This is a genomic window from Mycobacterium paraffinicum (assembly GCF_025822865.1).
Classification (GTDB): domain Bacteria; phylum Actinomycetota; class Actinomycetes; order Mycobacteriales; family Mycobacteriaceae; genus Mycobacterium; species Mycobacterium paraffinicum.
Genome location: NZ_JACKUR010000025.1, coordinates 172,012 through 228,445 on the forward strand (window position 1 = coordinate 172,012; position 56,434 = coordinate 228,445).

Here is a 56,434-nt window from a genome sequence, read left to right on the forward strand (position 1 = left end):
CCGCCTGGGTGCGCGCCGCGCACACCTTTCCCGGTGAGCTCATCGGCGTGGCGACCGGCCCGCTGACCAATCTGGCGCTGGCGCTGCGCGCCGAACCGGCGCTGCCGACGCTGCTGCGTCGCCTGGTCATCATGGGCGGTTCCTACGATCACCGGGGCAACACCACCGCGGTGGCCGAATGGAACATCAGCGTGGACCCCGAGGCCGCGGCCGAGGTGCTGGCGGCCTGGGACACCGAAACCGTTGGCCAAGAGCGCCTTCCGATCCTGTGCGGCCTGGACCTGACCCGCAAGGTGGCGATGACGCCCGATCACCTCGCCAGGTTGGCGGACGCCGCGGGATCGACGGCCACGCCGATGAGCGCGGACGACGAGCCCGGCACCCGGTCGACGGCGTCCAACCCGTTGATCCGGGTGATCGAGGACGCGATGCGGTTCTACCTGGAGGCTTACCACGACATCGGCCACGGATATCAGGCACATCTGCACGATCCGCTGGCCGCCGCCGTGGCGCTGGCCCCCGGGCTGGTCACCACCCGGCCCGCGACGGTCGACATCGAACTGACGGGCACCCTGACCCGCGCCATGACGGTGACCGACTGGTCGGGGCGCCGGGAACCGAATGCGCTGATCGGGATCGACGTGGACGCGGCGGCCTTCTTCGACCGTTTCATCGAGCGGGTTGGGCCGTTTGCGCGCCGGGCACCCTGTACGCCATGAAGATTCGTTTCATCGAGGTCCTGCGCGCGGGATGGGGCACCGTGCTGCTGGCCGCCCCGTCAGAGGTGCTGAACCACATCCACGGGGTGCGGGTCGACCGCAAGGCGCTCGTCGTCACCCGGATCCTGGGCGCGCGTCACCTCACCCAGGCGCTGTTGTCGGGCGTCAACCCCGGCCCGGAGGTGCTGGCTGCCGGCGTCTGGGTCGACACGGTGCACTCGATCACCGCTCTCGGCCTGGCGGTGGTCGATCGGCGCCGGGCCCGCGGCGGGGTGACCGACGCCGCCGTCGCGGCGTCGTGGGCGGGCCTGGGCTGGCGCCACCTGCAGGCGGGCCAGGCTAGGACGGACGACGTCCGCGGGCGCGATCGGTTGGCCCGCGCGGTCGTGGGTGCGCTGCCCGGCGGTGGCCCGCTGATGGCGCGAGCGCAGGCGGTCCGCGCCGAGCGGACCTAGGGCGCGAGTCGTTCGCGCCGGGGGTGTGGATGACGGCCACGGTCATCCCACCGGCGGCTGGTCCGCCCGGGTGCCCGCCGTGCACTGAACGTTATTTCTGCAGCGTGAACTGATTGACGTCGATGTATCCGATACGGAACATCTCGGCGCAGCCGGTCAGGTATTTCATGTATCGTTCGTAAACTTCCTCGGATTGCAGCGCGATGGCCTCGTCCTTGTGGGCTTGCAGTGCGGCAGACCAGATGTCGAGCGTCTTCGCGTAGTGCGGTTGCAGCGACTGGACGCGACTTACTGTGAAGCCATTCGCGGTGGCGCGTTCTTGCACCATCGGTATCGAGGGCAGCCGCCCACCCGGGAAGATCTCGGTGACTATGAATTTGATGAATCGGGCGAATGTGAACGATAAGGGCATGCCGCGTTCGACCATCTCCGTCGGATGCAGCCCGGTGATGGTGTGCAGCAACATGATCCCGTCATCGGGCAGCAGGTCATGCGCCAGGGTGAAGAACGCGTCGTAGCGCTCGTGCCCGAAGTGTTCGAAGGCACCGATGCTGACAATCCGGTCGACGGGCTCGTCGAACTGCTCCCAGCCTCGCAGCAGGATCCGCGCGGAACGTGGGCTATCGGATTGGGCGATCAGCTGCTCGACGTGATTGGCCTGGTTGCGGCTCAGGGTGAGGCCGACGACGTTGACGTCGTACTTTTCGAGGGCGCGCATCATGGTGGCCCCCCAACCGCAGCCGACGTCGAGCAACGTCATGCCCGGTTGCAACCCAAGTTTGCCGAGGGCGAGGTCGATCTTGGCGATCTGCGCCTCTTCCAGCGTCATGTCGTCGCGCTCGAAGTAGGCGCAGCTGTACGTCTGGGTCGGGTCGAGGAATAGCCGGAAGAATTCGTCCGACAAGTCGTAGTGGGCCTGCACATCGTCGAAGTGCGGCGTTAAATCAGTCCCCTCGGGGGGCTCCGACGTCGTAGGCATCGTGACAGCCTAGTCGCCGATCTGAGCATCCCGGAAACAGTGAAGTCTTGCGTTTGCTTCGGCATCGATACCGGCGAGGACCAGCAGTGGCGCGCCGCCGCCGTCGCGCTGGATCCGGAACTCTTGTGGACACGCGGGCCTTTCTTCGACCGGTTCATCGAACGGGCAGGATCCTTTGTGCGCCAATTAGGCGGTTCCCGAGAAAGATTCGCACGGTCGAAGGTTTGGCATCATTACTCGTAGCTGCCCTCGAGGTACCAGCGCCGCTGGCGATAGCACAGCAGAAACGCCCGCTCGCCCTCCAGCAGGACCTGCGCGCGGGCGGTGCGACTTCCCCCTTGACCGGCCATACGCCGGTCATCCCACCACCGCTCGTCGACCGGCCACGGTCCGGCCCACCAGTCCAGCCGCTCGTCCCGGCCGTGCACGGTCAGCCGCGCCGGGTCGGCGGAGAACAGCCCCCGGCTCGTCACCCGTACCGGGTTCCCTTGGGCGTCAAGCATTTCCACCGGGTCGTCGAGCAGGACCGCCGGTGCCGGCTCGGGTAGCCCGCCGGGCCACGGCAGACCCGGGTCGGCCCGCGGAACCGGCTCGTCACCCAGCGGGGTCAACGTGATGCGTTCGGCCGGCCCGCGCCCGCCGGACAGCACCGGCACCCGCACCGCCTCCGGGCCGAGCAGGCCCTGCACCCGCACCAGGGCCCGGCGGGCCCGCAGCCGGTCCTCCGCACCCAGGCCGCCCCACAGCGGCAACTGCAGCGCTCCCGCCGACACCACCTCGACGGCCTGCAGCCGCAACAGCGTCACCGCGGCCGTCGGGCGGGGGTTGCGCGCGGTCCGACTGCTCAACCAGCCGTCGAGTTGCCAGCGCACCCGGTCGGCTGTGGCGTCCTCGGTCAACGGCTCGGCGCACCGCCACACCCGTTGCAGCTCTTCGCCGTTGGCGGTGACGGCGTGAATGGCCAGCCGGGTGCAGCCCACCCCGGCGGCCATCAGCGTCCGGTGCAGCGCGGCGGCCAGCGAGCGCCCGGCGAAGGCCGCGGCGTCGACCCGGTCGATCGGCGGGTCGCAGTCCAGCACGGCCTCCAGCTCCTCCGGCGGCTCCCGACCGGACGGCCCCCGTTCGGGTTCGCCGCGGGCCAACCGGTGCGCGGTCACCCCGTCGGCGCCGAACCGGGACGCCACGTCGGTGGCCGACAGCGCGGCGAACTGCCCGACGGTGCGAATTCCCATCCGCCACAACAGGTCCGTCAGCTCTTCCCGCCCCGGGCCGCACAGGCTGGGCTCGGTGGCGAGCTGGCGGATCGAGAGCACCGACAGAAACTTCGCGTCGCCGCCCAGCGGGACGACCCGGCCCGCCCGCGCGGCGAAGACCGCGGTGGACAACTGGTCGGCGATCCCGACCTGGCACTCGGCGCCGGCCGCTGAACTCACAGCCACCGCGTCGGTCAGCCGTTCGGCAGCGTCGGTCTCGGAACCGAAATAACGGGCCGCCCCGCGTACCGGCAACACCAAGAGCCCGGGCCGCAGCACCTCGGCGCGCGGCACCAGGTCGTCCACCGCCGCAACGACCGCCTCGAAGAAGCGGGCGTCGCGGTCCGCGTCGGCGGCGCCGACGTGCAGCTGCGGGCACCGGGCCGCCGCCTCCCGGCGCCGCAGCCCCCGCCGCACTCCCGCCGCACGGGCGGCCGCCGAGCAGGCGATCACCCGGTTGCCCAGCGTGACCGCCACCGGGGCGGTCGCGGGCAGCCCCGCGGCCGCGGCCGCCGCGACCGCGGGCCAGTCCATGCACCAGATGGCCAGCACCCGGGAAGCCACTTTAGAATTCACCCGGCTCGCGCCCGGGCGGTCACCCGTCGTCCCGCACACACCCCGCTGACCTGCAGCCGCACCCGGCTGATCCGCCCGAATCCAGGGCGGCTTCCGGAAGTGAGCTCGTAGCCGCAGACCCTGGCCTCCAGCCGCGTGGGTGCGCCCTGCCAGTCGCCGTCGGTGACCAACACGGTGCACCCCTTGCTGCGGGCCCGCGCCACCACCGCCCGCGCCCGGGTCTGCGGCACCCGGCGCCCGCCCAGGCCGAGGACCACCAGATCCATACCGTCGACGAGCACCGCGGCCACCTCCACCGGATCGGTTCCGGGGTCCGGTATCACCGCGATCCGGCTCAGATCCGCCCCCATCTCCGCGGCGGCCAGCAGTCCGATGTCCGGCTGGCCGACGATTGCCACGTTGCCGCCCGCCGCCGTCACCGCGGCCACCATGCCAAGCAGCAGCGACCGGGCGCCCGAGAGCACCGCCACCGTCCCGCGCGGCAGGGGCGCCGGCAGCGACTCCGCCAGCCACGGCGGCAGCGCCAGCTGGGATTCCGATTCCGGCAGCAGGTCGTCAGACCGGGCGGGTGCGGGCCCCGGCGCCTTCCCGGTGATCACGGCCATCCGTCGGCGCAGCGATTCGAGCTGCTCAGCGCGGGTTTCCCGCTGGCGATCGGGGGCGAAAGCCGCAGTCATGACCGCCTCCTACCGCCACTCTCGCACGACTATTTTCGAAAGTATGTTCGACTGATTGAGAGTAAACACCCGCCCTCCGACAACCGTCAAGAAACGGGAGGGGCGGCTTTATGCGATCGATACCGGTGGGGCGGATGGGGCTTTTCCGACCGCGAATGGCGACCGAAATTCGCGAGACATAAACCACCGCGGCCCCCGCCGGCGTGTCGTCGCAACTGGTTATGTGTCGCGACGAAACACAGCCGGCGTTGGGGCCACTACTCCCACTCGATGGTGCCGGGGGGTTTGCTGGTGATGTCCAGCACCACGCGGTTGACCTCGGCCACCTCGTTGGTGATGCGGGTCGAGATGCGCTCGAGCACCTCGTAGGGCACCCGGGTCCAGTCGGCGGTCATGGCGTCCTCGCTGGACACCGGCCGCAGCACGATCGGGTGCCCGTAGGTGCGGTTGTCGCCCTGCACACCGACCGAGCGGACCTCCCCCAGCAGCACCACCGGGCACTGCCAGATCAGGTTGTCCAGGCCGGCGGCGGTGAGTTCCTCGCGCGCGATGGAGTCGGCGCGGCGCAGCGTCTCCAACCGCTGCGCGGTGACCTCGCCGACGATCCGGATGCCCAGACCGGGCCCCGGAAACGGTTGGCGCGCAACGATTTCCTCCGGCAGGCCAAGCTCACGCCCGACGGCGCGCACCTCGTCCTTGAACAGCAGCCGCAGCGGCTCGACGAGCTTGAACTTCAGGTCGTCGGGCAGGCCACCGACGTTGTGGTGGCTCTTGATGTTGGCGGTCCCGCTCCCCCCACCGGATTCCACCACGTCCGGATACAGCGTGCCCTGCACCAGGAAATCAACCTCAGACCCGGTGTCACTCAAGATATCCCGCACCGCGCCCTCGAAGGCGCGAATGAACTGGCGACCGATGATCTTGCGCTTGCCCTCGGGGTTGGTCACTCCCGAGAGCGCCTGCAGGAAGGTGTCGGCCGCGTCGACGGTGACCAGGTTGGCGCCGGTAGCGGCGACGAAATCGCGCTGCACCTGCGCCCGTTCGCCGGCGCGCAACAGCCCGTGATCAACGAAGACGCACGTCAGCCTGTCACCGATGGCGCGTTGCACCAGTGCGGCGGCCACCGCCGAGTCGACGCCGCCGGAGAGTCCGCAGATCGCGTGGCCGTTACCTATCTGTTCGCGCACCTGCTCCACCAGCGCGCTGGCGATGTTGGCCGGCGTCCACTCGGCCCCGAGTCCGGCGAAGTCGTGCAGGAAGCGGCTGAGCACCTGCTGGCCGTGCGGGGTGTGCATGACCTCGGGGTGATATTGCACACCGGCCAGGCGGCGCGCCCGGTTCTCGAAGGCCGCCACCGCCGCGCCCGCGCTGCTGGCGACCACGTCGAATCCGTCCGGTGCGGCGGTGACCGCGTCACCGTGGCTCATCCAGACTGGCTGGGAGTCCGGTAATCCCGAATGAAGTTCGCCACCAACAACTTTCAGTTCGGTACGGCCGTACTCGCTGGTGCCGGTGTGGGCGACTGTCCCGCCCAGGGCCTGCGCCATGGCCTGGAATCCGTAGCAGATGCCGAACACGGGCACGCCGAGGTCGAACACCGCCGGGTCGAGTTGCGGGGCGCCCGGTTCGTACACGCTGGACGGTCCCCCGGAGAGCACCAGCGCCGCCGGCTGGCGGGCCTTGATCTCGTCGATCGAGGCGGTGTGCGGGATGACCTCGGAGAAGACCCGCGCCTCCCGGACGCGCCGGGCGATCAGCTGCGCATATTGTGCGCCGAAATCGACCACCAACACGGGCCGCGGCGAGGGTGCTTCCACGGCAGCCAGCTTAGTGGCTACGCCCTCACATCAGGTGGGTCGGTTGCGCGATGCCGAATCGGGTGCCGGCGAAGCGCTTCAGGGCCGACGGGCTGAAGTACACGTGCTGGCTCACGGTGTGCAGATCCCGGAAGCATCGCTGCAGGGGGTGACCCGCGTGCACCGCGCCCGCACCGGTCAGGCTGAACGTCGTATCGACCGCTTGACGCGCCGCGCGCATCGCCTGCTGGGCGGCCAGCTGGAAGCCGGCGCGCTGCTCGAGCGACGGTGGATCGCCGGTGCGGGCGGTGTCCCACAGGGCACCGGCCTCATCGAGCACGAAGGCCCGCGCCGACCTCAAAGCGGCTTCGGCCCGGGCGAACTCGACCTGGGCGGCGGGATCCGCGGCGAGCGGCTCGAACGTGCCGGCGCGCGTTTTCGTCGTCGCGAGGTCGGTGAACTCGTCGAGCGCCCGCCGCGCGATCCCGAGCGGAACACCGACCAGGGCGACCCCCACGAGCGTGAAGAACGCCAGCCTCCACAGCGGGCCGTCCTGGCGGGCCGGCTGGAAGAAGGGGCTGATGGTGCGTTCTTCGGCGACGCGCAGGCCCCGGGCGAGTATGTCGTTGCTGCCGGTGGCACGCAGCCCCAGGACGTCCCAGTTGTCGACGATCTCGGCGCCGGCGCGCGGGAAGAACGCGAGGCGCCAGTCCGGGCCCTGATCGGGGATCATTCGCGGTGTGTCACCGTCGAAGACGAACACTCCGCCCAGCAGCCATTCGGCATGGCGACAACCGCTGGCAAACGGCCACCGGCCGTCGACGGCGAATTGCCCGCCACCGTCCGGGACGGCACGCCCGGTGGGGGCGAACACGGTGGCCGCCAAAAAGTCGGCGTCCGGGCCGAACAGTTGGGTGGCGACGGCGGGTTCGAGCCAAGCGGTGAACGCCGGTGCGCCGGCACCGATGGCCGCGAGCCAGCCCGCCGAACCATCGGCACGCGCCAATTCCTCGATCAGATGGATGAATTCGACGGGGGCCACTTCGAACCCGCCGAGCGAACGCGGCTGCAAGGCGCGGAAAACGCCGGCCGCGCGCAGCCGCTCGACCAGATCGCGCGGCAACGTCCCGAGCGCCTCGGCCTCATCGGCGCGCGCGGTGATTTCGGGTGCCAGCGCACGCGCGACGTCCGTGGGATGGGCGCCGTCCGACAGGGCGGGGCGTGTTGCGGTTGTCATGTCACGCTCCCTTCTTCTGATACAGTAACCAGTAATAGATACAGGAGCATGTATTCAATTATGGGATCTGTCAAGGGCCGGCCTCCGCGGCGTTACGACTCGACCCGCCGTCGCCAGCAGGCCCAGCAGAACCGGCACGGGGTGCTCGCGGCCGCCCGCCGGAGATTCCTGACTCAGGGCTATGCGGCGACGACCATCGCCGAGATCGCAAGCGACGCAGGCGTGTCGGTTGAAACCGTGTACAAGGCGTTCGCCACCAAGGCGGGCGTGCTCAAAGCGCTCTTCGATGTGTCCGTCGCCGGCGACGACGAGCCGATCCCGATGGCCCAGCGAGACGTGATCCAGAACGTGATCGATGCGGCCGATGCGGCCCGCAAGCTGGAAATCTACGCCGGGCACCTGGCCGCCACCATGCCGCGCAGCGCGCCGATCCAGCTGCTCGCGCGCGACGGCGCGGCGTCGTCGCCGGACGCCGCCGAAGTCTGGAAGCAGATCCGGCAGGAAACGCTGACCGCCATGACGATGTTCGCGTCCGATCTCGCCCGCACCAGGCGGCTTCGAGTCAGCGCCAGGCAAGCGCGCGATGTCCTGTGGACGTATCACGCCCCGGAGCTGTACGAGCTTCTCGTCCTGGAACGCGGCTGGTCGGCCACCCGGTACGGCAAGTTCATCGCCCGGGCGCTCACCGACGCCCTGCTCGACCGCCCGGATTGAGGCCTACAGCGAGAAGGCCGCCCGCACCGCGTCGACGGATGCCGGGTCGCCCGTCACGGTGATTCGCCGCAGCGCCGCCGCGCGCTTGGCCTCGCTCGCGCCCAGGCGGGCGGTCACCAGATCCGCCGCGCCGGCGGTGATCGTCACGGAAGGTTCACCGTGACCACCGGCTAGGCGGCCCTGGGTCACCGCGAAGTCGAAGCGCCGGCCGTCGATCTCGGCCCGGCACGTCGCCTCCACCCCGGCCGCATTGCCGGAGTCGAAGCCGAGCAGGATGCCGGCCAAAAACCCGTTGAGCGGTGACACCGCGCCGCCCCCGACCGGGTCCAACCGGTCCAGGCCGAACAACGCGACGCTCCTCAAGACGGGCAACGCCCGCTGCCAGCCCATGTCACTGAGGGTGTAGACGGTCCGTGCGATCGGGGCGGGCAGGTCGGCGCGGTCGACGAGTCCCGCGTCCTGCAGTTCCTTGAGCCGCTCGGCCAGCAGATTCGTTGCGATGCCGGGCAACTCGGCGCGCAGGTCCCCGTAGCGGCGGGGGCCGCCGACCAGCTCGCGCAGGATCAGCAGCGTCCAGCGCTCGCCCAGGACGTCGAGCCCGAGCGCTATCGGGCAGTTCTGATTGTAGGTCCTGCGGGTCGCCACCAAGCCAGCCTACCAGGGGCTGACGTGATTTTCTATCATATACTTGATTTATTTGTCTATTAGCTTTAGCGTCTTGTTCATGCGACCGAACCTGTCCTACGGAACCGCCCCATCCCGGCGCTGGCCGTCATCTGCCTCGGGGTCTTCGTCATCAGCGTCGACGCCACCATCGTCAACGTCGCGCTGCCGACCCTGTCTCGCGAACTCGGCGCCGACACGGCCCAGCTGCAGTGGATCGTCGACGCCTACACCCTGGTGATGTCCGGACTGCTGCTCTCCGCGGGGAGCCTCAGCGACCGCTTCGGCCGACGCAGTTGGCTGAACTCCGGCCTGGCGCTGTTCGCGATAACCTCCGCCGTTGCCGCGCATACCAATTCGGCCGACCAGCTGATCGCGGCGCGCGCCGCCATGGGGGTGGGCGCGGCGGTGATCTTTCCGACCACACTGGGGCTGATCACCAACATCTTCACCGACGCAGCGGCGCGCGCCAAGGCGATCGGGCTGTGGGCGGCGATGGTCGGCGTCGGGGTGGCAGTGGGACCCATCAGCGGCGGTTGGCTACTCGAACACTTCTGGTGGGGCTCGATTTTCATGGTGAACATCCCGATCGCCGCGCTGGCCATCGTCGGCGGAATCCTGTTCGTGCCGACCTCACGCGACCCATCCGCACCGCGCGTCGACGTGCCCGGCCTGCTCCTGTCGGCGGTCGGCATCACCGCACTGGTCTACACGGTCATCGAGGCACCCACCTGGGGTTGGACCAACGTCCGCACCGCGACCGGATTCGCCTTGGCCGCAACGGTCCTCGTCGTATTCGCGCTGTGGGAGCGGCGCAGCGACCACCCGATGCTGGACGTGTCGGTGTTCGTCAACCGCCGGTTCTCCGGCGGCAGCCTGGCGGTGACCGCCGGCTTCCTGACGTTGTTCGGCTTCATCTTCGTCATCACCCAGTACTTCCAATTCATCAAGGACTACACCGCATTCCAGAGCGGGGTGCGACTACTGCCGGTCGCCGCCTCCATCGCGCTGGCCAGCATCGCGGGGCCCCGGATGGTGGAGCGGGTGGGCACCACCGCCGTTGTCACCGCCGGCCTGACCGTCTTCGCCGCCGGACTGGCTTGGGCATCCACCGCCGACGCGGCCACCCCCTACATCCAGATCGCCGCGCAGATGCTGCTGCTCGGCGGCGGCCTCGGCCTGACCGTTTCCCCGGCCACCGAGGCAATCATGGGGTCGTTGTCTACCGACAAGGCCGGGGTCGGCTCGGCCGTCAACGACACCACGCGCGAACTCGGGGGCACGCTCGGCGTCGCCATCGCCGGCAGCATCTTCGCGTCGGTCTACTCGGGACATCTCGGAACGGAGGCGCTGACCGGGCTGCCCGCGGACGCGATGCGGCACTCAATGGCGCTCGCGCACAGGGTGATCGAGCAGTTGCCGGCGCAGCGGGCCACTGGCGTCCGCGACGCGGTCGACCGCGCGTTCCTGGACGGCCTGCAGGTGAGCTCGCTGGTCTGCGCGGGCATCGCGCTCGGCGCCGCGATCGTCGTCGGCTGGTTATTGCCGGCACGTCAAAACCGAAAGGAATATCCCATGAGCGAGAGCACTTATGTCCTCGGCCACGCCGACGTGGAGGTGCGGCGGCTCATCCTGCAGGGGCGGCTGTACAACGACTACACCGAGCACGCCCTGCGACTCGCCGGACTGCGCCCGGGCATGCGGGTGCTCGACATCGGTTGCGGGCCCGGCGACGTGTCGTTCGTCGCCGCTCGGCTGGTCGGTCCGACCGGAAGCGTCCTCGGCGTGGACGCCGCACCCGCGATGGTCGAGCTCGCCCGCGACCGCGTCGCCGAACAGGGTCTGCGCACAGTGCGATTCACTCATGCCACCGTCGACGCGATCGCGCCGGCCGAACCGGTGGACGCGGTCATCGGCCGGCTGATCCTGATGCACCTGCCCGACCCGGCCGGCACCCTGCGGCACCTGAGCTCCTTCGTGCGCCCCGGCGGCGTCATCGCCTTCTCCGAGAACGACATCACCGCGACGCGCAGCATCCCGGACCTGCCGCTGTTCGGACGGGTCACGGCGGGCATCGTCCGCGCCTTCGAGGCGATGGGACTGTCCGCCCGGTTCGGCACCACGCTGCACACCGTCTTCGCCGACGCCGGCCTGGGCGCGCCGCGCCTGACTCAGGGGACCCCCGTCGGCACCGCCGCCGACGCCGACATCCTGGCTTACGCCGCCGAAGTCTGGCGGTTGGTCTCCCCCATCGCGGAGCAGGGCGGCTTCGGCATCGACGAGCTCGCCGACATCGAGGACTTCGTGCCGCTATTCCGCCGGGAGGTGCTCGCGGCCGGCGCCCTGGTCACGATGCCCCCGCTAATCACGGCCTGGACGGAGGTCCACCGATGAACGAGACAATCCAGAGCCAGTACTCGACCGGCCTGTCCCGACCCAACATCGAGCGCGCCCTGACGTCCGCCGGGAAAGACCTCGACCGGCTCGAGCCCGCCGACCTGGGCATGCTGGAGGACTTTCACACCATGGGGCGCTTCGCCACCAGCCAACTGGTGGATCTCGCGGGCATCACCAGCGAAAGCCGGGTGCTCGACGCGGGCAGCGGGATCGGCGGCACCGCCCGCTACGTCGCCGACCGGTGCGGCTGCACGGTGGCGGCCGTGGATCTCACCGACGAGTACTGCGAAACGAGCCGTTGGCTCAATCGCCAGGTCGGTCTCGACGACCGGATATCCGTCCGGCAGGCGGACGTCGCCGAACTTCCCTTTGCTGACGCCACTTTTGACGTCGTCATCAGCCAGCACGTTCAGATGAACGTCGCCGACAAGGCGCGCCTCTACGCCGAAGCGCACCGGGTACTGGCGGCCGGCGGCCGGATTGCGTTGTGGGACATCACGACCGGGTGCCACGGCAAACTGGAATACCCGCTGCCGTGGGCCGACGAACCCGAGCGCAGCCACCTGGTCACCCCCGCTGAATTGCGCGCCGTCATCGAGTCCGCCGGGTTCGCCATCGAGCACTGGAACGACCTGACCGCGCAGGCGTCCGAGTTCATGCACGCGCTGCTGGCCCAGCCCTCGACCCCGCTGGGTTTGCACGCCTTCGTCGACGACTTCGAGCGCAAGGTCGGCAATCTGACCCGCGCGCTGGCCGACGGGCGGCTTCGCGCAATCCGAGCAGTGTGCAGAAGGTGAAGGCCATGGCGCCCAATGAGATTGCTGATCAGCGGTACACGATGACGTGGAGCGGCGGCCGCGGTGAAGTGAAGTTCCTGCGGCGCTCCGACGGATCCCGGTTGCGTTACCTCACGACCGGAAGCGGTCCACCGGTCGTCCTGTTGCACACCGTAAGGACGCAGCTGGACTACTTCCAGCGGCTGGTGCCCGCGCTCTGGGACGAATTCAACGTTTACGCACTGGATCTGCCCGGCATGGGGTGGTCCGACATCGTCGCGGGTGCCCGATATGGCGAACCGGAACTACGCAGGGCCGTCGTCGAATTCATCGAAACGCTTGAGCTGCATGATGTCACGCTGGCCGGTGAATCGATGGGTGCGGCGATCGCGCTGTTGGCCTCGATCGAGCTGATTGGCGAAGTGCGCAACGTGGTCGCCTTCAATCCTTACGACTACCCGAGCGGCCTGGAACGCGGCAACTGGTTCGCCCGCGTGATCGGGGCCGCCGTCCGTCTGCCCGGCACCGGACCTGTCTTCGCCAGACTGGAGAATCGCCTGATCCTCCAAGGCGTGCTGGCCGGCGGCTTCGCCGACCGCCACGCGCTGCCGAAGGACTTCCTCACCGAACTGCGCCGCAGCGGTCGCCGACGCGGATACGCCAGGGTCAACCGGGCCATCATCCGCAGCCTCACCGGGTTCGTCGACGCCCGAAGCCGCTACGGGCAGGTCAGCGTTCCCGTCACGCTCGTCTACAGCGAGCGCGACTGGTCGCGTCCGGCGGAGCGCTCGCACGTTGCTGTCCGGCTGAATGCGGAAGCCATCACTGTGCCCGGCGCCGGCCACTTCTCGGCCCTCGAGCGCCCGATGGAAATGGCCCGCGTCATCCGGGAGAGCCGTCGGCGTACGTAACGAGCACCAGCGCCTGGTGGGCCGAGGTAGCGCTCGGATTGCTCTGCATGGTGGAGTGGGTATCGCTCAACTAGTCCTCCACGGCCAGGAAGCGAGGTCCACCCGTGCTCGGTCTGCCCGAGAAGGTGCATGCCTGTCTGTTCGACCTCGACGGTGTGCTCACCGATACCGCGAGCGTGCACACCAAGGCCTGGAAGGCCATGTTCGACGACTACCTGTCCGAACGGGCCAAACGCACCGGCGAAGAATTCGTGCCGTTCGATGCCGCCGACGACTACCGGAAATACGTGGACGGCAAGAAGCGCGAGGACGGGGTCCGGTCCTTTTTGCAGAGCCGCGGGATCGAGCTGCCCGACGGCAGCCCCGATGACGCGGGAGACGCCGAGACGGTATACGGCCTGGGCAACCGCAAGAACGACATGTTCCAGCGGGTGCTGCGCGAGGACGGCGTCGAGGTCTTCGAGGGCTCGCGGCGATATCTGGAGGCGGTCTCGGCGGCCGGCCTGGGAATTGCGGTGGTGTCTTCGAGCGCCAACACCCGTGACGTCCTCGAGATCACCGGCCTGGACCAGTTCATCCAGAAGCGGGTGGACGGCGTCACGCTGCGCGACGAGCACATCGCCGGCAAGCCGGCGCCAGACTCCTATCTGCGCGGGGCGGATTTGCTCGGCGTCGAGGCCGGGGCCGCGGCCGTGTTCGAGGACGCGATATCGGGCGTGCAGGCCGGCCATGCCGGTAACTTCGGCTACGTGGTGGGAGTCGACCGAGTTGGCCAAGCCGACGATCTACGACGCAACGGCGCCGATGTGGTGGTCACCGACCTCGCCGAGCTGCTGCAGTCATGATCGACGACGAAGCATTCCCCGTCGATCCGTGGCACGTCTGCGAAACAAGGCTCGACCTGAACCTGTTGGCCCAGTCCGAGTCCCTGTTCACCCTGTCCAACGGGCACATCGGGCTGCGCGGCAACCTCGACGAGGGTGAGCCCTACGGTCTGCCCGGCACCTACCTGAATTCCTTCTACGAAATCCGGCCGCTGCCCTACGCCGAGGCCGGCTACGGCTATCCGGAGGCCGGCCAGACCATCGTCGACGTCACCAACGGCAAGATCATCCGCCTGCTGGTCGAGGACGAGCCGTTCGACGTCCGCTACGGCGAATTGCTCTCGCACGAGCGGGTTCTCGACATGCGCGCCGGGACGATGACACGCGGCGCGCATTGGCGCTCCCCCGCGGGCAAGGAGATCAAGCTGGTGTCCACCCGGCTGGTGTCGCTGGCGCAGCGCGGTGTCGCCGCCATCGAATACGTCGTGGAAGCGGTCGGCGATTTCGTCCGCGTGACGGTGCAGTCCGAGCTGGTCACCAACGAGGACCAGCCCCAGACCTCGGGCGACCCGCGGGTGTCGGCCATTCTGGAGAGCCCTTTGGTGGCCGTCGATCACGAAAACACCGAGACCGGGGCGCTTCTCATGCACCGCACCCGTAGCAGCGCCCTGATGATGTCGGCCGCGATGGACCATGAGCTCGACGTTCCCGGCCGCGTCGAGTTCAGCACCGACGCCCGCGACGATCTGGCCCGGACCACGGTGATCTGTGGGCTGCGCGCCGGGCAGAAGCTGCGCATCGTCAAATACCTGGCGTATGGCTGGTCGAGCATGCGCTCGCGCCCGGCCCTGCGCGACCAGGCCGCCGCCGCCATCCACAGCGCCCGCTACACCGGATGGCAGGGGCTGCTGGATTCGCAGCGGGCCTACCTGGACGACTTCTGGGACAGCGCGGACGTCGAGGTCGAGGGCGACCCGGAATCCCAGCAAGCGGTGCGGTTCGGGCTTTTCCATCTGCTGCAGGCCAGCGTGCGCGCCGAGCGCCGCGCGATCCCGGCCAAGGGGCTCACCGGAACCGGCTACGACGGCCACGCCTTCTGGGACACCGAAAGTTACGTGCTGCCGGTGCTCACCTACACCGCACCGCACGCGGTGGCCGACGCCCTGCGGTGGCGGGCGTCGACCCTGGACCTGGCCAAAGAGCGGGCGGCCGAGCTGGGCCTGCAGGGCGCCGCTTTCCCCTGGCGGACCATTCGCGGGCAGGAGTGCTCGGCCTACTGGCCGGCCGGCACGGCGGCCTGGCACATCAACGCCGACATCGCCATGGCCTTCGAGCGGTACCGCATCGTCACCGGCGACGAGGAACTGGAGAAGAATTGCGGCCTCGGCGTGCTGGTCGAGACCGCCCGGCTCTGGCTCTCCCTCGGCCACCACGACCGGCACGGCCTCTGGCACCTCGACGGCGTCACCGGCCCCGACGAGTACACGGCGATCGTGCGCGACAACGTCTTCACCAACCTGATGGCCGCGCACAACCTGCGCACCGCCGCCGACGCCTGCAACCGCCACCCCGAGGCGGCGGAGGCGATGGGCGTCACCACCGAGGAGACGGCCTCGTGGCGAGACGCCGCCGATGCCGCGAACATTCCCTACGACGCCGGCCTGGGGGTCCACCAGCAGTGCGAGGGGTTCACCACCCTCGCGGAGTGGGACTTCCAGGAGAACCACGCCTATCCGTTGCTGCTGCACGACCCGTACGTGCGGCTCTATCCGGCGCAGGTGATCAAGCAGGCCGACCTGGTGCTGGCGATGCAGTGGCAGAGCCACTTCTTCACGCCGGAACAGAAGGCGCGCAACGTCGATTACTACGAGCGGCGCATGGTGCGCGACTCGTCGCTGTCGGCCTGCACGCAGGCGGTGATGTGCGCCGAGGTCGGGCACCTGGAATTGGCGCACGACTACGCCTACGAGGCCGGGCTGATCGACCTGCGCGACCTACACCACAACACCCGCGACGGCTTGCACATGGCCTCGCTCGCCGGCGCCTGGACGGCGCTGGTGGGCGGCTTCGGCGGCCTGCGCGACGACGAGGGCATCCTGTCGCTGGATCCTGCTCTGCCCGATGGTATTTCGCGGTTGAGATTCAGACTTCGGTGGCGCGATTTTCGGCTTACCGTCGACGTGAACCATTCAGACGTCACCTACACGGTACGCGACGGGCCGGGCGGCCAACTCACCATCCGGCACGCGGGCGAAGAGATCACCCTGAGCACTGATGCGCCGAAAACCGTTGCAGTGCAAGCCCGCAAGCCGCTGATGCCGCCCCCACAGCAGCCCCCTGGCCGCGAGCCACTGCACCGCCGGGCGCTGACGCGGAGCAAGTGAGCGTCAGCCGGATTTGAGGATCCGGTCCACCTCTGAGCCCACCGCCTGCCGTATCTCGTCGTCCGTCAGCTCGTCGATCCCGGTCGCCGAGCGCAGGATCGGCGCAAACAGCCGCCAACCGAATTGCAGCGCAAGGGCATTGGCGACGGCCAGGCGCGCATCGATCTCGTTGTCGTGAAGCGGCCGCACCCAGCCGAGTAGCGTCGCGATGTTGGGGAAGCGCTTCTGCAGCTGCCCCGCCGGATACCCGTCGAGCACGGTGCGGGCCATGACCCGCATCTGCCGGTCGAGGGCCCGGTCCAGGACGTCGGCCGGCGCCTCCTCACTGAGCAGGGCGCTCAGGTTGGCGCCCAGGTGATCGAGCACGGCGCCGACCAGATTCTCCTTGGTGCCGAAGTGGCGGAACACCAGCCCGTGGTTGACGTTGGATCGCGCGGCGATGTCGCGGATGGACGTCGCGGCCGGGCCCCGTTCGGCGAAGAGGTCGGTGGCGGCTTCCAGGATCGCCGCAGCGACCTCGGCCCGCCCGGTGGGCATGTTCGCGCGGCCACTTGCGGAACGTGTAGTCATGTGACTACAGTACTCGATGTAGTCAATTGACTACACCCCTTTCACACGAGGATTGATGAAAATGATCGGTCAGATAACCGTCACCAAGCTGGGTAGCCGCATCGGCGCGCGGGTCGACGGGGTGCGCCTCGGGGGCGACCTCGACCCGGACGCGATCGAGAAGGTCCGCCAGGCGCTGCTGGCCCACAAGGTGATCTTCTTTCGCCACCAGCACCACCTGGATGACCAGGAGCAACTCGCGTTCGCCGCACAGCTGGGCACGCCCGTGGGCCATCCGGCCGCCGAGGTGCTCGCCGCCAAGAACGCGCCGGTCATCACGCCGATCAACTCCGAGTACGGCAAGGCGACCCGCTGGCACACCGACGTTACGTTCGTCGCGAACTACCCGGCCGCCTCGATCCTGCGGGCGGTCACCCTGCCCCGGTACGGCGGCTCGACGCTGTGGGCCAACACCGCCGCCGCCTACGAGCACCTGCCGGAACCGCTCGCCTGGCTCGTCGACGACCTGTGGGCGGTGCACACCAACCGGTACGACTACATCACCCCTGAAGCAATGACCGACGCGCAGCGCGCGTTCCGGCAGGCCTTCGAGAAGCCGGATTTCCGCACCGAGCATCCCGTGGTGCGGGTCCACCCGGAGACCGGTGAACGCACGCTGCTACTGGGAGATTTCGTGCGCGGGTTCGTTGGCCTGGACAATTACGAATCCACGGTGCTCTTCGATTTGCTGCAACGACGAATCACCGTCCCCGAGAACACCATTCGCTGGAATTGGGCGCCGGGCGACGTGGCCATCTGGGACAACCGGGCCACCCAGCACCGCGCCATCGACGACTACGACGACCAGCCCCGGCTGATGCACCGCGTCACCCTGATGGGCGACGTGCCCTTCAATGTGCACCGGGAACGCAGCCGGGTGGTCAGCGGCGCCCCACTTGAGGCGATCGCAAGCTAGGCGCAGCCAAGCGCTGCGGGTCGCCGACCGACCAAACGCGAGGCGATCGCGAGCTAGCCGGCCGAGGGCACCGGGGTGATCGGCAACCAGCGCAGCGCACCCGGCGCGTCCGCGGGCACCACGGGTTGCTGCGGCGCGATCGGGTCCAGCCGGCGGTAGGGCTGGCCCTGCGCTGGGCGCCGATCGTTCTCGCCCTTGTTCGGCCACAGCGAGGCGGCGCGTTCGGCCTGTGCGGTGATGGACAGCGACGGGTTGACGCCCAGGTTCGCCGAGATCGCGGCGCCGTCCACCACGAACATCGTGGGGTAGCCGTAGACCCGGTGATACGGGTCGATCACGCCGTCTTCGGCGCTGTCGCCGATCGCCGCGCCGCCGAGGAAGTGGGCGGTCAGCGGGATGTTGAACAGCTCACCCCAGGTGCCGCCGGCCACGCCGTCGATCTTTTCGGCGATGCGCCGGGTGACCTTGTTCCCGACGGGGTTCCAGGCCGGGTTGGGATCGCCGTGCCCCTGCTTGCTGGTGTACCAGCGGATGCCCAGCTTCCCGCGTTTGGTGTAGGTGGTGATCGAGTTGTCCAGGTGCTGCATGACCAGGGCGATCAGGGTGCGCTCGCTCCACTGGTGGACGTTGAGCATCCGCATCATGCGGCGCGGATCCTCGCGCGCCTGGTCCAGCAGTTGCTTCCAGCGCGGCACGTCGGTGCCCTCCGGACCGGTGCCGTCGGTCATCAGCGTCTGCAGCAGCCCCATCGCGTTGGACCCCTTGCCGTAGCGGCAGGGTTCGACGTGGGTGTCTGCGGTGGGATGGATCGACGACGTGATGGCCACCCCGTGCGTCAGGTCCAGTTTCGGGTCGACCTGGAGCTTCCCGGCCCCGACGATGGACTCGGAGTTGGTGCGGGTCAGCACGCCGAGCCGCTCGGAGAGGCGCGGTAGCTTGCCCTTGTCGCGCATCTTGAACAGCAGGTGCTGCGTTCCCCAGGTGCCCGCGGCCAGGATCAGGTGCGTCGCGGTGTAGGTGTGCCGGTCCCTGCGCAGCCAGCTTCCCGTGCGCACCGTGCGGACCTCCCACACGCCGTCGGAGCGCTGCTGGAAGCCCTTGACCGTCGTCATCGGAATGACTTGTGCCCCAGCCGATTCGGCGAGGCCTAGGTAGTTCTTCAGCAGCGTGTTCTTGGCGCCGTAGCGACAGCCCGTCATGCAGCAGCCGCATTCCAGGCAGCCGGTGCGCTCCGGTCCCGCGCCGCCGAAATACGGGTCCGGCACGGTCTTGCCGGGGGTCTTGGCGCCGTCGGGGCCGAAGAACACCCCGACCGGGGTGGACACGAAGGTGTCGCCGCAGCCCATCTCGTCGGCGACTTCCTTGAGGACCCGGTCGGCGTCGGTGAAGGTCGGGTTCTTGACCACCCCGAGCATCCGTTTCGCCTGCTCGTAATGCGGCATCAACTCGTCGCGCCAGTCGGTGATGTGCGACCACTGCCGGTCTTTGAAGAACGGCTCCGGCGGCACGTAGAGCGTGTTGGCGTAGTTCAGGGAGCCCCCGCCCACCCCGGCGCCGGCCAGGATCAGCACGTTCTTCAAGGGGTGGATCCGCTGAATGCCGTAGCAACCCATCCTCGGCGCCCACAGGAACTTGCGCAGGTCCCAGGAGGTCTCGGCGAAGTCCTCGTCGGCGAAGCGCCGCCCGGCCTCCAATACGCCTACGCGGTAGCCCTTTTCGGTCAGCCGCAGCGCGCTGACGCTGCCCCCGAAACCCGAACCGATAATCAGAACGTCGTAATCCGGCCTCATCGCACCAGTATGGCCTTACTCACGGGTAACGAGCCAGTGCCCCCGGTCCTCGGCCGGCCTCAGCTTCCAGTGGTCAGCCCGACCTTCTGGAACTCCTTGAGGTCGCAATAGCCGGCCTTGGCCATCGACCGGCGCAGGCCGCCGACCAGGTTCAGGGAGCCGAACGGGTCGTCAGAGGGCCCGTTGAGCACCCGCTCCAGCGGCGGGCGCTCGCCCAGCGCGATCTGCAGCAACGCCCCGCGGGGCAACGACGGGTGCGCCGCCGCGGCCGGCCAGAACCAGCCCTCGCCGAGGGCTTCGGCGGATTCGGCGAGCGGGGTGCCCAGCACCACCGCGTCGGCGCCGCAGGCGATCGCCTTGGCCAGCTCGCCGGAGGTGTGGATGTCGCCGTCGGCCAGCACGTGCACGTAACGGCCGCCGGTCTCGTCGAGGTATTCGCGCCGCGCGGCGGCGGCGTCGGCGATGGCGGTCGCCATCGGCACGCTGATGCCCAGCACCTCGTCGCTGGTGGTGACGCCCCGGGTGGAGCCGTAGCCGACGATGACGCCGGCGGCGCCGGTGCGCATCAGGTGCAGAGCGGTGCGGTGGTCGAGCACCCCGCCGGCCACCACCGGCACGTCGAGCTCGGAGATGAAGGTCTTCAGGTTCAACGGTTCCCCGTCGCTGGCCACCCGCTCGGCGGACACGATGGTGCCCTGGATGACCAGCAGGTCGATGCCGGCCTGCAGCAGCACCGGCGTCAGCGCCTGCGCGTTCTGCGGGCTGACCCGCACCGCCGTGGTCACCCCCGCCTCCCGGATGCGCGCGACCGCGGACCCCAGCAGGTCGGGGTTCAGCGGGGCGGCGTGCAACTCCTGCAGCAGCCGGATCGACGCCGACGGTTCGGGCTCCTTGGTGGCGGCCTCGACGAGCTGGGCGATCTTGCCCTCTACGTCGGCGTGCCTGCCGATCAGGCCTTCGCCGTTGAGCACGCCGAGCCCGCCGAGGCGGCCGAGCTCGATGGCGAACTCGGGCGACACCAGTGCGTCGGTCGGGTGGGCCACCACCGGGATCTCGAAGCGGTAGGCGTCCAGCTGCCAGGTGGTGGACACGTCCTGCGACGATCGGGTGCGCCGCGACGGCACGATGCTGACTTCGCTCAGTTCATAGGTACGACGGGCGTTGCGGCCCATCCCGATTTCGACCATCCCGGCCTCAGCGCGCAAAGTAGTTGGGCGCTTCGACGGTCATGGCGACGTCGTGCGGATGGCTTTCGCGCAGCCCGGCCGAAGTGATCCGGACGAACTGCGCCTGCTGCAGCGCCTCGATGGTGGGCGATCCGGTGTAGCCCATCGCGGCGCGCAGACCGCCGGTCAGCTGGTGGATCACCGACGACAGCGGTCCGCGGAACGGCACTCGGCCCTCGATTCCCTCGGGGACCAGCTTGTCCTCGCTCAGAGCGTCGTCGGCGAAGTAGCGGTCCTTGGAGTACGACTTCGCCCCTCCCCGGCCCTGCATGGCACCCAGCGACCCCATGCCCCGGTAGCTCTTGAACTGCTTCCCGTTGACGAAGATCAGCTCGCCGGGGGCCTCGGCGGTGCCGGCCAGCAGCGAGCCCAGCATGGCAGTCGAGGCACCGGCGGCCAGGGCCTTGGCGATGTCGCCGGAATACTGCAGTCCGCCGTCGGCGATCACCGGCACGCCCGCCGGCCCGCAGGCCGCGACGGCCTCTAGGATCGCCGTGATTTGTGGCGCGCCGACCCCGGCCACCACCCGGGTGGTGCAGATCGAGCCCGGTCCCACGCCGACCTTGACCGCGTCGGCTCCGGCGTCGACCAGCGCCAGGGCCGCGGACCGGGTGGCGACGTTCCCGCCGATCACTTCGACCTTCTCGCCCACCTCGGCCTTCAGCTTGCCAACCATGTCGAGCACCAGCCGGTTGTGCGCGTGCGCGGTGTCGACGATCAGGACGTCGGCCCCGGCGTCGACCAGCATCATCGCGCGCACCCACGCGTCGCCGCCGACGCCCACGGCGGCGCCCACCAGCAGCCGGCCGTCGCTGTCCTTGGTGGCCAGCGGGTGCTGTTCGGTCTTGACGAAGTCCTTGACGGTGATCAGCCCGGTGAGCCGGCCGTGGCCGTCGACGACGGGCAGCTTCTCGATCTTGTTGCGGCGCAACAGGCCCAGCGCCGCGTCGGCGCTGACGCCCTCCTGGGCGGTGATCAGCGGGGCCTTGGTCATCACCTCGGCGACCTTGCGAGTCTGGTCCACCTCGAACCGCATGTCGCGGTTGGTGATGATGCCGACCAGCGCGCCGACGTCGTCGACCACCGGCAGGCCCGAGATCCGGAACCGGGCGCACAGCGCGTCCACCTGCGCCAGGGTGTTGTCCGGGCGGCAGGTGACCGGGTCGGTGACCATGCCGGCCTCCGAGCGCTTCACCATCTCGACCTGGCCGGCCTGCTCGGCGACGGGCAGGTTGCGGTGCAGCACACCCATGCCGCCCGCCCGGGCCATGGCGATGGCCATCCGCGACTCGGTGACCGTGTCCATCGCCGAACTGACGAGCGGCACTTTGAGCCTGATCTTCTTGGTGAGCTGGCTGGACGTGTCCGCGGCGGCGGGAACCACATCGGAAGCGGCGGGCAGCAGCAGGACGTCGTCGAAGGTGAGGCCGAGCATCGCGATCTTGTGCGGGTTGTCACCCCCGGTCGGCACGGGGTCGTCGATCAGTCCCCGAATATCGGGGTCGCGCACGTAGGGGCTGCCGACGAGGTCGGAACTGTCTTCCAGGTGGGACATGCCACGGGTCATCGGTGGGGCCCTCCATACGATGCGACGCGAGACCCCCATCCTATCGGCTCGCCCGTCGCCCCGACCCGCTTGTCGGGGCGCGCCGCCGACGGCAACGGGCCCGGAAACGACGGGCGGCCCGGCTGCTGGCGTTATCCCGGCCCGGCTGCGTAGGCTAGTGTGCGTGCGCGATCACCTCCCACCGGGTTTGCCGCCCGACCCCTTCGCCGACGACCCCTGCGATCCGTCGGCTGCGCTGGAAGCCGTAGAGCCGGGGCAACCCCTGGACGCCCAAGAGCGGATGGCGGTCGAGGCGGACCTTGCCGACCTGGCGGTTTACGAGGCACTGTTGGCGCACAAGGGCATTCGCGGGCTCGTGGTGTGCTGCGACGAATGTCAGCAGGATCACTACCACGACTGGGACATGCTGCGCGCGAACCTGTTGCAGCTGCTGATCGACGGCACCGTCCGCCCGCACGAGCCTGCCTACGACCCCGAGCCGGACGCCTACGTCACGTGGGATTACTGCCGGGGATATGCCGACGCCTCACTCAACGAGGCCACCTCGGACGCCGACGGATACCGTCGCTAGACCACTAGGGGTTGTTCGGCGTCACCGCCGACGGCGTCGAAGTCTGCCCGTGGTGTCGGTGCTTGCTCCACGACTGACTCGGCGAGGGCGTGACCGACGGGCTCGGCGGAGCTTCGGAGGGTGTGCTGGCCGCCGTCGGCGCAGCGGTGGTCGGAGTCGACCACGCCGACGGAGTATTCGCCGGGGGCGGCAGCGTCGCATTCGGGTTGCGCGATTGAACCCTGAGATTCAACAGCTTCAGCTGATTCGTCAGCTCCTGTTTGCTGGCCGGGTCGTCGATCGACTGGACCAGGCTGCTTACCTCGGTGAGCTGGTTCTGGGCCCGGTCCCATTGACCGCGGTCGATCGATTCCTGCACCTTCGCCAGGTCGGCCCTGGCCGACAACATGACCTGATTCTTCTCGTTGACGCGCGGCTGGTCGAAGAACATCGCGTGCAGCCCGTGCAGCGGGGTCCCGGGACGCGCCTCGACCACCATCGCGCCGAACCCGCTCATCACCAACAGCGCCGCGGCGACCGATCCGATCGTCGCCAGCCCGCGCCGGCCGCCGCGACGGTCGGCCAGGCCGGTGCGCAGAGCGTCGACGGCTTCCTCGGCCGACACCAGCGCACTCGCCGGTGGCCACCGCAGGTTGTCGCGCCAATCCTCCAGCAGCGTGGCCATCGCGTCCATGTCGGGATCGCCGACGTGCACCGGCCGCCGCTCGGCGAGGGCGTCGAGAAGCAGGTCGGAACGGGCGAATTCGTCCAGGGATTCAGGCACAGTCACCTGCCGCGATCATTTCGGACTTCAGCCGGGACAGCGCACGGTGCTGGGCCACCCGGACCGCTCCCGTGGTGCTGCCGACGGCGGATGCGGTCTCTTCGGCGGACAAGCCGACGACGACACGCAGGATCAGGATCTCGCGCTGCTTGGCGGGCAGGATTTCGAGCAGTTCGCTCATCCGGCTGACCGAATCGGCTTCGATGGCCCGCTGTTCGGGGCCCGCGTCGGACGACCAACGCTCGGGGATGACTTCGGTCGGATAGGACAGATCACGGCCGGCGGCCCGATGGGCGTCCGCGACCTTGTGCGCCGCAATGCCGTACAGGAAGGCGAGAAAGGGACGCCCTCGGTCCCGGTAGCGCGGCAGCGCCGTGATAGTCGCCAAGCACACCTCCTGTGCCACGTCATCCGCTGACAGCCCACCCCGCTCGACTGTCCCGACTCGCGCGCGGCAATATCGCACGACAATCGGACGGATGGTCTCCAGCACCTCCCGTAGTGCGTTACTGTCCCCCGCCACGGCCTTGGCCACCACAGCGTCGAGACGATCCCCTTGAATTGTCATCGACGGCGGTATCTCCAACGTTACGAACCGGACACATCGCGGGCTAACCGGGCTAACTAACGAATTGACAATAACGGGCACGAGGCCATTTCAAGCGGAACGCCACGTCGCACCGGCGCGCCGCACTTGGCCTGCGGAGACATCGCGAATTTCGCGTAGCTTTTGTGTCGAAACGGTGACGCTACCGAGATCAATCAGCAAGCACGCCAGCGCCCAACGAAGTGGGACCAGCCCGAGCCGACCGGTGGCGTCCAGCGCCGCCTCCGCCGCCGCCCGCGCGCGCTCGACGGCCCCGGCGCTGCACAGGGCGGCCGCCAGCACCACCTCGCTCTTCACCGCGTGCCGCGCGGACGGGACGGCCATGGCGCCCGCCAGCTCCACCGCTTCGTCCGCATGGCGGACGGCGGTTTCGCCGTCACCGCGGGCCATCGCCAATTCGGCGGCCACCCATCCGCGGCGCACCGGCTGCCGCTCGGGCACCGCCCCCGCACGCAGCTCGGAGTCCGCGCGGCCCAACAACGTCGCCGCCGCGGCGAAGCGGCCGACACCCAACGCGTCGGCCGCCAGCCCGATCAAGGCGTCGGCACGCGCCTCGGGGTCCACGCCGGCCAGCGCTAGGGCGCGTCCGTCCCACCCGCGCGCCAGCGTGTGCCAACCGAGTTGGCGCAGAAAGGATCCCTGCGTGCTGTGAGCCAGCGACGCCAACCGGCCGGCGGGGGCGTCGCGCCGCAGCGCGGCCAGATCGCGATAGGCGCTGCCGTAGCGGCCCTGCCCGCCCGCTGCGACCGCGCGCAGCCATAAGCCCTCCGGTGTGACCGCGGTCGGCAGCGGCCAGGTGCCGGGCCGGTCGCCGAAGGCGGCGGCGACCAACTTTCCGCCAATCACGAAAGTGTGACGAGTTTCAATCACGACGATAGGAGTAAACAGTTTGTGCTGTTGGCGTTACCGAACTGTTAATCACAATAGGTCCTGTACTAATCGCGGCCGGCTCTCCCCTGGCCCGTGAGCTGGGAAATCTCGTTCCGGTCAAGTGCCTGGTAGCACGGTGCGTGTTTCGACAACGGGTAGCAGATGAACGCGGCGTTAATTCTTTTATAACCATTACATACTTTGTCGGGCTAAGTGGCTATTGACGCAAATTCACCGCCCGCCCTAACGTCTACGCATGACGGGTAGTCATCGGTGACACCACTTCAATTCAGTTGCACACTCGCTTCGCGAACCTGACCTTACTGGGCGTGCCGTGCAGAGAGGGAAACACCAATGCCACAGCCGGAGCAGCTACCTGGACCCAACGCCGACATCTGGAACTGGCAACTGCAGGGCTTGTGCCGCGGCGTTGACTCGTCGATGTTCTTTCACCCCGACGGTGAGCGCGGCCGCGCCCGCATGCAGCGCGAGCAGCGCGCCAAAGAAATGTGCCGGCAGTGCCCGGTAATTCAGGAGTGCCGGTCCCACGCGCTCGAAGTCGGTGAGCCCTATGGGGTTTGGGGCGGCTTGTCCGAAGCGGAGCGAGACATGTTGCTGAAGGGCGACATCGGCCGCACGCGCGGCATTCGCCGCTCGGCCTGACGGCGCACAACCCGGTTGAACGAATCGCCGTCGCGGTCCGTGTATCTAGTCATGGGCTAGGCCGCCGGCTGGCCGCGTCCATATCGACGCGGCACGCAGCAACCCTTGCGTCGCGTCGGGCTAGTTCGGGCGTTCCCTCGTGTCGGGGCTCCGCGTCGGTTCGCTCACGCGCACAGGAGGGGTGCCGTGACTGAACGATCACATCGATCTCCGGATCGCATCCGCAATTACGGCCATGCAGCAGTCACAAGTCTGGGAAGACAGGAATGGCTGGACCGGCCGAGCTACCGCCTCGAGCACGGCCTGACATTCCTCTTCGCGGCCGTGGGCCGATATCGAGACCGAGTCAGCAATGCGCTGCACGGCACCTGGCTCGGCCATCCGCTGCATCCCGCGTTGACGTCGGTGCCGACGGGAGCGGTCACGACGACGGTCGCGATGGATGCGGCGTCCGTGCTCTCGGGGGGTGACGCGCAATGGCGCGACGCGTCGAGGTTCGCGTTGGGTGTCGGACTCGCCGGAAGCGTCGGCGCGGCCGCGACCGGTCTGACGGACTGGCAACACACGCATGAGCAATCGCGACGGGTCGGCGTTGTCCATGGCTTGCTGAACGGGGTCGCGACGAGCCTGTACGCGTTGTCGTGGTGGGACCGCCGCAACGGCCGCCATCGGCGCGGGATGGCTTGCAGTGCGCTGGGCTACGGCATCACCCTGAGTAGCGGCTACCTGGGCGGAGCTCTGGTATACGGATCGGGGGCCGGGGTGGACCGCTCGGGCGCTCGGCTCAGTGGCGCCCACTGGACGCCGGTGTTGCCGGCAACGGCGCTGGACGGCCAGCCGCGGCGGGTCGACGTGGACGGCGTCGGCGTGGTTCTCTACCGCGCCGACGACCGGGTCCTGGCCGTCGGCGCGCGCTGCCCCCACCTCGGTGCGCCGATGGACGACGGCTGGATCGATCGCGGTCGCATCGTTTGTCCGTGGCATGGCTCCCGGTTCGCCTGCGAATCGGGAGAAGTCCTGCGCGGACCGGCGACAGCCGCACTGCCGCACTACCCGACACGCATCCGCCATGGATACGTCGAGGTGCGCGGAGGCACGAAATGAACGCCTACGAGGTGCTTTTTGAACACCACAAGGTCTTACGCGGGCTTTGCGAGAAAATCACCGCGTTCCCCCCGGATACCGGCGAGCGCCAAGACGCCCTCGACGAATTGTTGATCGAACTGGACATTCACATGCGCATCGAGGACGACCTGTTTTATCCGGCGGTGTCGCAGGCAAGCACGCTCGTCGCGATCGCGCACGCGGAGCACCGGCAAGTCTGGGATCAGCTGGCGGTGCTACTTCGGACTCCGCCGACGGCACCGCAATACGAGGGCGAGTGGCACTCGTTCGTCACGGTCCTGGATGCACACGCCAGCGAAGAGGAGCGTGACTTATGCCCGGCGCCAATAGATTTGAGCGCCGAGATGCTCGATGCACTCGGAGATCGAATGGTCGAGCGCATCACCCGGTTGCGACGATCCACGATCAATAAACTTCGCGTCCGCGGCCGCGCCGCCCTGTTGAGTTCGCTGTAGTCGTTTGGACCGCGACCAATCGGGGTACGACCGGCCCATGAATGAGGGCGTAACCTTCGCGGCCGTGGCGCTTGCCGCCACCATCGCACCGCTCGCGGCATGCGCAAACCAGCAGGGTGGCCAATCCGCCACGTCAACGTCCTCCAGCGCGCCCCCCGGCACCGAGCGGATGACCACGCAGTTGAAGAGCGCCGACGGGAATCAGGTCGGCACCGCCACCATTGATTTCGCGAACGGGTACGCGACGGTGACCGTGGAAGCCGGACCCAACCAAGTGCTGAGCCCGGGTTTTCACGCGCTGATGATCCACGCTGCGGGCAAATGCGAAGGGGACTTCGAGTCCGCGGGATCCGTCTACCAGGCACCGAATCACACGGGTTTTCCGGCCAGCGGCGACCTGACCGCGTTGCAGGTGCGCAACGACGGCTCGGCGAAGCTGGTCACCACCACCAGCTTGCTCACCGCCTCGGACCTGAGAAACAGCTCGGGCACCGCACTGATCGTCCACCAGAGCGCGGACAACCTGAGCGGGGGTGCCGCCGGTGAGTCGGGCAAGCGGGTGGCCTGCGGTGTGCTCGCCGCGGCGTCCGCGACGACGACATCGTCCACCTCGACGACGACCAGCGTCACGACGATCACGACGACGACCGAAGTGCCACCGCCGTCCACCAGCACGAGCACCGTCACCGTCACCAGCAGCCCGACGTACACGTCCACGCCGAGCACGACTGTGACGACGACCCCGCCGAGCCTTCCACCAGGAACCCGCTGAGGCGGCGGTCGCGGGTAAGAGCCGCCACGACACATAAACCTCTGCGACGACACGCCGATAACGCCCGTAGTCGTTTATATCTCGAGAGCAGCCGAACGCTCCTAATCTTCTGACATGCAGACGGTGCTGTTCACACTCGGGCTGGTCCTGTTCCTGGTCGGCCTGTTGACTGGATTCGCCATCCCGGCACTGAAGAACCCGCGCATGGGGCTGTCTAGCCACCTCGAAGCCGTGCTCAATGGCATGTTCCTCGTAATCCTTGGCCTGCTCTGGCCACACCTTCACCTGCCCAACGCGTGGGGGGTGACGGCGGTCGGACTGATTGTGTACGCCGGCTACGCGAACTGGCTGGCGACTCTGCTCGCGGCGGCGTGGGGCGCCGGCCGCCGACTCGCACCGATCGCGGCGGCCGATCACGAGACGTCGCCGGCTAAAGAGCGAATCGTCAGCTTCCTGTTGGTGTCACTCGGGCTGGGGATCGTGGTCGGCGTCGGCATCGTCATCGCCGGGCTCTGACGACGAGGCCCCGTGCAGCCGCCTGCACCGGTCCAGGCCGAAGACTTGGACGGCTGATGAGGCGGATCGGCGTAGGTGGTGGGTGGTGGTGACGCCGTGGTCATCGGGGCTCATGTTCGGTGACGGCCCGTGCGCTGTGCACGTCCGGAGTGCGGACACGCTCTGGACGGAAGCCGCGGCCGACGAAGATCGGTGGAATCGCCTGCAGTGGGCCCCAACCGACGATCTTCGGGATCGGGATCGGGGACAGGTCACCATTCAAGTTGGGCGCGATCACCCTGTCCTGAATCAGCACCTGGAAAGCCTGGATGATTCGCGTGGGCAGCTCTCGGCGCCGCTGGACCTTCGCCAGGTCGTCAATGGTGACCCGGCCCTCGCGTAGTGGGGTGCACAGAATGTTGGCCGCGGCCACCGCGTCGGCGACGGCAAGGTTGATGCCTACCCCACCAGCGGGCGACATGGCATGCGCGGCATCGCCAATGCACAGCAGGCCCGTGCGCCACCACGTCTCGAGCCGATCGACCCGCACGTCGAGCTCGCTGGTGTCGTCCCATGAGGTCAGGTCGTCGACGTGGTCCCGCAGCCGTGGCTGTGCGGTGACGATCCGTTCCTTGAACGCCGCCAATGATCCGCCTCGGGGGTTCGATCCCTTCGGCATCAGATACGCGACCTGCCAGTAGTCGCCCCGGTAGATCATGACCATCATCAGGCCCTTACGGGCTATCGCGAACAATTCCTGCGGGTCGCCGGGTCGCCATTTCAGCCGGAACCACAGCACGTCCATCGGCGAGTGTGCCGCAGCGGTCTTCAGCCCCGCCGCAATGCGCACCGCGGACTTGCGTCCGTCGGCGGCCACCACCAGATCCGCTCGTACCTCCAACTCTTCAGTGCGCACTCCCGACACCCGATCGCCGTCGAAGACCAGATCGGTGGCTTCGGCATTGCGGATCAAGGTGAATTCCGGGTAAGCACAAGCCTTTTCCGCGATGAAGTCGAGAAAGTCCCATTGCGGCATCATGGCGATATAGGGCTGCCTGAAGCCGAGCCGTTTGAGCACCCTGAAGTTGCCAAAGGTGCGGATCGAGCCGTCGGTGTCGAATGCGACGCGGTTGATCTTGGTGTGCCGCAGCCGCAGGAAGTCGTCGATGAACCCCAGCTCGTCCATGATCCGCAGGGTGGTCGGATGCACGGTGTCGCCACGGAAGTCACGCAAAAAGTCCTTGTGCTTCTCCAAGACAACGACCGGGATTCCCGCGCGGGCGAGCAGGAGGGCGTGCACCAGGCCGGCAGGGCCGCCACCGGCAACGCAGACCTGGGTCCGAAGAACTCGCGTCATCAGCAGACTCCCAACGGAGTATGGAATACAATTACAGGATACATAAAGCAATGTATCACGGTAGCGAGGAGAACAGGTATGGCCCGACCGGTGTCGACACCACAAGTGGTGGACGCCGCACTGCGCGCCGCGGAGAAGCTGGGCAAGGATGTCGCCGACATTCCCGTCGCCACGATCGCCGCCGAGGCCGGGATCTCGCGGAGCACCCTGCTGCGGCGCTTTGGCGGCTCGCGCACCGCCTTGAATGACGCGGTCCGCGCCGCCGGCGTCGACCCCGGCGGACTACCCCCCGTCCGCACCCGGGCGGTGGCCGCCGCCGCAGCTTTGATCAGCGAATCCGGTCTAGCTGCAGCGACGCTGGAAGCCGTTGCGGCCCAGGCGAATTGCTCGGTCTACAGCCTCCACGCGGCGTTCGGTGGGCGCGATGAATTGATACGGGCGGTCTTCGAGCGCCACAGCCCCATCCGGGACATCGAGGAATACCTCGCGCATGCCAGCGGTGACCTACCCGAAATGGTGCGCGGCTTCTACCGGACCGTTGCGGACGCGCTGAGCCGCGAACCCCGGGTAGTACCAGCAATATTCGCCGAAGCCTTCGCACGGCCGACCAGTCCCGCTGTGCAATCGCTGGCGGCCTACGGTCCCTCGCGCATGCTTTCGGTGCTGGGACGCTGGTTCGAAGCCGAGATTCGTGCCGGGCACATGCGGGACCTACCCCTGCCGCTGTTGGCTCAACAACTCTTGGGCCCCATCGCGATTCACGTGCTTATCCGTCCGGCTCTGCCGAATGTCCCCGATTGGTCGCTGCCAGACATCAACAGCGTCTGTGACGTCTTCGCCGACGCGTTCGTTCGTGCCGTCGCGACCGAGCGTGACACGTGCCCTACAGGTCGGTAGAAGCGGTGAATCGCGTGAGCAGATCCTTCAGTTGTTCCGCCTCCCCGGGACCCAGCATCGAGACGAGCCGCTCCGCCAGCGGCTCCGCGGCGATGTGAGCGGCGTCGAAAAGCTCAAGACCTTCAGGGGTGATCTCCACCGCCCGCACGCGCCGGTCCCCCGGAACCGCTTTACGGACGGCGAGCCCCTTGCGCTCCAGGTCATCCACGACACGCATGATTCCCGCCTTATCCGAACCCGTCGCGTCGACCAAATCTCGCTGCTGCGTGGGCCCGCGGTTGACGAGGACGAGCAGCACGGCGAAATGCCGCAACTCGATGCCCAATGGCCGAAGCGCGTCCGACATCACCGCGGCCGCGCGCCAGTGCGCCCTGCGCAGCAACAAACCGAGAGCGAAAGGCGAGGGGTCTCCGGGACGGTCGGTCGCACGCCGGGCGGTGGCATGACTGGAAGCGTCGCGGGTCATCTCTTCATCCGGCTTGAACACCGGACTAAGACCGGATGGCATGTTCCAGACGGGGCGACTCGTCGTCGACGAACGTGACGGTCTCTTCGAGCGGCGCCCGGCCTGTGCGAGCGTACTTCACCGCGGGGTCCTCGTATCCAATTGACATGCCGCAGAAGAGGATTAGTCCGTCAGGTGGCGACAAGACATCCGCAACCGTTTGGCGCACCTGCGACCATGCCATCTGCGGGCAGCTATGCAGCCCTTCGGCGCGGAGTAGCAGCATGACGGTCTGCAGGTACATCCCGACATCGGCCCACTGGGCCACGCCCAGTTCGCGGTCGATGTAACAGAACAGCGCGGCAGGCGCACCGAAACAGTTCCAGTTCGCGATGGCCGCCCGCTGGCGCGCCTCCCAGTCCTCACGCGCAATGCCGAGTGCGCTGTAGCGCTCCTTGCCAAAGGCGGATCGTCGGTCGCCGTATGGCGACTTCATTCCGGGCGGGTACATCTCGTATTCCCGCTCGTCCCAGGGGTCACCGTGGGCCACGCGCTCGACGGCGCGCGTCTTGAGCTCGCGCAGCAGCGCGCCGGTCACCACATACGTGTTCCACGGCTGGATGTTCGATCCGGACGGCGACCACGCCGCCGCGGAGAGCACGCGCTCCAACGCCTCTCTCGGCACCTCCTGCTCGGTGAATCCGCGCACTGCACGCCGGCTTGTGACCGCCTCGTATACGTCCATGATCGCCTGCCTAAGGGTCCACGCTGTCTGTTTCAGATAACACTGTATCAATCGATACTATTTCACTAGTCAGTGAAGTTTCAAGCTGCGCAGGGACCCACCGCCGCCGACCTCATCGCCCTGATGCGCTCCAGGAATCGGGCGGTACGTCGGGCGGCGGCAAATCAGCGCCGGCGCCAAGCAGGCCGAACGTGGATTAGCTCGCGCCGGCCGCGATCGCCTCGTCCACCTCGAGGGCCCGAACGGCCATCTCGGCGTGTGCCTTGTCCAGCGCCTCGGCCTGATCTTCATCGGCTTTCATCAGCGCTTCGATGTTGAAGCCGGCCATGTCGAGGACGCCCATGTCCCGGAAGGCCTGCTGCACCTTGTCGCCCCACAACCCGATGTCCTTGACGATCGGCACAATGCGGCTGAAAAGGTGCGAGCGGAACTGGATCATCAGCGGCGACGTGTCGACCCACTCGGCACACGCTTGTACGTCCATGCCGAGTGTCTCGAAAACCTCCTCGCCGCGGAACCGGTCGCGCATCAGGTAACAGGCGTCCACGACGAACTCTTCACGCTCGCCGCGCTCAGACTCGGTGAGCGCGGAGTAGTAATCCTTCAGCGAGATCCGGCCGAAGGCGACGTGCCTGGCTTCGTCCTGCATGACGTACGCCAGCACCTTCTTGGCGAGCGAGTCCGGCGCCGCCATGTCACGCAGCACCCCGAAGGCCGCGAGTGCGAGCCCTTCGATGAGGACCTGCATGCCGAGATAGGGCATGTCCCAACGCGAATCGCGCAGGGTGTCGTCCAGCAGTGCGGTCAGGTGCTTGTTGATCGGGTAGACCACGTCGACCTTCTCCTGCAGGAACCGCGAGAAGGCCTCGACGTGCCGGGCTTCGTCCATGGTCTGGGTGGCCGCGTAGAACTTCGCGTCCAGGTCCGGGACGACCTCGACGATCTTGGCCGCACACACCATCGCCCCCTGCTCGCCGTGCAGGAATTGGGAGAGCTGCCAGGCCTGGAAGTGCTGACGCATTTCGGCGCGACGTGCCTCATCCGCGGCGTCCCACATCGGGCTGCCGAACAGCGGATGGAACTCGATCGGCAGGTCGATCGGGTTCATCGGGTCGACGTCTTGCGTCCAGTCGATGCGCGACTGGGCGTCCCACTGCTTGTCCTTCCCCTTTTGGTAGAGGGAGAGGAGCCGGGCGCGCCCCTCGTCGTATTCCCAGGTAAAGCGCGCGTCGCCGGCACTGGGGACCTCCCACGAGTACGGCGTGGGCACTTCCGTGTACTTGTCCCTGGTAGTCATGAGCTCCGCCTCTCTACCTGGCGTGACCAGTGGTCATATGACGGGTATCACATTGCACCGCGGGTGGCAGCGCGTCAACCCTGACGTTTGGTTGGGTTCGATTGATCGGCATGTCGATCCAGCCGGTAGCCCAGTAGCAGCTCAGCGAATGGAGATTTGCCCCGGGAGCGGGCTTCCTCGACGGCCCGCTGATCAGTTATCTGTGCGCGAATTCAGCGAGCTTGGCATCGACCGCCGCAGGATCCGGTTCCGCGTACATCTTGGGATCGCGTGTCTTGACCCATAACAGGAACGGGCAGCGGGCGGCGGGACCGTCCACCGCTCCCAATTCTTCGATGTGCTTGCCGGTCTTCGCCTCGCGAAGTTCGATGTTGTATTGCACAGCGTAGTAGTTGACGGTCACGTTTTCGCCGGCGTCGGTCTTGAAGTCGCAGCTGCGTGACTTGACCTCGGATCCGGGCTTTTGGGTAAGGCAGGCAACAACATTGGCCGACTGGAAGTCGTCGGCACTCGCCCGGTAATCGGCCCGGGCGTCGAGTGTGAGTTGCGTCCAGTGGTCGCGCGACACCTGGCTCATGGGGCTCGGCCGCACCTGCGGTGCGAAAGCGGCGATCTTGTACGGCTTGCCGTACGTGGCGGCGTTACTGATTGATCCGCGATCGCACACCACATCGAAGTCCGAAAGTGAGCTGGCTTTCTTGACTCCGCCGCGCCCGTCGAGACCGTCGCGGGCCATGTCCCGAATCACGAAGAACCCGACTAACGCCACGGGTACGAGAACGACGATCGCCGCCACCGCAAGCACAACGATCAGCACGGCATTGGTCTTGCGCTGCGCGGGCGCCGGGGGCGGGTACGGCGGTGGCCATTGCTGGGGGTACTGCGGTGGTTGCGGTGGCCACTGCTGCGGATAACTCACGCTGGCGCCCCCCACGTCATGGTGCGCCAGCTTAGCAATCGAATCACGAAAGCGCCGCAGCCATTAGGCCCGGGGCGCTTCGCATTACGTGCCTAGTGGTGGTGGTGATGCCCGTCGGCGAATGAATCGGGCGCGGGCCGCCAGCGCCCCAGCGGTAGACCTCGGTAGCGGCGCATCGACGCACACAAGTGCGACCGGGCTAGGGGCACATGAAGCTGATCGGCGGGCAATGCCTGATGGTGATCGCCTCGATCGGCGGGTTGTCGCCGTCCCAGATCGAGGTCGGCCGGCCCTGCATGGTGACGTTGCCCATCCCGTATTGCGTCGGATACCAGGTGTGGCAGACATTCCAGTCCCAGTCGATGTACTGGTTCACGACGTAGGGCATCTGCTTCGGGTTGCCCGGGCACCAGCGGTGCGGTTCCATCGTGTCCGCGTGAGCGACGCCCACACCCCACCCGCTTAGTGCGGTGCCCCCCGCCAGCAGCGCGGCGACGACGAGTCTCTTCGTCATGTGCGGCATGATGGCCGTCCTTTCTGATGCCTTCGTGGCACCAGTGCACAAGCCCCACCTCGCTACCGATCCCAACAAACCGAACACGAGGAAGCAACAGCCCATCAAGTACGAGAACACCCCCGGCCATCGGGCCGGGGGTGCCTCGGTCATCAACTAGTGGTGGTGGTGCCCGTGACCGTGCCCATGGGCGTCTTCCTCGGCCGGCTTGTCCACGATGGCCGTCTCCGTGGTCAGCACCATCCGCGCTACCGACGCCGCGTTGAGCACCGCCGACCGGGTCACCTTGACAGGGTCGATCACGCCGTCGGCGATCAGGTCACCGTAGGTGAGCTTGTCGGCGTTGAGCCCATGCCCGGCCGGCAACTCGCCGACCTTGTGCACCGCGACCGCGCCGTCCAGGCCGGCGTTGGTGGCGATCCAGTACAGCGGTGCCGCGAGCGCCTCGGCGAACACCTCGACCCCCGCCGCCTGATCGCCGGACAGCGACCCGCGCAACTCCTTGAGCGCGTTGCGGGCTCCGATGAGCGCCGAGCCACCGCCCGCGACGATGCCCTCTTCAACGGCGGCCTTGGCGGCCGCGACGGCGTCCTCGACGCTTTCCTTGCGTTCCTTGAGTGCGGTCTCGGTGGCGGCGCCCACCTTGAGCACGGCCACGCCGCCGGCCAGCTTGGCCAGCCGCTCCTGCAACTTTTCGCGGTCCCAATCGGAGTCGCTCTTCTCGATCTCGGCGCGCAGCTGCTTGATCCGGTCGGCAACCGCATCCTTCGAGCCGCCCCCGTCGATGACGATGGTGTCGTCCTTGCTGACCACCACGCGGCGGGCCGAGCCCAGCACATCGGTGCCGACCTCCCGCAGCAGCAGGCCGGCGTCGGGGTTGATCACCTGGCCGCCGGTAACCACCGCCAGGTCCTCGAGAAACGCCTTGCGCCGGTCGCCGAAGAACGGCGCCTTCACCGCGACCGCCTTGAGCGTCTTGCGAATCGAGTTGACCACCAGCGTCGCCAGGGCCTCACCCTCGACATCCTCGGCGATGATCAGCAGCGGCTTGCCCGACTCGGCGACCTTCTCCAGCATGGGCAGCAGGTCGGGCAGCGAGCTGATCTTCTCCTGGTGCAGCAGGATCAGCGGGTCGTCCAGCACGGCTTCCTGCGAATCGAAATCGGTGACGAAATACGCCGACAGGAAACCCTTGTCGAAACCGACGCCCTCGGTGAACTCCAGCTCGGTGCTCAGCGTCGAGGATTCTTCGACGGTGACCACGCCGTCGGTGCCGACCTTGGTCATCGCCTCGCCGACCAGCTCGCCGAGGTGCTGGTCGCGCGACGACACCGTCGCCACCTGAGCGATACCGTCCTTGCCGGACACCGGGGTGGCCGCCGCGAGCAGCGCCTCGGACGCCGCGTCGGCCGCCTTGGAAATTCCCACGCCGAGTTCAATGGGGTTGGCGCCGGCCGCAACCAGGCGCAGGCCGCCCTTGACCAGCGCTTGCGCCAGCACGGTCGCGGTCGTGGTGCCGTCACCCGCCACGTCGTTGGTCTTGGTGGCCACCGACTTCACCAGTTGCGCACCCAAATTCTCGAACGGGTCCTCCAGGTCGATCTCGCGCGCGACGGTGACCCCGTCGTTGGTGACCGTGGGCCCGCCAAATGCCTTGGCCAGCACCACATGCCGACCGCGCGGTCCCAGCGTCACCCGGACCGCGTCGGCCAGCGCGTTGACGCCGGCCTCGATCGCGCGGCGCGCGGTCTCGTCGTACTCAATGATCTTGCTCATCAGGCTCCTTGTTGAAGGGCGATAACGCATGCCGCCCCGGAAATCACCCGCGGCCATGCGCGGGGATCGCCGGGGCGGAACACGGTTCTTACTTCGATACGACGGCCAGCACGTCACGCGCCGACAGGATCAGGTACTCCTCGCCGTTGTACTTGATCTCGGTGCCGCCGTACTTGCTGTAGATGACGGTGTCACCTTCGGAGACGTCGAGCGGGATTCGCTTCTCGCCGTCCTCGTCCCAGCGGCCGGGACCGACGGCGACAACGGTGCCTTCCTGCGGCTTCTCCTTGGCGGTGTCAGGAATGACCAGACCGGACGCGGTCGTGGTCTCGGCCTCGTTGGCCTGCACGAGAATCTTGTCCTCGAGTGGCTTGATGTTCACCTTCGCCACGATTGGAGCCCTCCACTAGTTAGATCGGGTCCGGGGCGGGTGCCCCGGAGTTATCAAGGGATTCGGCAGTCGTCCGAGCCCGAGCGCCGTCGTCGCGGGTGCCGACACAGGGTCTGGCCGATTGCCACCTAGCACTCTATACACGAGAGTGCTAGCACTCAAGGGCGCCCCGGTGCGTCCGCGATGTTCGCTAAGGGCGATCAGCTCACCTGGGCTTTTACCACCGGGAGCCCGGGGTCGGTGGGCGCGTCCAGCGGTGACTGCGGCGCCCCGGCGGCAACCAGGTGCGCGGCGAAGGAAGCGATCATCGCCCCGTTGTCGGTGCAGAGCCGGGGCTTGGGGACCCGCAGCGTCAGCCCGGCCGCCGCACACCGCTGCTCCGCCAGCTCCCGCAGCCGCGAGTTGGCGGCCACTCCCCCGGCGATCAGCAGCGTCGAGACGCCGAGTCCGGTCGCCGCGCGCACCGCCTTCATGGTCAGCACGTCGGCGACGGCCTCCTGAAAGCCGGCGGCGACTTCGGCGTTCACCGCGTCGGGGTGGCTCTCCAGATAGCGCGCCACGGCCGTTTTCAGGCCGGAGAAGCTGAAGGCGTACGGGTCATCGGCGCGGCCGGTCATGCCACGCGGGAAGGCGGGGAGCTCTGCGGCCGCCCGGCCGCAGGTGCGGGCGAGGTCGTCGAGCACCTTGCCGCCGGGATAACCCAGCCCCAGCAGCCGCGCCACCTTGTCGTAGGCCTCGCCGGCGGCGTCGTCGACGGTGCTGCCCAGCTCGACGATCGGTTCGCCCAGGGAGCGCACATGCAACAGGTGGGTGTGGCCGCCCGACACCAGCAGCGCCACGCACTCGGGGAGCGGCCCGTGTTCGTAGACGTCGGCGGCCAGGTGCCCGCCAAGGTGGTTGACGGCGTAGAACGGTACCCCCCACGCGGCCGAATACGCCTTGGCCGCAGCCACTCCCACCAGCAGGGCGCCGGCCAGACCCGGCCCGATCGTGGCCGCGACGATGTCGGGCTTCTGCAGCCCCGCCGTCGTCAGCGCGCGGCGCATCGTGGGGCCGAGCGCCTCCAGGTGCGCCCGCGACGCGATCTCGGGGACCACGCCGCCGAAGCGGACGTGTTCGTCGACGCTGGACGCCACCTCGTCCGCCAACAGCGTCACGGTGCCGTCGGCGTCGAGCCGCGCGATACCGACTCCCGTTTCGTCGCAAGAGGTTTCGATGGCCAAGATGGTCGTCATAGTGCTGACCGCCGCATCGTGTAGGCGTCGGCGCCGCTTGCGCGGTAGTAGCGCCGGCGCAGGCCGATCTGCTCGAATCCCACGCTGCGGTACAGCGCGATGGCCGCCTCGTTGTCGGTGCGCACCTCCAGGAAGACGACGCCGCCGTCGGCGAAGACCAGCAGCTCGTCGAGCAACCGGCGGCCGATCCCCTGGCCCTGGTAGGCGGTGTCGACGCCGATGGTGTGGACCTCGTACTCGAACGGCGGGGTGCGACCCAGCCGCGAGATCCCGGCATAGCCGACGAGCGTGCCGCCGGCCCGAGCGCCGACGTAATGGTTGTGCGGGCTGGCCAATTCGCGGTTGAACGCCGCAGCGGGCCAGGGGTCGTCGCCGTCGAACAGCTGATTTTCGAGCTCGGCGCAGCGCGCCGCGTCGGCGGGGACCAAGGCGCCGAGCGTCACGGGCTCGCCCAGGGCGGTCATCCGCGCGCCGCCATCGGTTTGGCGTCGGGGCGGCGCAGATACAGTGCCACCAAGGGCAACGGGCGCTGCGACCAATCGGGCACCGCGGCGACGAGCCCGGCCGCGGTGGGATAGATCGGCCCGCGGTGAGGCAGGTCGAACAGCGCGGCATGCTCCTTCGAGCCGGCCACCGCCTGTGCTGCACCCGGGTCGACGTCGGCGGGGGCGTTGACGCCCGGCCCCTCCATCCGAAACCCGTCCCGGTAACGGGCCCAATAGATTTCGCGCCGGCGCGCGTCGGTGACCACCAACGTCTCACCGGTGGTGCGCACACCGATGGCGTCCAGGCTGCACACCCCGCGCACCGGGATGCCCAGCGCATGCCCATAGGCGGCCGCGGTGGCCATCCCGGCCCGCAGGCCGGTGAACGGGCCGGGCCCACAGCCCACCACCACGGCATCGAGGTCGCCCATCGTCAGTTCGGCGTCGGCGAGGGCGTCCAGCACGTTCGGGGTGAGCCGTTCGGCGTGCGCACGGGCGTCGACGGTGACCCGCTCGGCCAGCACGGTCAGATCGTCGCGGCGCACGATCCCGGCGGTGACCGCCGGGGTGGAGGTGTCGAGGGCAAGCAGGAGGCTCATGCACGCACCCACTGCCACGAAGCGATCCGCACGTCGGATCCGCTGAGCCGTTCCAGACGAATGTCGAGGTGCCGCTCGGCGAGGCGTTCTACGAGGCCCTCGCCCCACTCCACGACCACCACCGCGCCATCGAGATCCGTGTCGAGGTCCAGCGAGTCGAGCTCGCCCAGCAGGTCGGCGCCGTTCTGGTCCAAGAGCCGGTACAGGTCGACGTGGATCATCGCCGGTGATCCGGGCCGCCGCGGCGGGTGCACCCGCGCCAGCACGTACGACGGTGACGTGACCGGGCCGCCGACATCCATGGCCGCGGCAATGCCCTTGGCCAGCACGGTCTTTCCCGCGCCGAGCGGACCGGTGAGCACCACCACGTCGCCCGCTCGGAGTCCCTCACCGAGCCGCGAGCCCAGTGCGATGGTGTCTTCGACACGTTGCAGCGTGGCAGTCCCCTCATCCACGACGGTGCAGCCGTTCGCGCATCCAGCGGGCCGCCAGCGCGGTGCGGCCCGGGGTGGCCCGCTTGACCAGCCGCACCAGCCCGTCGTTGATCGCCTCCGGCTTGTCCAGCAGCGCAAGGTGACTGGCCCCGCGAACGATGACCAGCTCGGACTGCGGCAGCGAGGCCGCCATCTTGCGGGAGTACTCGTCGGGGGTCAGCAGGTCGTGGTCACCGCAGGCGATCAGGGTGGGGATGCGCAGCAGGGTCCACAGCCCGGCGGTCTCGTCGTGGTGTTCCAAGGCATCAAGGAACTCCACCATGGTCGCGATCGGGGTGCCGTTCATCATTCGCTGCGAGAAGGCATCCAGGCTCCGGCTGACATGCAGGTCACTGAAGGAGGCCGCCCGCAGGACCGGGCCGATCAGCGAGCGCGACACGTTGCGGCCGCGGTGCATCAACTTCGGCGCGGACCGCGCGGTGAACCGGAACGCTTCCAGCGCAGGGTTTTTCAGGATTTCACCCAGCGGCGATTCGGCGACGCCTTCCGCCGCGGAGGAAATCAACGCGGCGCCGACGATCCGTCGCCCGTACTGGCCGGGGAATTGGCGAGCATGCGACAACACCGTCATGCCGCCCATGGAGTGGCCGACCAGCACCACCATCCCGCGCGGCGCGACCACCTGAAGCACACTCTGCAGGTCCTGACCGAGCTGAGTCAGCGTGTAGGTTTCGGGCGCCGCCTCGCCGGATTGCCCGTGCCCGCGCTGGTCGTAGAAGACCATCCGGACGCCCGGGCCCACCTGCTCGGGCAGCCGCGTCCGCTGAAAATGAAAGGCGCCCATCCGCAGACAGAACCCGTGCACGAACACCATGGTTAGCGGGGCGTCCGCCGGACCGGCTTCCCGGATCGCCAACGACACGCCGTCGGGAGTGGTCACCACGGAGCGGCGATCGTCGTCGATCCTGTCGAAATCCTCGTCGGCGTAGGGGTCTTCGGTGCCGTGGCTGCGCCGGATCATCGAACGGCGGGCCGAGGCTCCGACGATGGTGGCGAGGGCAGTCACCCCCGCCCCTCCCGCAAGCCAAGCCCCCTTCTGGCGCCTGCGGGCTCTTTCAGGGCTCAATGGTTTGCGCCTCGCGATAGGTTCTGGTGATGCGCCCACGGGGGCTGGTCACCACTTCGTAGTGGATGGTGCCGAGCAGGTCGGCCCAGTCCTGCGCGGTGGGTTCCCCGCTGCTGCCGGGCCCGAACAGGATCGCCTCGTCGCCCTCGGCGACGTCGGTCCGGCCGGGCCCCAGGTCGACGACGAACTGGTCCATGCAGATCCGCCCGACCCCCGGCCGCCGCTTGCCGTTGATCAGCACGTCCAATCGTCCTCCCAGCGACCGGAAGACGCCGTCGGCGTAGCCGATCGGCAGCAGGGCCAAATTCGTGTCCCGCTCCGCGGTCCAGGTGTGCCCATACGACACGCTCTCGCCCGCGCGAATCGACTTGACCAGCGCCACAGGGCATTTCACCGTCATCGCCGGCACCAGACCCATGTCCCCGAGCTCGGGCACGGGGCTCAGGCCGTACACCGCCACACCGGGCCGCACCAGGTCGAAGGCCAGATCGGGACGCGACATGGTGGCCGACGAGTTCGCCAGGTGCGCGACCTCGAACCGCACCCCCTGGTCGCTCGCCTGCGTCAGCATGTCGCTAAAGCGTTGAGCCTGAAGGTCATTGATGGGGTTGGCCGGTTGATCGGCGAACACCATGTGCGACATCAGCCCGCGCAGCCGGACGGCTTCCTCGGCGACGGCCCGCCGCAGCGCGGCCAGCATCGAGGGGTATCGGGCGGGGTGGACGCCGTTGCGGTTCAGCCCGGTGTCGACCTTGAGCGTGACGGTCGCGGTCCGGCCCGTCCGGCGCGCCGCGTCCAGCAGTTCGTCCAGCTGACGCTCCGAAGAGACGGCGATCTGAACGTCGGCCAGCAGCGCGGGCCCGAAGTCGAAGCCGGGCGGGTGCAACCAGGCCAGCACCGGCGCGGTGATCCCGTCCGCACGCAGGGCCAGCGCTTCGGCGACGGTGGCGACGCCCAGCTCGGTCGCCCCGCCGGCCAACGCCGCCCGCGCGGACGGGGCGGCCCCGTGGCCGTAGCCGTCGGCCTTGACGACGGCCATCACCTGCGCGCGGCCGGCGTGCTCGCACAGCAACCGCACGTTGTTCTCGATGGCGCGCAGGTCCACCACGGCCTCCGCGAGGAGGCCGGGTGTCAGCGATATCGGCGTAACGGCCACGAGCGCCATTGTCCCAGAACCGGTCGGGCAAACCGACCGTTGAGCCACGAAGCTCACATTCGCCCAGGCCGTCACGTCAGTCCCTGTGGTGGCCGACACACATTTTGCCCACCTTCGAGCGACAAATCCGCTCAGATCGTCTGGCCGTCTTTGAGTCGCGTGGATTCCGCCGTCGCGGCGACGTCGGTACCAGGCCAATTGAGGTGCTGTACGGCGTCCTTGCCCGCGCTGGCGTCGCTCGTCATGCGATTGCGCTTACCCGGCGGTCGGGCAGCGAAACCGGCCTAGTGCGCGAAGTGCTGCGCGTCGTAGTGGCCGCCGGGCTTGAGCTTGTCCAGCGAGGCCAGCGCCGAGACGGCGTCGTCGTGCAGCGCGCGGGCCAGGTCGGCCGAGAGCCCTTCTCGCACCACGATGCGCAGCACCGAGACGTTGGTGGCGTTGTCGGGCATGGTGTACGCGGGCACCTGCCAGCCGTACGTGCGCAGCTCGTGCGAGACGTCGAACTCCGTGTAGCCGCGGTCCCCGGAGAGCCGGAAGGCGACCACCGGGATCGCCGAACCCTCCGAGATCAGCTCGCAGTGGTCGCTGACCCGCAGCTGCTCGCCCAGCCACCGCGCCGTCCCGGACAGCGCCTGCATCACCTTGGTGTAGCCGTCGCGGCCCAGCCGCAGGAAGTTGTAGTACTGGCCGACCACCTGATTGCCGGGGCGGGAGAAGTTCAGCGTGAAGGTCGGCATGTCGCCGCCGAGGTAGTTGACCCGGAACACCAGCTCGTCGGGCAGGTACTCCTTGGTACGCCAAACCACGAAGCCGACACCCGGGTACGTCAGCCCGTACTTGTGGCCGCTGACGTTGATCGACACCACCCGGGGCAGCCGGAAGTCCCACTTCAGTTCGGGGTGCAGGAAGGGCACCACAAACCCGCCGCTGGCGGCGTCGACGTGCACCGGGACGTCCACCCCGCCGCCGGCCGCGAGCTTGTCCAGCGCGCCGCAGATGTCGGCGACCGGTTCCAGTTCACCGGTGTAGGTGGTGCCCAGGATCGCGACCACGCCGATGGTGTCCTCGTCGACGGCGTCGACGACCTGTTCCGGGGTGATGACGTAGCGGCCCTCTTCCATCGGCAGATAGCGGGGCTCGACGTCGAAGTAGCGGCAGAACTTCTCCCAGACCACCTGGACGTTGGAGCCCATCACCATGTTCGGCTGGCGGCTTTCCCAGCCTTTACCGACCTTCTGGCGCCACCGCCACTTCATGGCCAGCCCGCCCAGCATGACCGCCTCGCTGGAGCCGATCGTGGACACCCCGCACGCGCTGTAGGGGTCGGCGTCGTTCAGGCCTTCGGCGTGGAACAGGTCGGCCACCATGGAGACGCAGCGCTGCTCGATGGCCGCGGTGGCCGGGTACTCGTCTTTGTCGATCATGTTCTTGTCGAACGTCTCGGCCATCAGCCGGCCCGCCTCCGGGTCCATCCACGTGGTGACGAACGTGGCCAGGTTCAGCCGCGAACTGCCGTCGAGCATCAGCTCGTCGTGGATGAAGCGGTAGGCGGCCTCGGGGTCCATCGATTCGTCGGGCAGCCGCAGGGCGGGCACCGGCGCGGTGAACAGGCGGCCGGTGTAGGCGGGGGCGATGGCGTGGGCGGGCAGGGAGGGGTGTTGGGGCACGGCGGGATCCTCTCGATGGGGCGCTATATGGCGGCCAGGGCGGCCCTGATGTGCGGCACGATGCGCGACGCCGATGTCGGCGCCTCACCGGGGCCCGGGTCGGCGGCCGACAGCGCCGCGGCCCGCGCGTGGACGAAAGCGGCCGCCGCGGCGGCCTCGACCGCCGGCAGTCCCGCCGCGAGCAGCGCGCCGATCATCCCGGACAGCACGTCCCCGGAACCGGCGGTGGCCGCCCAGGATTGCCCGGCCGGGTTGAGGAAGACCGGGCCGCCCGGTTCGGCGATGACGGTGACGTTCCCCTTCAACAGCACGGTGGCGCCGAAGGTGTCGGCCAGCTTTTGGCACGCTCCAACCCGGTCGTCCCCCGGGGGGCTACCCGCCAGCCGGGCGAATTCACCGGCATGCGGGGTCAGCACCGTCGGCGCGCTCCGGTTGGCGACCAGCTCGGGGTGGGCGGCCAGGATGGTCAGCCCATCGGCGTCCACGATCACCGGCAAGTCGGTTTCCAGCGCGAACCACAACGCGGTGGCCCCGGTGTCGTCGGTGCCCAATCCCGGCCCAACGACCCAGGATTGGACCTTGCCGGCCGAGGCGGGGGTGGGCGACGCGATCACCTCGGGCCAGTGCGCGAGCACCTCCCGGTGCGCGTTGCCGGCGTAGCGGACCATGCCGGACGTCGCCGCGACGGCGGCGCCGGTGCACAGCACGGCCGCACCCGGATACGTCGACGAGCCGGCCATCACACCGGTCACGCCCTGGGTGTATTTGTCGTCGTGCGGCCCGGGCACCGGCCAGCGGGCGGCCACGTCCGCGGCCTCGAAACCCAGCATGTCGGTCTGCGGCAAATCGAGCCCGATGTCGATCAGCTTCACCCGGCCGCAATCGGCGAGCGCGTGCACGGGTTTGAGCCCGCCGAAGGTGACCGTCAGCGCCGCGTGCACCGCCGGGCCGGTGATCGCCCCGGTCGCCACATCGATGCCGCTGGGGATGTCGACGGCGACCACGGGGATGCCCGCATGATCCACCGCGGCGAAAACCTCGGCCGCGGCCGGGCGCAGCGGCCCGGATCCGGAGATGCCCACCACCCCATCGATGACGAGATCGGTTGTCGGCAAGACACTTTCCACGATGCGCCCGCCGGCCTTCGTGAACGCCGCCAATCCCTTGCGGTGGGTGCGTTCCGGGTTGAGCAGCACCGCGTCGGCGGCCGCGCCGCGCCGGCGCACGAAGGTGGCGGCCCACAGCGCGTCACCGCCGTTGTCGCCCGAGCCGACGACCGCGCACACCCGGCGCCCGGCCACCCCGCCGGTGCGGGCCCGCAATTCGGCGAGGATCTCGGCGGCCAGCCCGAAGGCCGCGCGCCGCATCAAGGCTCCGTCGGGCAGGCTGGCCAGCAGCGGCGCCTCGGCCTGGCGGATCGCGTCTACGGAGTAGTAGTGCCGCACGAGTGCCACATTACGGGTCAGCGGCCGCGTGGCTCAGGCCGATGCCTCGGGCGAGCGGCGGCGTCGCCCCATGGCCCGCAGCCGCGCCGGGCTCAGCTGCCGGGGGTCCATGTGCCGCGTCATCGGGTAGAAGCAGAGCCCGACGAGGATCGAGGTGAAGTGCCCGATCGCGGTGAAGTTCAGCTCAATCCGGTCCATCGCGATCAACGGGAAGCCGAAGATGATGAACAGGACACCCAGGTAACCCCAGCGCCACGGGCGAGCGATGTGATAGGCCAGCACGGCCATCACCCCGACCAGGAAGTAGCTCACGCCGATGTCGCGGGCGTGCACCAGCCGTTCCGACGCATCGTGTTCCTCGATCGCGAAGTAGAGCAGCCCCTCACTGAAATATGTGGACAGGATGTGGGCGCTCAATCCCACTGTGAGCCAACGCAACTGGCCCAGCCAGTGTTCGGCCGGGGCCAGGAACAACGAGAACAGGATCAGGTACGGGGCCAGGTTGTCGCCGTCGATCCACAGCAGGCTGGAGAACAGCACATCGAGCGGGTCCCGCGCCAACCCGTGGATGTTGGTGGAATGGTGCATCAGCATCGAGTGCAGTTGCCGCTGGGGCAGCCAGTGCTGGGCGAGCGTCGTGATCAGCAGGACGAGCAGCCACCCGTACGTCAGCGGCGCGTGGCTGACGTAATGCCAGACCGCGAGCCCCATCTTGCGCAGTCGGGACCGCACGGGTGCATTCGTCACTTCATTACCTTCGCACGAGGACCGTCGCGCTACCGCGCCTAAGCGCCGGACGCGCCGGGCTGTTGGGCGTCGGGGCGCAAATGCCGCCACCAACAGGCGATGTAGAGCAGCATCGAGATCACCAACACGACGAGCACCCAGAGAACGATCGTGATGTCGATCCAGCCACCGAACGGCGGCGAACCCGGAAGCGCGTTTCGCAACGGGACCACCGCGAAAAGCATTGCCGCGTACCACGTCGTCATCGGCGGCTGAAACTTTCGCCGGTCCCGCAGCGTCTGGACCGCAACGAAAAGGCCGAGCCCGGCAATGGCGATGAGCACGCCGCAAATGACGATGCCGAACGCCGCCGCGCTCAGCGACCGCTGCAGCGTCACTCGGTACGGACCCAGACCTCCGCCGTTACCCGCGGTGACCTGCCAGCCGGGAAGGTGGTTGACGAACGTGGCGGGCAAGCGCTCAGGAATGCCACCTTCGCCCCCGTGCAAAAGCTCGACCTCGATCGGCCCCGAATCGTAGTGATCGAAGGGCCACTGCTCGATTTCACCCGCGATGGTCACCGGGACGGGAAATACGCCGGGGAGCATGCCCTTCGTCCAGGTCCGACGGGTGGGCGTTGCTGCGGATCTGACCCAGAGGCTGAGGTCTTCGTTGAGGTGCTGCGTCTGCGGATCGAGCAGTGCCGATCCGGGTGAAATCGCGAGGTTGATAACGAGGACGCTGTAATTCGACTGAATGTCTTCGACCGAAAATGTCGCCCTGCTCGTATCGCCTCCAGCCGGGACTTCCGCCCGGTGATGCACCGTCCGGCTTTGGGCGTACAGGGCAACCGACGCGACGTATGCCGCAAGGATTGACACGATGAGACCTACCGCGGCGAACCTCATGACTGCTCCCCAACTGACCTGCACATGAGCGGCCGGCGTTCAACTCGATGGCGACGGCGCCGGATTCGCCGCCGCACCAACAACTTCGGGCCTCAGATGCCGCCACCAGCACATGATGTAGAGGAGCATGGACACCACCAGGACGACGAGCACCCACAACACGAGCGTGATGTCGATCCAGCCACCGAATGGCGGCGAGCCGGGCAGCGCGTTTCGCAGCGGCACCACCGCAAAGAGCATCGCCGCGTACCACGTGGTCATCGGGGGCTGGAACTTCCGCCGGTTGCGCACCGTCTGAACGGCGACGAACAGACCCAGGGCGGCGATGGCGACGAGCACGCCGCAGATGACCATGCCGAACGCCGCCGCGCTGAGCGAGCGGTGCACGCTCACCTGATAGGGGCCGGACCCCTCGGTGGTCACCCGCCAACCGGAGAGGTGGTTCACGATGGTCACCGGCACGCGTTCGGGCACGTTCCCCGGGCCATGCATGAGCTCGATCTCGACCGGCCCGGAACCGTAGTGGTCGAAAGGCCAATTTTCGATCTCACCCGCGATGGTCAGCGGGACGGGGAAGACACCGGGCAGCATGCCCTTGGTCCACGTTCGACGGGTCGGTGTTGCCACGGATCGCACTCGGAGACTCAGGTCATCGTTGAGGTGCTGGGTCTGCGGATCCAACAGAGCCGATCCCGGCGATATGGCTAGGTTGGCCATGAGCACGCTGTAGTTGGACTGAATGTCTTCGATGACCAACGTGGCCGTGCTCCGCTCACCACCGGCCGTGATGTTCGGGTGGTGGTGGCCCCCCCGGTTGGCGTACAACGCGACCGAGGCGACGTAGGCCCCAACGACGCCCACGATCAGAGCGATGATCCCATATCGCACGACGGCCCCCTACCGACCTGGCCACCGTGGCCACCCAACGCAAATGCTTGCCCACGGGGCAATGTAGTTGAACGGCTGGCGGAAACGTTTTGAAACGGAAGGAATTCGACCCGATTACCGAACATCAGCCCGTTGGCGCCGGGACCGGATCCGGCGGCGGGACGACCACTTCGGGCCTCAGATGCCGCCACCAGCAGGCGATGTAGAGCAGCATCGCTATCACCAACGCGACGATCACCCAGAGCACGATGGTCACGTCGATCCACGCCCCGAATGGGGGCGAGCCGGGCAGCGCGTTGCGCAGCGGTACCACCGCGAACAGCATTGCCGCGTACCACGTCGTCATCGGGGGCTGGAACTTGCGCCGGTCACGCATCGTCTGAATGGCCACGAATAGGCCGAGGGCGGCGATGGCGATGAGCACGCCGCAAATCACGATGCCGAACACCGCGGTACTCGGCGCGCGGCGCACGCTCAGTCTGTACCCCTCGTGGCTGGCGACCTTGGTCGCGGAGACTTTGAATCCGGCCAGGTGGTCGATGAGTCGCACCGGGATGAGTTCGGGCGGTTTCGTCGTATCGCCACCGTGGAATAGCTGCACCTCGATCGGTCCTGAGATGTAGTTATCGAACGGCCATCGTTCGACGTGACCCGCTATGGTCAGCGGGAGTGGAAAGACGCCGGGAAGCATGCCTTTCGTGTAGTCGCGTCGACTGGGCTGGGCCGACGATCGGACGCGCAGCATGAGGTCTTCCTTGAGGCGGTGGGTGACCGGATCCAGCATCGCGGGTCCGGGCGCGACAGCCACGTTGGCAACCACCGCGCTGTAGTTCGACTGCATCTCTTCCACGGTCAACGTCGCCATAGTCTGGCTGGCCGTCTCCGCGTTGTCGCTCAGCGTGCCGGCCGAAGATCCTTCCACCGTGTTCTGGTAGAGCTCGACCAGCGCGACGTAGGTCCCGACGATGAGCACGACGAAACCCACCGCAGCGAATCTTCTGACCGCCGATCGCATGCTGCTCCTACCCCTGTGGAGTCGATCTCGATCTGTCCCAGGGAAATCTAGCGGAGCCAGGGCGGATCTCGCGGCGATACGGCCGAAGCGGCGCTACCGATGCTCGGCTATTCCACCGTGACGGACTTGGCGAGGTTTCGCGGTTTGTCGACGTCGTAACCTCGGGCCTGGGCAACCGACGCGGCGAACACCTGAAGCGGGATGGTCGACAGCAGCGGCTGCAAAAGTGTTGACACCGATGGGATTTCGATCAGGTGGTCGGCGTAGGGCCGCACGGTGTCGTCACCTTCTTCGGCGATCACGATGGTGACCGCGCCGCGGGCCTGGATCTCGCGGATGTTCGACAGCAGCTTGGAGTGCAGCGTGGCCTGCCCCTTGGGCGAGGGCATGACGACGATGACGGGCAGGTCGTCCTCGATCAGCGCGATGGGCCCGTGCTTGAGTTCGCCGGCGGCGAATCCCTCGGCGTGCATGTAGGCCAGTTCCTTGAGTTTCAGCGCGCCTTCCAACGCCACCGGGTAGCCGACGTGGCGCCCGAGGAACAGCACGGTCGAGGACTGCGCGAACCGATACGCCAGGGCGGCCACCGGCTCGATCATCGCGAGCACCCGCGCGACCAGGTCCGGCATGGCCTCCAGCTCCTGGTACTCCCGCTCGACCTCGTCGGGGTACTTGGTGCCACGGGCCTGCGCCAGCGCCAGGCCAACCAGGTAGTTGGCGGTGATCTGCGCCAGGAACGTCTTCGTCGAGGCGACGCCGATCTCCGGACCGGCGCGGGTGTAGAGCACGGCGTCGCATTCGCGCGGGATCTGCGAGCCGTTGGTGTTGCAGATGGCCAGCACCTTGGCCTTCTGCTCCTTGGCGTGCCGCACCGCTTCGAGGGTGTCGGCGGTTTCGCCGGATTGCGAGATGGCGACCACCAGCGTGCTGCGGTCCAGCACCGGGTCCCGGTAGCGGAATTCGCTCGCCAGCTCCACCTCCACCGGCAGCCGGGTCCAGTGCTCGATCGCGTACTTCGCGAGCAGCCCGGAGTGATACGCGGTGCCGCAGGCCACCACGAACACCTTGTCGATCTCGCGGAGCTCCTGGTCGGAGAGCCGCTGCTCGTCGAGCACGATCCGGCCGTCGACGAAATGCCCGAGCAGGGTGTCGGCCACGGCGGCGGGCTGCTCGGCGATCTCCTTGAGCATGAAGTACTCGTAGCCACCCTTTTCCGCGGCGGCCAGGTCCCAGTCGATGTGGAACTCGCGGTACTCGACGTCGTCGTTGCCGTGGAAGTCGGTGATCCGGTAGCCGTCGGCGGTGATCACCACGGCCTGGTCCTGGCCGAGTTCGATGGCGTTGCGGGTGTGCGGGATGAACGCGGCCACGTCGGAGCCGACGAACATCTCGCCGTCGCCGATCCCGATCACCAGCGGTGTGGAGCGGCGGGCGGCCACGATGGTGCCGGGCTCGTCGGCGTTGGTGAACACCAGCGTGAAGTGGCCCTCAAGCCGCCGCAGCACCGCCAGCACCGAGGCGGCGAAGTCACCCGCGGTCTCGCCGTGCCGGTAGGCCTGCGCCACCAGGTGCACCGCCACCTCTGTGTCGGTGTCGCTGGTGAATTCCACGCCCAGGGCCTCCAGCTCGTGGCGCAGGCTCGGGTAATTCTCGATGATGCCGTTGTGGACGACGGCGATCTTGCCGGCGGCGTCGCGGTGCGGGTGCGCATTGCGGTCGGTGGGGCGCCCATGGGTGGCCCAGCGGGTGTGGCCGAGGCCGGTCGTGCCGCCCAGCGACTCCGGCGGCATCTGGGCTACCGCTTCCTCCAGGTTGGCCAGCCGCCCGGCGCGGCGGCACACGGTGAGCGTCCCGGCGCCGTTGACCAGTGCGATCCCCGACGAGTCGTAGCCCCGATACTCCATCCGGCGCAGCGCATCCATGACGACCTTGCAGGCAGGTTGCTGCCCGACGTAGCCGACGATTCCGCACATTCACACCAGGGTAGTGCAGCCGTCGGCCCGCCACGGCATGCCGACGCTCACGTCAGGGCGCCCACCTGCGCGAAAGGCCCACGTTGACCGACCCTTACCGCCCCTTTCATCTCCCACTGTGCGAGCACACGGTCCGCCGCCCGGGGTGGTACGGCGGCCACTCGTTGACCCGGACCCCGCCACTGGGACGGGGTCGGGTGGACGTCGTGGACCGATGCGCCCGGATTTCCACCGCAAGGACGCTGACCGTCCACTTCATGCCGTCTTCATAAACGGTAGAAACTTTTTCACCTGATGTATTTGTGACGTTTTCGTCTGGGCCATCGATCTAGCAGTCCAGCTACCTAGAATTCTGCATATCGGCCATGACTGGCAACCACCGAAGCCAGCAGAAAGGACAGCTTGTTGACGCCCGCTTGATCCCCACTACCTGGCGAATCAGTTGATTCTCCGGTGCTCATGCGCGCAGCGCGACCAAATCTTTTCAACAATAACCATTTATGACTGACATCAAAGCCGATAGTCCAGCTACTCGGTAATCGAGTATGAAGCCCTGGCATTAATTCCGTTGGGCACAGACAAGTAAACCGCCGGATAGATAAACGTTCATAAGTGTTAATCCGAAATTTTTGTAGCCTTCTTCAAGGGGAGAATCATGACTGCGGTTCTGTTCGACGATGTGATGACTGCTTCGCCCGCGCCCGGCCTGACGCTGGCGCCGGCACCGAGACCGGCCGCCAAGCGCCACCGCGCGCCGATCGCCAGTGGCGACCCGATGGTGGACACGGCCACCCGGTTGCTGAGCATCCCGCTGCGCCACATGTATGCGGCGCTCTGGCGGGTGGGCGTGATCGAGGTCAGGGCCTGAGCGCGATGCGCTAACGTCGACGCGTGGCCCGCACCCGCAAGCTCGTCGCAGCCCTCAGCCGCCGTGGCCCGCATCGCGTTTTGCGTGGTGACCTGGCGTTTGCCGGCTTGCCGGGGGTGGTGTACACGCCGGAGGAAGGGCTGAATCTGCCCGGGATCGCGTTCGGTCACGACTGGCTCACCAAGTCCGCCAACTATTCGGGTCTGCTCGAGCATCTCGCGTCGTGGGGCATCGTGGCCGGCGCCCCCGACACCGAGCGCGGGCTGGCCCCGTCCGTCCTGAACTTCGCCTTCGACCTCGGCACCGCGCTCGACATCGTGTCAGGTGTGCGGCTCGGGTCGGGCAGGATCAGCGTGCATCCCGCCAAGCTCGGCGTGGCCGGGCACGGTTTCGGCGGCTCGGCCGCGGTGTTCGCCGCGGCCGGCATGCCGAACAGGCTGGCCGCGGCGGCAGCGCTGTTTCCCGCCGTCACCAGCCCCCCGGCCGAGGCCCCGGCGACGACGCTGAAGCTCCCCGGGTTGATCTTGACCGCGCCGGGGGATCCGCAGTCGCTGACGTCCAACGCCCTGTCGCTGTCGCGCGCGTGGGGCGCCGCCACGCTGCGCGTCGTCAGCAAGGCCCAGCCCGGCGGGCTCGCGGAGGGCCGGCGGTTGACCAAGGTGTTCGGCCTGGCCAGCCCGCACCGGCGCACGCAGCGCACGGTCCGCGCACTGCTCACCGGCTACCTGCTGTACACGCTGGGCGGCGACAAGACCTATCGCGACTTCGCCGATCCCGACGCCCACCTGCCCAAGACGGATCCGCTGGATCCCGAGGCGCCGCCGGTCGCCCTGGAAGAGAAGATCGTCGCGCTGTTGAAGTGACGCGGTAACCGGGTAATTGCTCACTGTGTCGACCGTGCAAGCGCTGTACACCCGCTGGATCACCGAGCTCTGGGCCGGCCGCCCCGTCGCGTCCGAGATCGTCACCGACGACTTCGTCGGTCACTGGCCCGGCCGGGACGTGCATGGCCCGGAGGAGCTGCAGCAGATCGTCGAGGAGACCCGAAACATGATGGCGGACTTGACTTTTGCCATCGAGCTAGGTCCCCTGTCCGAGGGCGACCTGGTCGCCGGCCGGTGGGTGGGTACGGGGCGCGGCCCGGATGGCCCGGTCTCCTTCACCGGCAACGACATCCTGCGCCTCGCCGGCGATGGGCGACGGTTCGCGGAGTACTGGACGGGCACCTCGGCGGGCTGAAGTTCGCGGGCCGGCCTGGCGCGCGGGTGCCGCCGTGGTATCTGTCGTGGATGCGCATCGGGATCGCTCTGGATTATTCGGGCGGCTTTCACCAGGCCGTGGACCACGTCGTCGAACTCGAGAAGGCCGGCATCGACATCGCCGTGGTGGCCGAGGCGTATGCCTTCGACGCGGTGAGCCAGCTCGGGTATTTGGCCGCCAAGACGACCTCCGTCGAGTTGGCCTCGGGCGTGTTCCCGATCTACATCCGCACGCCCTCGCTGCTGGCGATGACGGCCGCGGGGCTCGACTTCGTGTCCGACGGGCGGTTCCGGCTGGGGATCGGGACGTCCGGACCGCAGGTGATCGAGGGCTTTCACGGCGTCGAGTTCGACGCGCCGCTGGGCCGCACCCGCGAGATCGTGGAGATCTGCCGCAAGGTGTGGCGCCGGGAACGGCTGCAGCACAACGGCAAGCACTACCAGATCCCGTTGCCACCCGACCGTGGGACGGGACTGGGCAAGGCCCTGCAGCTCATCAATCATCCTGTGCGCGAACGCATTCCGATCACGATCGCCGCGCTGGGCCCGAAGAACGTCGAGCTCACCGCCGAGATCGCCGAGGGCTGGCAGCCCGTCTTCTACCTTCCGGACAAGGCCGCCTCGGTGTGGGGCGACGCGCTGGCGGCCGGTGCGGCCAAGCGGGATCCGGCGCTGGGGCCGCTGGACGTCATGGTGCACGCGTCGGTGGCCATCGGTGACAACGTCGACGAACGGCTGGCGTGGGTCAAGCCGCAACTCGGCCTGTACCTCGGCGGGATGGGCGCCAAGGGCCGCAATTTCTACCACGCCCTGGCGACGCGTTACGGGTTCGGCGAGGTCGCCGACCGGATCCAGGAGCTGTACCTGTCCGGACGTAAGCGGGAGGCCATCGATGCGGTGCCCGACGAATTGGTGCGCGGCATGTCGCTGATCGGCCCGCGCGGATACGTCGCCGAGCGCCTGGCCGCCTTCGCCGAGGCCGGGGTGACGACGCTGTTGCTCAGCCCGCTGGCCACCGACCGCGCCGAATCCGTGCGCTTCGTCGAGGAGGTGCTGCGGCTGCGCCCGGCCTGAGCCGTCACTGCCCCGCCTGCGGAAGCTGGTCCGCCGCGATCTCGCAGGGCGTCTTCCCGTCGGTCGCCGGGGGCGCCGGCTCGCCCGCCGCTGGAGCGGCCACCGGTGCGGGTGCGTCGGCCGGCGCGGCAGCCGGTGGTGGCGGCGGATCCGCAGGTGCCGGCGCATCGACGGGCACCGGCGCGTCGACCGGTTGAACCGCCGCGCCGGGCTTGGCTTCCCCGGTGTCCTCGACATCTTCCGTTTTCGCGGGCTCGTCGTCCGTCTCGTCGGCGTCGTCCCTGTCGTCGGCCTCAAAGGGGTTCTCGTCGAACGTGTTTCCGTCGCCGAAGGGGTCGGCGGCGCCCGCCTCGTCGCCGGCCGAGCCGAGCAGACCGCCGACCGCGTCGACGATCCTGCCGGCCAACCCGAGGAGACCGGCACCACCGCCGCCGAGCCCACCGCCCAGATCGCCCGTCGGCGTGCCGCCGCCGCCCCCAAGCGCGGTTCCCCAATCCGGCTGCGGCGCCGCCGGCATCGGAGCCGGCGCGAGCGTCGCCGCGGTCGGCGCCGGATCGACCGACGGCCTCGGAACCGGCTCCACCGACGGGCTCGCGCCCGCCGCGGCCGCGGGCGTGACCGCGACGGGCGGCGCGCTGGACGCGGACGGCCGCAACGGTTGGTAGCCGGGCCCGAGATCACCGGGGGCTTCGAAGCGCGCCGCCGGCGCGGCGGACATTCTGTCGGTGACCATGTCGTAGGAGGTCGCCACACCGTCGCGCGTCGAACGCATCGTGGTCAGCCAGTCGTCGCGAATCTCATTGTCCACGTAGGGCATTACCTGCTCGCGCACAACCTCTTCGGCGGCTTGCCGATCACCCACCCCGGCCGTGACCGCGGCGGAGGCAGCCAACCACGCCGGCCGCTGCACCTGCGTGCGGTCGTCGACGGCGATGGTGGTCGCAACCTTCGTATCGACCAGGTACCACAGGTTGTCGCGCAGGGATTCGCACCGTTGGGCCGCCGCACGCAGCTCCGTGGCCAGGGCACTGGCGGTGTCGCAGTGGCGCTCCAGGAACCGTGCCGCGGCGTCCCCGCCCGGCCCGGTCCACGCCGCGGCCAGCTCGGCCGCCTGGGCGCGCTGTATCCGCAGCGCTTCCATGACCACCTCGCCCGCCGCCCGCAGTTCAACGCAGTCGCGGTCGAGGGCGCGCAGGTCCAGGCCGTCTTCGGTGTCGTACCAGTCCCGGACCTGGGCGAGGTGCGCCGTCAGGTCGGGATGGTGATAGCCCACGACATGGCAGGCCTGCACATAACTCTGGGTGTGCTCGACGGCGGGCAGGCCCTCGGCGAGCCGCTCCGCGACGTCCAGCCGGTCGGCCATGTCAGGCGATCCGTGCCGCGGCATACCGTTCGGCGTCGGCGTAGCGGTCGGCGCTGGCCCGCAGGGCCGCGGCGATCTCGACCGACGCGCGCGACCACTGCGCTACTTCGGTGGCCAGGCGCTCCAGCTCGACCCGCAGCGCCTCACCGCGCGCGGTGTGCGTCCGCCCCGCGCTGGGCCCACTGAAAGTCAATCGGCCCAGCTGATCGCTGAGGGCGCGGTCGATGATGTCGGCGGCGGCGCTGAATTGGTCGGCGATGCGGTGCGTCGCCGGGACGTCGATCTCGGTGCGGGCCACGGTGGTCGGTCGTACTCCCCTGTCGAATCTCATGCCTAATCCGACGCCGGGGAACGCCCGGCGGTTCCGGCCGCAATCGACGCACGCGGCTGACCGCCTCCGAGATGCCGTGGGCCAGACACGCCCACCGCGTGTACACCAGTGCAATGTCGAAATACGTTGAGGCCGAGCAGGATTGACTGCTCTCCTCACGACTTCGGGCTGGGAGCGGGCCAGCCGGGAGATGGCGGCAGGGTGGGAAAGTCGGAGCGGGGATATTCACCGCCGCGGATGAGTTGGGGGTGTGGGGGCGCTTTGGAACGGCAGGCATCGGTGTCGTGAGCAACATCGGGCCATTCGGATGCGAGCCCGTATTCGGCGAAGTAACCACCCTGATGGCTGGTGATTCTCCATTGGTTGAACACATCGATCGACGGCGTGCGTGCCGGTCCCGACTGGGGGGGAAGCTGTGGACCGACAATCGCCGGAGCAGTCATGGTGATCCGCATCGGATAGATGCCTGAATCTGGGGGTGGCTGGGCGATGATCGGGCTGTAGCCCTTGTGGCCCTGGTCGGCGGCGCCGAATAGATACTCGCAAGTCACCACCGTGACGTCGTGACCGGAAGTGGCAATCGACAGGATGTGGGCCTGTTCACTGCCCACCCACGGGCGTTGGGGATCCTTGGTCTTCGGCCACAGGAACTGGGTGCCCGTCGGATGGTCAGCGGGCTGGTTGCGGTCGACCGCCTGCTGGAAACCCGGATAGAGGTATCGATCGTCACCGGTGAGCCGGGTGAGCAAAT

At 68.2% G+C, this 56,434-nt stretch carries 57 protein-coding genes (2 of these 57 running past the window's edge); 20 read left to right on the forward strand and 37 right to left on the reverse strand.

The genetic code is table 11. From position 1 onward, the window contains the following. Together H7J89_RS15270 and H7J89_RS15275 are read left to right on the forward strand one after the other, a co-directional pair. Positions 1-719, forward strand: the 3' portion of a protein-coding gene (locus H7J89_RS15270; protein ID WP_264044515.1) for a nucleoside hydrolase. The gene continues 313 nt to the left of window position 1, outside the view; the window shows 719 of its 1,032 coding nt (coding positions 314-1,032); its start codon lies off the left edge, out of view; it ends in the stop codon at positions 717-719. Beyond that, complete coding sequence (locus tag H7J89_RS15275; protein WP_264044516.1) at positions 716-1,174, forward strand: hypothetical protein; 459 nt, start codon at positions 716-718, stop codon at positions 1,172-1,174. Before H7J89_RS15270 ends, H7J89_RS15275 begins: the two co-directional genes overlap by 4 nt. 91 nt (positions 1,175-1,265) lie before the next feature. Here H7J89_RS15275 and cmaA1 read toward each other — a convergent pair whose 3' ends face one another. The 5 genes from cmaA1 to H7J89_RS15300 form a co-directional block, all read right to left on the reverse strand. Beyond that, complete coding sequence (cmaA1, locus tag H7J89_RS15280; protein WP_264044517.1) at positions 1,266-2,153, reverse strand: cyclopropane mycolic acid synthase CmaA1; 888 nt, start codon at positions 2,151-2,153, stop codon at positions 1,266-1,268. A gap of 233 nt (positions 2,154-2,386) precedes the next feature. Beyond that, positions 2,387-3,940: a DNA polymerase Y family protein gene (locus H7J89_RS15285; protein ID WP_264044853.1), complete on the reverse strand. Its 1,554-nt coding sequence runs from the start codon at positions 3,938-3,940 to the stop codon at positions 2,387-2,389. Between the two features lie 38 nt (positions 3,941-3,978). Continuing rightward, positions 3,979-4,659: a DnaE2-dependent mutagenesis accessory factor ImuA' gene (imuA', locus tag H7J89_RS15290; RefSeq protein ID WP_264044518.1), complete on the reverse strand. Its 681-nt coding sequence runs from the start codon at positions 4,657-4,659 to the stop codon at positions 3,979-3,981. A 257-nt stretch (positions 4,660-4,916) separates the two neighbouring features. Further along, entirely contained in the window at positions 4,917-6,476 is a 1,560-nt protein-coding gene (guaA, locus tag H7J89_RS15295) for a glutamine-hydrolyzing GMP synthase (protein WP_264044519.1), read from the reverse strand. Positions 6,477-6,501: 25 nt separating this feature from the next. After that, entirely contained in the window at positions 6,502-7,692 is a 1,191-nt protein-coding gene (locus tag H7J89_RS15300) for an acyl-CoA dehydrogenase family protein (RefSeq protein WP_264044520.1), read from the reverse strand. A gap of 60 nt (positions 7,693-7,752) precedes the next feature. Here H7J89_RS15300 and H7J89_RS15305 point away from each other — a divergent pair, with 60 nt between their 5' ends. Beyond that, positions 7,753-8,406, forward strand: coding sequence for a TetR/AcrR family transcriptional regulator (locus H7J89_RS15305; RefSeq protein WP_264044521.1), 654 nt, complete (start codon positions 7,753-7,755; stop codon positions 8,404-8,406). A gap of 3 nt (positions 8,407-8,409) precedes the next feature. Here H7J89_RS15305 and H7J89_RS15310 read toward each other — a convergent pair whose 3' ends face one another. After that, positions 8,410-9,051, reverse strand: a complete 642-nt coding sequence (locus H7J89_RS15310; RefSeq protein WP_264044522.1) for a winged helix-turn-helix transcriptional regulator — start codon at positions 9,049-9,051, stop codon at positions 8,410-8,412. Between the two features lie 111 nt (positions 9,052-9,162). On the opposite strand from H7J89_RS15310, the gene H7J89_RS15315 reads away from it, so the two are divergent. The 5 genes from H7J89_RS15315 to H7J89_RS15335 all read left to right on the forward strand — a co-directional run bounded on the left by H7J89_RS15315 (position 9,163) and on the right by H7J89_RS15335 (position 16,361). Then, on the forward strand, positions 9,163-11,463 hold the full coding sequence (locus tag H7J89_RS15315; protein WP_264044855.1) for a DHA2 family efflux MFS transporter permease subunit: 2,301 nt from the start codon (positions 9,163-9,165) through the stop codon (positions 11,461-11,463). Then, entirely contained in the window at positions 11,460-12,263 is an 804-nt protein-coding gene (locus tag H7J89_RS15320) for a class I SAM-dependent methyltransferase (RefSeq protein WP_264044523.1), read from the forward strand. Before H7J89_RS15315 ends, H7J89_RS15320 begins: the two co-directional genes overlap by 4 nt. A 5-nt stretch (positions 12,264-12,268) precedes the next feature. Beyond that, entirely contained in the window at positions 12,269-13,153 is an 885-nt protein-coding gene (locus H7J89_RS15325; protein ID WP_264044524.1) for an alpha/beta fold hydrolase, read from the forward strand. Between the two features lie 104 nt (positions 13,154-13,257). Further along, a complete protein-coding gene (locus H7J89_RS15330; RefSeq protein ID WP_264044525.1) occupies positions 13,258-13,998 on the forward strand; it encodes a beta-phosphoglucomutase family hydrolase in 741 nt (246 codons plus the stop codon). Further along, positions 13,995-16,361: a glycoside hydrolase family 65 protein gene (locus H7J89_RS15335; protein ID WP_264044526.1), complete on the forward strand. Its 2,367-nt coding sequence runs from the start codon at positions 13,995-13,997 to the stop codon at positions 16,359-16,361. Before H7J89_RS15330 ends, H7J89_RS15335 begins: the two co-directional genes overlap by 4 nt. A 3-nt stretch (positions 16,362-16,364) precedes the next feature. Here the strand turns inward: H7J89_RS15335 and H7J89_RS15340 are convergent, their stop codons facing one another. After that, positions 16,365-16,931 carry a TetR/AcrR family transcriptional regulator gene (locus H7J89_RS15340; protein WP_264044527.1) on the reverse strand — a complete coding sequence of 189 codons (567 nt, stop codon included), beginning with the start codon at positions 16,929-16,931 and terminating at the stop codon, positions 16,365-16,367. A gap of 61 nt (positions 16,932-16,992) precedes the next feature. Here H7J89_RS15340 and H7J89_RS15345 point away from each other — a divergent pair, with 61 nt between their 5' ends. Further along, positions 16,993-17,886, forward strand: a complete 894-nt coding sequence (locus H7J89_RS15345; RefSeq protein WP_264044528.1) for a TauD/TfdA dioxygenase family protein — start codon at positions 16,993-16,995, stop codon at positions 17,884-17,886. A 53-nt stretch (positions 17,887-17,939) separates the two neighbouring features. Here the strand turns inward: H7J89_RS15345 and H7J89_RS15350 are convergent, their stop codons facing one another. Genes H7J89_RS15350 through guaB form a run of 3 tightly spaced genes read right to left on the reverse strand, consistent with a single transcriptional unit; the run spans position 17,940 to position 22,469 of the window. After that, positions 17,940-19,676, reverse strand: coding sequence for a GMC oxidoreductase (locus tag H7J89_RS15350; RefSeq protein ID WP_264044529.1), 1,737 nt, complete (start codon positions 19,674-19,676; stop codon positions 17,940-17,942). Positions 19,677-19,735: 59 nt separating this feature from the next. Further along, the gene (locus H7J89_RS15355; RefSeq protein WP_264044530.1) at positions 19,736-20,863 is read right to left on the reverse strand and encodes a GuaB3 family IMP dehydrogenase-related protein; all 1,128 of its coding nucleotides are present in this window, start codon (positions 20,861-20,863) and stop codon (positions 19,736-19,738) included. Positions 20,864-20,870: 7 nt separating this feature from the next. After that, positions 20,871-22,469, reverse strand: coding sequence for an IMP dehydrogenase (gene guaB, locus H7J89_RS15360; RefSeq protein ID WP_264044531.1), 1,599 nt, complete (start codon positions 22,467-22,469; stop codon positions 20,871-20,873). Positions 22,470-22,632: 163 nt separating this feature from the next. Between guaB and H7J89_RS15365 the strand changes: the two genes are divergently transcribed. After that, positions 22,633-23,040, forward strand: coding sequence for a DUF5319 domain-containing protein (locus tag H7J89_RS15365; protein WP_046186907.1), 408 nt, complete (start codon positions 22,633-22,635; stop codon positions 23,038-23,040). Between the two features lie 4 nt (positions 23,041-23,044). Here H7J89_RS15365 and H7J89_RS15370 read toward each other — a convergent pair whose 3' ends face one another. The 3 genes from H7J89_RS15370 to H7J89_RS15380 all read right to left on the reverse strand — a co-directional run bounded on the left by H7J89_RS15370 (position 23,045) and on the right by H7J89_RS15380 (position 25,280). Next, the gene (locus H7J89_RS15370) at positions 23,045-23,809 is read right to left on the reverse strand and encodes an anti-sigma-D factor RsdA (protein ID WP_264044532.1); all 765 of its coding nucleotides are present in this window, start codon (positions 23,807-23,809) and stop codon (positions 23,045-23,047) included. Then, positions 23,796-24,371, reverse strand: a complete 576-nt coding sequence (locus tag H7J89_RS15375; RefSeq protein WP_066945594.1) for a sigma-70 family RNA polymerase sigma factor — start codon at positions 24,369-24,371, stop codon at positions 23,796-23,798. Before H7J89_RS15375 ends, H7J89_RS15370 begins: the two co-directional genes overlap by 14 nt. Before the next feature lie 90 nt (positions 24,372-24,461). Continuing rightward, positions 24,462-25,280, reverse strand: a complete 819-nt coding sequence (locus H7J89_RS15380; protein WP_264044533.1) for a hypothetical protein — start codon at positions 25,278-25,280, stop codon at positions 24,462-24,464. A 354-nt stretch (positions 25,281-25,634) separates the two neighbouring features. Between H7J89_RS15380 and H7J89_RS15385 the strand changes: the two genes are divergently transcribed. The 5 genes from H7J89_RS15385 to H7J89_RS15405 all read left to right on the forward strand — a co-directional run bounded on the left by H7J89_RS15385 (position 25,635) and on the right by H7J89_RS15405 (position 28,811). Continuing rightward, positions 25,635-25,943 carry a WhiB family transcriptional regulator gene (locus H7J89_RS15385; RefSeq protein WP_066962701.1) on the forward strand — a complete coding sequence of 103 codons (309 nt, stop codon included), beginning with the start codon at positions 25,635-25,637 and terminating at the stop codon, positions 25,941-25,943. 219 nt (positions 25,944-26,162) lie between these two features. Continuing rightward, positions 26,163-27,047 carry a Rieske (2Fe-2S) protein gene (locus H7J89_RS15390; RefSeq protein WP_372513789.1) on the forward strand — a complete coding sequence of 295 codons (885 nt, stop codon included), beginning with the start codon at positions 26,163-26,165 and terminating at the stop codon, positions 27,045-27,047. Then, the gene (locus H7J89_RS15395; RefSeq protein ID WP_264044534.1) at positions 27,044-27,523 is read left to right on the forward strand and encodes a hemerythrin domain-containing protein; all 480 of its coding nucleotides are present in this window, start codon (positions 27,044-27,046) and stop codon (positions 27,521-27,523) included. The genes H7J89_RS15390 and H7J89_RS15395 overlap by 4 nt, the downstream gene beginning before the upstream one ends. A 37-nt stretch (positions 27,524-27,560) precedes the next feature. Next, positions 27,561-28,295 carry a superoxide dismutase family protein gene (locus H7J89_RS15400; RefSeq protein ID WP_264044535.1) on the forward strand — a complete coding sequence of 245 codons (735 nt, stop codon included), beginning with the start codon at positions 27,561-27,563 and terminating at the stop codon, positions 28,293-28,295. Between the two features lie 114 nt (positions 28,296-28,409). Next, entirely contained in the window at positions 28,410-28,811 is a 402-nt protein-coding gene (locus H7J89_RS15405; protein WP_264044536.1) for a styrene oxide isomerase, read from the forward strand. A 100-nt stretch (positions 28,812-28,911) separates the two neighbouring features. Here H7J89_RS15405 and H7J89_RS15410 read toward each other — a convergent pair whose 3' ends face one another. Next, positions 28,912-30,147 (reverse strand): FAD-dependent oxidoreductase, encoded by a 1,236-nt coding sequence (locus tag H7J89_RS15410; RefSeq protein ID WP_264044537.1) that lies wholly within the window; start codon positions 30,145-30,147, stop codon positions 28,912-28,914. A 78-nt stretch (positions 30,148-30,225) separates the two neighbouring features. On the opposite strand from H7J89_RS15410, the gene H7J89_RS15415 reads away from it, so the two are divergent. Continuing rightward, positions 30,226-31,044, forward strand: a complete 819-nt coding sequence (locus H7J89_RS15415; protein ID WP_264044538.1) for a TetR family transcriptional regulator — start codon at positions 30,226-30,228, stop codon at positions 31,042-31,044. Here H7J89_RS15415 and H7J89_RS15420 read toward each other — a convergent pair. The 20 genes from H7J89_RS15420 to glmS all read right to left on the reverse strand — a co-directional run bounded on the left by H7J89_RS15420 (position 31,031) and on the right by glmS (position 50,788). Next, positions 31,031-31,531 carry a MarR family winged helix-turn-helix transcriptional regulator gene (locus tag H7J89_RS15420; protein ID WP_264044539.1) on the reverse strand — a complete coding sequence of 167 codons (501 nt, stop codon included), beginning with the start codon at positions 31,529-31,531 and terminating at the stop codon, positions 31,031-31,033. The two genes, H7J89_RS15415 and H7J89_RS15420, sit on opposite strands and share 14 nt — an antisense overlap. Before the next feature lie 4 nt (positions 31,532-31,535). Continuing rightward, positions 31,536-32,234 (reverse strand): nitroreductase, encoded by a 699-nt coding sequence (locus H7J89_RS15425; RefSeq protein ID WP_264044540.1) that lies wholly within the window; start codon positions 32,232-32,234, stop codon positions 31,536-31,538. 196 nt (positions 32,235-32,430) lie between these two features. Then, positions 32,431-33,531 (reverse strand): ferritin-like domain-containing protein, encoded by a 1,101-nt coding sequence (locus tag H7J89_RS15430; RefSeq protein ID WP_264044541.1) that lies wholly within the window; start codon positions 33,529-33,531, stop codon positions 32,431-32,433. 196 nt (positions 33,532-33,727) lie between these two features. Further along, positions 33,728-34,348 (reverse strand): hypothetical protein, encoded by a 621-nt coding sequence (locus H7J89_RS15435; RefSeq protein WP_264044542.1) that lies wholly within the window; start codon positions 34,346-34,348, stop codon positions 33,728-33,730. 301 nt (positions 34,349-34,649) lie between these two features. Then, on the reverse strand, positions 34,650-34,964 hold the full coding sequence (locus H7J89_RS15440) for a hypothetical protein (protein WP_264044543.1): 315 nt from the start codon (positions 34,962-34,964) through the stop codon (positions 34,650-34,652). A gap of 156 nt (positions 34,965-35,120) precedes the next feature. Continuing rightward, positions 35,121-36,740, reverse strand: a complete 1,620-nt coding sequence (groL, locus tag H7J89_RS15445; protein ID WP_264044544.1) for a chaperonin GroEL — start codon at positions 36,738-36,740, stop codon at positions 35,121-35,123. 88 nt (positions 36,741-36,828) lie between these two features. Next, positions 36,829-37,131: a co-chaperone GroES gene (groES, locus tag H7J89_RS15450; RefSeq protein ID WP_007167930.1), complete on the reverse strand. Its 303-nt coding sequence runs from the start codon at positions 37,129-37,131 to the stop codon at positions 36,829-36,831. A 200-nt stretch (positions 37,132-37,331) separates the two neighbouring features. Continuing rightward, the gene (gene tsaD / locus H7J89_RS15455; RefSeq protein WP_264044545.1) at positions 37,332-38,366 is read right to left on the reverse strand and encodes a tRNA (adenosine(37)-N6)-threonylcarbamoyltransferase complex transferase subunit TsaD; all 1,035 of its coding nucleotides are present in this window, start codon (positions 38,364-38,366) and stop codon (positions 37,332-37,334) included. Next, positions 38,363-38,830 (reverse strand): ribosomal protein S18-alanine N-acetyltransferase, encoded by a 468-nt coding sequence (rimI, locus tag H7J89_RS15460; RefSeq protein ID WP_264044546.1) that lies wholly within the window; start codon positions 38,828-38,830, stop codon positions 38,363-38,365. The genes tsaD and rimI overlap by 4 nt, the downstream gene beginning before the upstream one ends. Next, on the reverse strand, positions 38,827-39,450 hold the full coding sequence (tsaB, locus tag H7J89_RS15465; RefSeq protein ID WP_264044547.1) for a tRNA (adenosine(37)-N6)-threonylcarbamoyltransferase complex dimerization subunit type 1 TsaB: 624 nt from the start codon (positions 39,448-39,450) through the stop codon (positions 38,827-38,829). The genes rimI and tsaB overlap by 4 nt, the downstream gene beginning before the upstream one ends. Further along, the gene (gene tsaE / locus H7J89_RS15470; protein WP_264044548.1) at positions 39,447-39,905 is read right to left on the reverse strand and encodes a tRNA (adenosine(37)-N6)-threonylcarbamoyltransferase complex ATPase subunit type 1 TsaE; all 459 of its coding nucleotides are present in this window, start codon (positions 39,903-39,905) and stop codon (positions 39,447-39,449) included. Before tsaE ends, tsaB begins: the two co-directional genes overlap by 4 nt. Continuing rightward, positions 39,898-40,950: an alpha/beta fold hydrolase gene (locus H7J89_RS15475; RefSeq protein ID WP_264044549.1), complete on the reverse strand. Its 1,053-nt coding sequence runs from the start codon at positions 40,948-40,950 to the stop codon at positions 39,898-39,900. Before H7J89_RS15475 ends, tsaE begins: the two co-directional genes overlap by 8 nt. 49 nt (positions 40,951-40,999) lie before the next feature. After that, positions 41,000-42,166 (reverse strand): alanine racemase, encoded by a 1,167-nt coding sequence (gene alr / locus H7J89_RS15480; RefSeq protein WP_264044550.1) that lies wholly within the window; start codon positions 42,164-42,166, stop codon positions 41,000-41,002. Positions 42,167-42,450: 284 nt separating this feature from the next. Beyond that, positions 42,451-43,833 (reverse strand): glutamate decarboxylase, encoded by a 1,383-nt coding sequence (gene gad / locus H7J89_RS15485; RefSeq protein ID WP_264044551.1) that lies wholly within the window; start codon positions 43,831-43,833, stop codon positions 42,451-42,453. Between the two features lie 23 nt (positions 43,834-43,856). Further along, positions 43,857-45,278, reverse strand: a complete 1,422-nt coding sequence (locus tag H7J89_RS15490; RefSeq protein WP_264044552.1) for an NAD(P)H-hydrate dehydratase — start codon at positions 45,276-45,278, stop codon at positions 43,857-43,859. A gap of 33 nt (positions 45,279-45,311) precedes the next feature. Continuing rightward, the gene (locus H7J89_RS15495; RefSeq protein ID WP_264044859.1) at positions 45,312-45,989 is read right to left on the reverse strand and encodes a rhomboid-like protein; all 678 of its coding nucleotides are present in this window, start codon (positions 45,987-45,989) and stop codon (positions 45,312-45,314) included. Positions 45,990-46,063: 74 nt separating this feature from the next. Further along, positions 46,064-46,912 carry a DUF4436 domain-containing protein gene (locus H7J89_RS15500; protein WP_264044553.1) on the reverse strand — a complete coding sequence of 283 codons (849 nt, stop codon included), beginning with the start codon at positions 46,910-46,912 and terminating at the stop codon, positions 46,064-46,066. Positions 46,913-46,951: 39 nt separating this feature from the next. Beyond that, positions 46,952-47,800: a DUF4436 domain-containing protein gene (locus H7J89_RS15505; RefSeq protein ID WP_264044554.1), complete on the reverse strand. Its 849-nt coding sequence runs from the start codon at positions 47,798-47,800 to the stop codon at positions 46,952-46,954. Between the two features lie 124 nt (positions 47,801-47,924). After that, complete coding sequence (locus tag H7J89_RS15510) at positions 47,925-48,815, reverse strand: DUF4436 domain-containing protein (RefSeq protein ID WP_264044555.1); 891 nt, start codon at positions 48,813-48,815, stop codon at positions 47,925-47,927. A gap of 107 nt (positions 48,816-48,922) precedes the next feature. After that, positions 48,923-50,788 carry a glutamine--fructose-6-phosphate transaminase (isomerizing) gene (glmS, locus tag H7J89_RS15515; protein WP_264044556.1) on the reverse strand — a complete coding sequence of 622 codons (1,866 nt, stop codon included), beginning with the start codon at positions 50,786-50,788 and terminating at the stop codon, positions 48,923-48,925. Positions 50,789-51,443: 655 nt separating this feature from the next. Between glmS and H7J89_RS15520 the strand changes: the two genes are divergently transcribed. From H7J89_RS15520 to H7J89_RS15535, 4 genes are read left to right on the forward strand one after another with little or no spacing between them, the layout of a single operon-like run. Beyond that, positions 51,444-51,656 carry an Rv1535 family protein gene (locus tag H7J89_RS15520; protein ID WP_264044557.1) on the forward strand — a complete coding sequence of 71 codons (213 nt, stop codon included), beginning with the start codon at positions 51,444-51,446 and terminating at the stop codon, positions 51,654-51,656. 23 nt (positions 51,657-51,679) lie between these two features. Beyond that, the gene (locus H7J89_RS15525; protein ID WP_264044558.1) at positions 51,680-52,519 is read left to right on the forward strand and encodes a dienelactone hydrolase family protein; all 840 of its coding nucleotides are present in this window, start codon (positions 51,680-51,682) and stop codon (positions 52,517-52,519) included. Between the two features lie 25 nt (positions 52,520-52,544). Beyond that, positions 52,545-52,895, forward strand: a complete 351-nt coding sequence (locus tag H7J89_RS15530; RefSeq protein WP_264044559.1) for an ester cyclase — start codon at positions 52,545-52,547, stop codon at positions 52,893-52,895. 50 nt (positions 52,896-52,945) lie between these two features. Then, positions 52,946-53,989 carry an LLM class F420-dependent oxidoreductase gene (locus H7J89_RS15535; RefSeq protein ID WP_264044560.1) on the forward strand — a complete coding sequence of 348 codons (1,044 nt, stop codon included), beginning with the start codon at positions 52,946-52,948 and terminating at the stop codon, positions 53,987-53,989. Between the two features lie 4 nt (positions 53,990-53,993). Here H7J89_RS15535 and H7J89_RS15540 read toward each other — a convergent pair whose 3' ends face one another. The 3 genes from H7J89_RS15540 to H7J89_RS15550 form a co-directional block, all read right to left on the reverse strand. Then, positions 53,994-55,352: a hypothetical protein gene (locus tag H7J89_RS15540; protein ID WP_264044561.1), complete on the reverse strand. Its 1,359-nt coding sequence runs from the start codon at positions 55,350-55,352 to the stop codon at positions 53,994-53,996. 1 nt (position 55,353) lies between these two features. Continuing rightward, positions 55,354-55,683, reverse strand: coding sequence for a type VII secretion target (locus tag H7J89_RS15545; protein WP_264044562.1), 330 nt, complete (start codon positions 55,681-55,683; stop codon positions 55,354-55,356). Between the two features lie 155 nt (positions 55,684-55,838). Next, positions 55,839-56,434 carry the 3' portion of a hypothetical protein gene (locus H7J89_RS15550; RefSeq protein WP_308205125.1) on the reverse strand. 46 nt of this gene lie beyond the right edge of the window, so only the last 596 of its 642 coding nucleotides appear in the window; its start codon lies beyond the right edge, outside the window — the gene reads right to left on this strand; the stop codon is at positions 55,839-55,841.

Excerpts from the sequence above, each read along its gene's own strand:
- H7J89_RS15520 (WP_264044557.1), top strand. The coding sequence starts at position 51,444 with ATGACTGCGGTTCTGTTCGACGATGTGATGACTGCTTCGCCCGCGCCC.
- groL (WP_264044544.1), bottom strand. The coding sequence starts at position 36,740 with ATGAGCAAGATCATTGAGTACGACGAGACCGCGCGCCGCGCGATCGAG.
- H7J89_RS15395 (WP_264044534.1), top strand. The coding sequence starts at position 27,044 with ATGAACGCCTACGAGGTGCTTTTTGAACACCACAAGGTCTTACGCGGG.
- H7J89_RS15285 (WP_264044853.1), bottom strand. The coding sequence starts at position 3,940 with ATGGACTGGCCCGCGGTCGCGGCGGCCGCGGCCGCGGGGCTGCCCGCG.
- H7J89_RS15495 (WP_264044859.1), bottom strand. The coding sequence starts at position 45,989 with ATGGGGCTCGCGGTCTGGCATTACGTCAGCCACGCGCCGCTGACGTAC.
- H7J89_RS15415 (WP_264044538.1), top strand. The coding sequence starts at position 30,226 with ATGGCCCGACCGGTGTCGACACCACAAGTGGTGGACGCCGCACTGCGC.
- H7J89_RS15535 (WP_264044560.1), top strand. The coding sequence starts at position 52,946 with ATGCGCATCGGGATCGCTCTGGATTATTCGGGCGGCTTTCACCAGGCC.
- H7J89_RS15305 (WP_264044521.1), top strand. The coding sequence starts at position 7,753 with ATGGGATCTGTCAAGGGCCGGCCTCCGCGGCGTTACGACTCGACCCGC.
- tsaB (WP_264044547.1), bottom strand. The coding sequence starts at position 39,450 with ATGAGCCTCCTGCTTGCCCTCGACACCTCCACCCCGGCGGTCACCGCC.
- H7J89_RS15385 (WP_066962701.1), top strand. The coding sequence starts at position 25,635 with ATGCCACAGCCGGAGCAGCTACCTGGACCCAACGCCGACATCTGGAAC.
- tsaD (WP_264044545.1), bottom strand. The coding sequence starts at position 38,366 with ATGACGACCATCTTGGCCATCGAAACCTCTTGCGACGAAACGGGAGTC.
- H7J89_RS15425 (WP_264044540.1), bottom strand. The coding sequence starts at position 32,234 with ATGGACGTATACGAGGCGGTCACAAGCCGGCGTGCAGTGCGCGGATTC.
- H7J89_RS15540 (WP_264044561.1), bottom strand. The coding sequence starts at position 55,352 with ATGGCCGACCGGCTGGACGTCGCGGAGCGGCTCGCCGAGGGCCTGCCC.
- H7J89_RS15345 (WP_264044528.1), top strand. The coding sequence starts at position 16,993 with ATGATCGGTCAGATAACCGTCACCAAGCTGGGTAGCCGCATCGGCGCG.
- rimI (WP_264044546.1), bottom strand. The coding sequence starts at position 38,830 with ATGACCGCCCTGGGCGAGCCCGTGACGCTCGGCGCCTTGGTCCCCGCC.
- H7J89_RS15275 (WP_264044516.1), top strand. The coding sequence starts at position 716 with ATGAAGATTCGTTTCATCGAGGTCCTGCGCGCGGGATGGGGCACCGTG.
- cmaA1 (WP_264044517.1), bottom strand. The coding sequence starts at position 2,153 with ATGCCTACGACGTCGGAGCCCCCCGAGGGGACTGATTTAACGCCGCAC.
- imuA' (WP_264044518.1), bottom strand. The coding sequence starts at position 4,659 with ATGACTGCGGCTTTCGCCCCCGATCGCCAGCGGGAAACCCGCGCTGAG.
- H7J89_RS15430 (WP_264044541.1), bottom strand. The coding sequence starts at position 33,531 with ATGACTACCAGGGACAAGTACACGGAAGTGCCCACGCCGTACTCGTGG.
- H7J89_RS15400 (WP_264044535.1), top strand. The coding sequence starts at position 27,561 with ATGAATGAGGGCGTAACCTTCGCGGCCGTGGCGCTTGCCGCCACCATC.
- H7J89_RS15510 (WP_264044555.1), bottom strand. The coding sequence starts at position 48,815 with ATGCGATCGGCGGTCAGAAGATTCGCTGCGGTGGGTTTCGTCGTGCTC.
- H7J89_RS15375 (WP_066945594.1), bottom strand. The coding sequence starts at position 24,371 with ATGACAATTCAAGGGGATCGTCTCGACGCTGTGGTGGCCAAGGCCGTG.
- H7J89_RS15355 (WP_264044530.1), bottom strand. The coding sequence starts at position 20,863 with ATGGTCGAAATCGGGATGGGCCGCAACGCCCGTCGTACCTATGAACTG.
- H7J89_RS15300 (WP_264044520.1), bottom strand. The coding sequence starts at position 7,692 with ATGACAACCGCAACACGCCCCGCCCTGTCGGACGGCGCCCATCCCACG.
- H7J89_RS15405 (WP_264044536.1), top strand. The coding sequence starts at position 28,410 with ATGCAGACGGTGCTGTTCACACTCGGGCTGGTCCTGTTCCTGGTCGGC.
- H7J89_RS15320 (WP_264044523.1), top strand. The coding sequence starts at position 11,460 with ATGAACGAGACAATCCAGAGCCAGTACTCGACCGGCCTGTCCCGACCC.
- glmS (WP_264044556.1), bottom strand. The coding sequence starts at position 50,788 with ATGTGCGGAATCGTCGGCTACGTCGGGCAGCAACCTGCCTGCAAGGTC.
- H7J89_RS15410 (WP_264044537.1), bottom strand. The coding sequence starts at position 30,147 with ATGACGCGAGTTCTTCGGACCCAGGTCTGCGTTGCCGGTGGCGGCCCT.
- H7J89_RS15440 (WP_264044543.1), bottom strand. The coding sequence starts at position 34,964 with ATGACGAAGAGACTCGTCGTCGCCGCGCTGCTGGCGGGGGGCACCGCA.
- guaB (WP_264044531.1), bottom strand. The coding sequence starts at position 22,469 with ATGACCCGTGGCATGTCCCACCTGGAAGACAGTTCCGACCTCGTCGGC.
- H7J89_RS15340 (WP_264044527.1), bottom strand. The coding sequence starts at position 16,931 with ATGACTACACGTTCCGCAAGTGGCCGCGCGAACATGCCCACCGGGCGG.
- H7J89_RS15545 (WP_264044562.1), bottom strand. The coding sequence starts at position 55,683 with ATGAGATTCGACAGGGGAGTACGACCGACCACCGTGGCCCGCACCGAG.
- H7J89_RS15325 (WP_264044524.1), top strand. The coding sequence starts at position 12,269 with ATGGCGCCCAATGAGATTGCTGATCAGCGGTACACGATGACGTGGAGC.
- H7J89_RS15350 (WP_264044529.1), bottom strand. The coding sequence starts at position 19,676 with ATGAGGCCGGATTACGACGTTCTGATTATCGGTTCGGGTTTCGGGGGC.
- H7J89_RS15500 (WP_264044553.1), bottom strand. The coding sequence starts at position 46,912 with ATGAGGTTCGCCGCGGTAGGTCTCATCGTGTCAATCCTTGCGGCATAC.
- H7J89_RS15335 (WP_264044526.1), top strand. The coding sequence starts at position 13,995 with ATGATCGACGACGAAGCATTCCCCGTCGATCCGTGGCACGTCTGCGAA.